The 57671-nt window shown below is 72.3% G+C and carries 43 protein-coding genes and 2 tRNA genes; 13 read left to right on the forward strand and 32 right to left on the reverse strand.

What is annotated here, in order from left to right:
* From A6A08_RS06630 to A6A08_RS06650, 5 genes are all read right to left on the reverse strand, one after another.
* The coding region (locus A6A08_RS06630; RefSeq protein WP_274534011.1) for a ClpX C4-type zinc finger protein at positions 1 to 193 on the reverse strand (193 nt) is incomplete at its 3' end.
* Positions 194 to 475: 282 nt separating this feature from the next.
* Positions 476 to 1132, reverse strand: coding sequence for an ATP-dependent Clp protease proteolytic subunit (locus tag A6A08_RS06635; RefSeq protein WP_073701657.1), 657 nt, complete (start codon positions 1130 to 1132; stop codon positions 476 to 478).
* Between the two features lie 49 nt (positions 1133 to 1181).
* Positions 1182 to 1814, reverse strand: coding sequence for a ClpP family protease (locus A6A08_RS06640; protein WP_073701658.1), 633 nt, complete (start codon positions 1812 to 1814; stop codon positions 1182 to 1184).
* Between the two features lie 207 nt (positions 1815 to 2021).
* Complete coding sequence (tig, locus tag A6A08_RS06645; protein ID WP_073701659.1) at positions 2022 to 3485, reverse strand: trigger factor; 1464 nt, start codon at positions 3483 to 3485, stop codon at positions 2022 to 2024.
* 227 nt (positions 3486 to 3712) lie between these two features.
* A tRNA-Pro gene (locus A6A08_RS06650) sits at positions 3713 to 3787 on the reverse strand.
* Positions 3788 to 3904: 117 nt separating this feature from the next.
* On the opposite strand from A6A08_RS06650, the gene A6A08_RS06655 reads away from it, so the two are divergent.
* The 3 genes from A6A08_RS06655 to A6A08_RS06665 all read left to right on the forward strand — a co-directional run bounded on the left by A6A08_RS06655 (position 3905) and on the right by A6A08_RS06665 (position 7102).
* A tRNA-Gly gene (locus A6A08_RS06655) sits at positions 3905 to 3975 on the forward strand.
* Positions 3976 to 4578: 603 nt separating this feature from the next.
* The gene (locus tag A6A08_RS06660) at positions 4579 to 5082 is read left to right on the forward strand and encodes an adenylyltransferase/cytidyltransferase family protein (RefSeq protein WP_073701660.1); all 504 of its coding nucleotides are present in this window, start codon (positions 4579 to 4581) and stop codon (positions 5080 to 5082) included.
* Between the two features lie 157 nt (positions 5083 to 5239).
* A complete protein-coding gene (locus A6A08_RS06665; protein WP_073701661.1) occupies positions 5240 to 7102 on the forward strand; it encodes an ABC transporter ATP-binding protein in 1863 nt (620 codons plus the stop codon).
* A 65-nt stretch (positions 7103 to 7167) separates the two neighbouring features.
* Here the strand turns inward: A6A08_RS06665 and A6A08_RS06670 are convergent, their stop codons facing one another.
* From A6A08_RS06670 to A6A08_RS06705, 10 genes are all read right to left on the reverse strand, one after another.
* Positions 7168 to 7644: a (2Fe-2S) ferredoxin domain-containing protein gene (locus A6A08_RS06670; RefSeq protein WP_242422147.1), complete on the reverse strand. Its 477-nt coding sequence runs from the start codon at positions 7642 to 7644 to the stop codon at positions 7168 to 7170.
* Between the two features lie 118 nt (positions 7645 to 7762).
* Positions 7763 to 8596 (reverse strand): M23 family metallopeptidase, encoded by an 834-nt coding sequence (locus A6A08_RS06675; protein ID WP_073701663.1) that lies wholly within the window; start codon positions 8594 to 8596, stop codon positions 7763 to 7765.
* Positions 8597 to 8755: 159 nt separating this feature from the next.
* Positions 8756 to 8959, reverse strand: coding sequence for an Rv0909 family putative TA system antitoxin (locus A6A08_RS06680; RefSeq protein ID WP_073701664.1), 204 nt, complete (start codon positions 8957 to 8959; stop codon positions 8756 to 8758).
* A 103-nt stretch (positions 8960 to 9062) separates the two neighbouring features.
* On the reverse strand, positions 9063 to 10406 hold the full coding sequence (gene mgtE, locus A6A08_RS06685; RefSeq protein WP_073701665.1) for a magnesium transporter: 1344 nt from the start codon (positions 10404 to 10406) through the stop codon (positions 9063 to 9065).
* Positions 10407 to 10720: 314 nt separating this feature from the next.
* The gene (locus A6A08_RS06690) at positions 10721 to 11824 is read right to left on the reverse strand and encodes a PP2C family protein-serine/threonine phosphatase (protein WP_073701666.1); all 1104 of its coding nucleotides are present in this window, start codon (positions 11822 to 11824) and stop codon (positions 10721 to 10723) included.
* Between the two features lie 732 nt (positions 11825 to 12556).
* Positions 12557 to 13030 carry a ribose-5-phosphate isomerase gene (locus A6A08_RS06695; protein WP_073701667.1) on the reverse strand — a complete coding sequence of 158 codons (474 nt, stop codon included), beginning with the start codon at positions 13028 to 13030 and terminating at the stop codon, positions 12557 to 12559.
* Positions 13031 to 13115: 85 nt separating this feature from the next.
* Entirely contained in the window at positions 13116 to 13271 is a 156-nt protein-coding gene (locus A6A08_RS28145) for a hypothetical protein (RefSeq protein ID WP_199866858.1), read from the reverse strand.
* Positions 13272 to 13464: 193 nt separating this feature from the next.
* Positions 13465 to 14886, reverse strand: a complete 1422-nt coding sequence (locus A6A08_RS06700) for an aldehyde dehydrogenase family protein (protein WP_073701668.1) — start codon at positions 14884 to 14886, stop codon at positions 13465 to 13467.
* Between the two features lie 118 nt (positions 14887 to 15004).
* Entirely contained in the window at positions 15005 to 15163 is a 159-nt protein-coding gene (locus tag A6A08_RS28150) for a hypothetical protein (protein ID WP_199866859.1), read from the reverse strand.
* Positions 15164 to 15323: 160 nt separating this feature from the next.
* Positions 15324 to 15959 (reverse strand): disulfide bond formation protein DsbA, encoded by a 636-nt coding sequence (locus tag A6A08_RS06705; RefSeq protein WP_073701669.1) that lies wholly within the window; start codon positions 15957 to 15959, stop codon positions 15324 to 15326.
* A gap of 209 nt (positions 15960 to 16168) precedes the next feature.
* On the opposite strand from A6A08_RS06705, the gene pepN reads away from it, so the two are divergent.
* The gene (pepN, locus tag A6A08_RS06710; protein ID WP_073701670.1) at positions 16169 to 18715 is read left to right on the forward strand and encodes an aminopeptidase N; all 2547 of its coding nucleotides are present in this window, start codon (positions 16169 to 16171) and stop codon (positions 18713 to 18715) included.
* A gap of 135 nt (positions 18716 to 18850) precedes the next feature.
* On the opposite strand, the gene malQ is transcribed toward pepN, so the two are convergent.
* The gene (gene malQ / locus A6A08_RS06715) at positions 18851 to 20884 is read right to left on the reverse strand and encodes a 4-alpha-glucanotransferase (protein ID WP_073701671.1); all 2034 of its coding nucleotides are present in this window, start codon (positions 20882 to 20884) and stop codon (positions 18851 to 18853) included.
* Between the two features lie 196 nt (positions 20885 to 21080).
* Between malQ and A6A08_RS06720 the strand changes: the two genes are divergently transcribed.
* Complete coding sequence (locus A6A08_RS06720; RefSeq protein WP_073701672.1) at positions 21081 to 22391, forward strand: MFS transporter; 1311 nt, start codon at positions 21081 to 21083, stop codon at positions 22389 to 22391.
* 105 nt (positions 22392 to 22496) lie between these two features.
* Here A6A08_RS06720 and A6A08_RS06725 read toward each other — a convergent pair whose 3' ends face one another.
* Positions 22497 to 23936, reverse strand: coding sequence for an amidase (locus A6A08_RS06725; RefSeq protein WP_083608911.1), 1440 nt, complete (start codon positions 23934 to 23936; stop codon positions 22497 to 22499).
* A 210-nt stretch (positions 23937 to 24146) separates the two neighbouring features.
* Here A6A08_RS06725 and A6A08_RS06730 point away from each other — a divergent pair, with 210 nt between their 5' ends.
* Positions 24147 to 24932, forward strand: coding sequence for a nuclease-related domain-containing protein (locus A6A08_RS06730; RefSeq protein ID WP_073701673.1), 786 nt, complete (start codon positions 24147 to 24149; stop codon positions 24930 to 24932).
* Between the two features lie 255 nt (positions 24933 to 25187).
* The gene (gene ilvD / locus A6A08_RS06735; protein WP_073701674.1) at positions 25188 to 27050 is read left to right on the forward strand and encodes a dihydroxy-acid dehydratase; all 1863 of its coding nucleotides are present in this window, start codon (positions 25188 to 25190) and stop codon (positions 27048 to 27050) included.
* 38 nt (positions 27051 to 27088) lie between these two features.
* Here ilvD and A6A08_RS06740 read toward each other — a convergent pair whose 3' ends face one another.
* Together A6A08_RS06740 and A6A08_RS06745 are read right to left on the reverse strand one after the other, a co-directional pair.
* Entirely contained in the window at positions 27089 to 27292 is a 204-nt protein-coding gene (locus A6A08_RS06740) for a zinc ribbon domain-containing protein (protein WP_073701675.1), read from the reverse strand.
* Positions 27293 to 27389: 97 nt separating this feature from the next.
* Positions 27390 to 27890, reverse strand: coding sequence for an HNH endonuclease (locus A6A08_RS06745; protein ID WP_073701676.1), 501 nt, complete (start codon positions 27888 to 27890; stop codon positions 27390 to 27392).
* 379 nt (positions 27891 to 28269) lie between these two features.
* Here A6A08_RS06745 and A6A08_RS06750 point away from each other — a divergent pair, with 379 nt between their 5' ends.
* Both A6A08_RS06750 and A6A08_RS06755 read left to right on the forward strand, forming a co-directional pair.
* Positions 28270 to 30363 (forward strand): prolyl oligopeptidase family protein, encoded by a 2094-nt coding sequence (locus A6A08_RS06750; protein ID WP_073701677.1) that lies wholly within the window; start codon positions 28270 to 28272, stop codon positions 30361 to 30363.
* Between the two features lie 133 nt (positions 30364 to 30496).
* Positions 30497 to 30937, forward strand: a complete 441-nt coding sequence (locus A6A08_RS06755; protein ID WP_073701678.1) for a thioesterase family protein — start codon at positions 30497 to 30499, stop codon at positions 30935 to 30937.
* Positions 30938 to 30964: 27 nt separating this feature from the next.
* On the opposite strand, the gene A6A08_RS06760 is transcribed toward A6A08_RS06755, so the two are convergent.
* From A6A08_RS06760 to cobT, 9 genes are all read right to left on the reverse strand, one after another.
* A complete protein-coding gene (locus tag A6A08_RS06760; RefSeq protein WP_242422148.1) occupies positions 30965 to 31495 on the reverse strand; it encodes a globin in 531 nt (176 codons plus the stop codon).
* 64 nt (positions 31496 to 31559) lie between these two features.
* The gene (locus A6A08_RS06765) at positions 31560 to 32321 is read right to left on the reverse strand and encodes an arginase family protein (protein WP_242422149.1); all 762 of its coding nucleotides are present in this window, start codon (positions 32319 to 32321) and stop codon (positions 31560 to 31562) included.
* 259 nt (positions 32322 to 32580) lie between these two features.
* Positions 32581 to 34245 (reverse strand): energy-dependent translational throttle protein EttA, encoded by a 1665-nt coding sequence (gene ettA / locus A6A08_RS06770; RefSeq protein WP_073701680.1) that lies wholly within the window; start codon positions 34243 to 34245, stop codon positions 32581 to 32583.
* Positions 34246 to 34352: 107 nt separating this feature from the next.
* Complete coding sequence (locus A6A08_RS06775; protein ID WP_073701681.1) at positions 34353 to 35561, reverse strand: DUF4192 domain-containing protein; 1209 nt, start codon at positions 35559 to 35561, stop codon at positions 34353 to 34355.
* A gap of 84 nt (positions 35562 to 35645) precedes the next feature.
* Positions 35646 to 37043, reverse strand: coding sequence for a GGDEF domain-containing protein (locus tag A6A08_RS06780; protein ID WP_073701682.1), 1398 nt, complete (start codon positions 37041 to 37043; stop codon positions 35646 to 35648).
* 560 nt (positions 37044 to 37603) lie between these two features.
* Positions 37604 to 40198, reverse strand: a complete 2595-nt coding sequence (locus A6A08_RS06785) for a YfjP family GTPase (protein WP_073701683.1) — start codon at positions 40196 to 40198, stop codon at positions 37604 to 37606.
* The gene (locus A6A08_RS06790; protein ID WP_073701684.1) at positions 40195 to 42081 is read right to left on the reverse strand and encodes a dynamin family protein; all 1887 of its coding nucleotides are present in this window, start codon (positions 42079 to 42081) and stop codon (positions 40195 to 40197) included. The genes A6A08_RS06785 and A6A08_RS06790 overlap by 4 nt, the downstream gene beginning before the upstream one ends.
* A gap of 72 nt (positions 42082 to 42153) precedes the next feature.
* Positions 42154 to 43434, reverse strand: coding sequence for a uroporphyrinogen-III C-methyltransferase (cobA, locus tag A6A08_RS06795; RefSeq protein ID WP_073701685.1), 1281 nt, complete (start codon positions 43432 to 43434; stop codon positions 42154 to 42156).
* 205 nt (positions 43435 to 43639) lie between these two features.
* Complete coding sequence (cobT, locus tag A6A08_RS06800; RefSeq protein WP_073701686.1) at positions 43640 to 46042, reverse strand: nicotinate-nucleotide--dimethylbenzimidazole phosphoribosyltransferase; 2403 nt, start codon at positions 46040 to 46042, stop codon at positions 43640 to 43642.
* Between the two features lie 571 nt (positions 46043 to 46613).
* Between cobT and A6A08_RS06805 the strand changes: the two genes are divergently transcribed.
* Both A6A08_RS06805 and A6A08_RS06810 read left to right on the forward strand, forming a co-directional pair.
* Positions 46614 to 47714 carry a peptidoglycan recognition family protein gene (locus tag A6A08_RS06805; protein WP_073701687.1) on the forward strand — a complete coding sequence of 367 codons (1101 nt, stop codon included), beginning with the start codon at positions 46614 to 46616 and terminating at the stop codon, positions 47712 to 47714.
* A 196-nt stretch (positions 47715 to 47910) separates the two neighbouring features.
* Entirely contained in the window at positions 47911 to 48486 is a 576-nt protein-coding gene (locus A6A08_RS06810; RefSeq protein WP_073701688.1) for a GNAT family N-acetyltransferase, read from the forward strand.
* A gap of 293 nt (positions 48487 to 48779) precedes the next feature.
* Here the strand turns inward: A6A08_RS06810 and A6A08_RS06815 are convergent, their stop codons facing one another.
* Positions 48780 to 49070 (reverse strand): DUF6504 family protein, encoded by a 291-nt coding sequence (locus A6A08_RS06815; protein ID WP_073701689.1) that lies wholly within the window; start codon positions 49068 to 49070, stop codon positions 48780 to 48782.
* Positions 49071 to 49504: 434 nt separating this feature from the next.
* Between A6A08_RS06815 and A6A08_RS06820 the strand changes: the two genes are divergently transcribed.
* Both A6A08_RS06820 and A6A08_RS06825 read left to right on the forward strand, forming a co-directional pair.
* Positions 49505 to 51706 carry a serine/threonine-protein kinase gene (locus tag A6A08_RS06820; protein WP_073701690.1) on the forward strand — a complete coding sequence of 734 codons (2202 nt, stop codon included), beginning with the start codon at positions 49505 to 49507 and terminating at the stop codon, positions 51704 to 51706.
* Positions 51707 to 51786: 80 nt separating this feature from the next.
* Complete coding sequence (locus A6A08_RS06825) at positions 51787 to 52752, forward strand: quinone oxidoreductase (RefSeq protein WP_073701691.1); 966 nt, start codon at positions 51787 to 51789, stop codon at positions 52750 to 52752.
* Between the two features lie 64 nt (positions 52753 to 52816).
* Here the strand turns inward: A6A08_RS06825 and A6A08_RS06830 are convergent, their stop codons facing one another.
* The 3 genes from A6A08_RS06830 to A6A08_RS06840 all read right to left on the reverse strand — a co-directional run bounded on the left by A6A08_RS06830 (position 52817) and on the right by A6A08_RS06840 (position 57473).
* The gene (locus A6A08_RS06830; protein ID WP_073701692.1) at positions 52817 to 53896 is read right to left on the reverse strand and encodes an SPFH domain-containing protein; all 1080 of its coding nucleotides are present in this window, start codon (positions 53894 to 53896) and stop codon (positions 52817 to 52819) included.
* A 37-nt stretch (positions 53897 to 53933) separates the two neighbouring features.
* Positions 53934 to 54374 (reverse strand): NfeD family protein, encoded by a 441-nt coding sequence (locus A6A08_RS06835; protein ID WP_073701693.1) that lies wholly within the window; start codon positions 54372 to 54374, stop codon positions 53934 to 53936.
* A gap of 162 nt (positions 54375 to 54536) precedes the next feature.
* Positions 54537 to 57473, reverse strand: a complete 2937-nt coding sequence (locus A6A08_RS06840) for a penicillin acylase family protein (RefSeq protein WP_073701694.1) — start codon at positions 57471 to 57473, stop codon at positions 54537 to 54539.
* Between the last annotated feature and the right edge of the window lie 198 nt (positions 57474 to 57671).

A 57671-nucleotide genomic window follows, 5' to 3' on the forward strand; every position in this document is an offset into this window, starting at 1 on the left:
GCGGCTTGGGAAGCGCATCCCAGGTGAGCTCGGTGGCGTCGGCGAGTTCCTCTTCGATGATCTCGTTGCACAGATCGATGCACTCATCGCAGATGTACACGCCGGGGCCAGCGATGAGCTTCTTCACCTGCTTCTGGCTCTTGCCGCAGAACGAGCACTTCAACAGGTCCCCGCCGTCGCCGATGCGTGCCACCCAGCCACTCCTCAAAACTAAGGCCGCCCCGTCGGTGCCGCTCACGCGCGAGGGCCGCACGGAAGTCGAAAATCTCCCGTAACCGTCCACAGCGGTGGTCACGGACGAGGCGATCTGTGTGTCGCTCTCCGTCAGACTAAGCGAAAAACCGGACCGGCTTCACCACCAGGCTCCTCCGGGCGGGTCAGGGGCCGGTCCGGCCAACGCTTCGACCTGGGCCGGAACTCCCGCCGCGGGCCCGCTTCCGCGGGCACGGCCGGGGTTCTCGGCGCTGCTGTGACCCTACTTCAGGGAGGCCTTGCGGTAGGGCAGCACGAAATCGATGATGCCGTAGTCCTTGGCTTCCTCTGCGGTGAGGATCTTGTCCCGCTCGATGTCCTGGGAGACCTGCTCGACCGAGCGCCCGGTGTGGCGGGCCAGGGTGGTCTCCAGCTGGCTACGGATACGGGTGATCTCGTTCGCCTGGATCTCGATGTCGCTGGCCTGACCGTGCATGCCCTCGGTGGCGGGCTGGTGGATCAGGATGCGGGAGTTGGGCAGCGCGCCGCGCTTGCCGGCGGTCCCGCCCGCGAGCAGGATCGCGGCGGCCGAGGCGGCCTGTCCGATGCACACCGTCTGGATGTCGGGGCGGACGAACTGCATCGTGTCGTAGATCGCCATGAGGGAGGTGAAGGACCCTCCGGGCGAGTTGATGTACATCTGGATGTCCCGCTCGGAGTCGAGCTGCTCAAGGGTGATGAGCTGGGCCATCAGATCGTTGGCCGAGACGTCGTCGATCTGCACGCCGACGAAGATGATCCGCTCCTCGAAGAGCTTGTTGTACGGATTCATCTCCTTGACGCCGTAGGACGTCCGCTCCACGTAGGACGGCAGGACGTAGCGGCTCTGGGGAGCCATCGAGGCCGCGCCGCCGATGTGACTGGGGTTGAACTCGGTCATTTCACGCCTTCCACGCACTGTGCCGTTCCTGTGACGCAGGTCCGACGGATCAACTCTGGGTCCGGTCCGGGGTCACGTCGAGGGTTCCCTCCAGGACCTCGTCGATGAAGCCGTAGTCCTTGGACTCCTGCGCGGTGAACCAGCGGTCGCGGTCGGCGTCCTTCTCGATCTGCTCGACCGACTGGCCCGTGTGCTCGGAGATCTTCTCTATGAACATCTTCTTCACGTAGAGCAGCTGGTCGGCCAGGATCCGGATGTCGGAGGCGGTACCCCCGATGCCACCGGACGGCTGGTGCATCATGACGCGGGTGTGCGGCAGCGCGTAGCGCTTGCCGGGGGCACCGGCGCACAGGAGCATCTGGCCCATGGACGCGGCCATACCGATACCCACGGTGCGCACGTCGTTGGGGATGTACTGCATGACGTCGTAGATCGCCATGCCCGCGGTCACGGACCCACCGGGCGAGTTGATGTACATGGTGATGTCTCGCTGGCGGTCCTCCGCGGACAGCAGCAGGAGCTCACCAACCAGGCGGTTGGCGATCTCGTCGTCGACCTGCTGGCCGAGGAAAACGATTCGCTGGCGCAACAGGCGCTGAGGCGTCTGCTCAAGGAAAGGGGAAAACTGCGTCTCCGACGTACGAGCGTCGAAGCGCGGGGACTCTTCAAAGGTCGGCGGCACTCTCGTCACCTGCTCCGGAATCGAAACGGTTGCGATACAGCGACACTAACGCCGCTCGGCACCGGGCTCGTCCGGATCCCGGGCCTGTTCGCCTTGAGCGCAAGGTGACACGGTCCCCATCCAGGGTGTTCCTCCACCAGCGAACACGACGGGCCCCGCCCGACCCGGCGGGGTCGGACGGGGCCCGTGCGCGCGAAGCGTCGAACCCTACTGGGCGGCGTCCTCGGACTTGGCGTCGTCGCCCTTGGCCTCGTCGGCCTTGGCGTCGTCGGAGGCGGGCCCGGCCGCCTCGTCCTCGATGACCTCGAGGGTCTCGTCCGCGGCGTCCGCGGCGGCCGCGGCGGCCTTGGCCGCCTGCTCCTCGGGGCGCTCCTGCTCGATGACGTTGCCGTCCTCGTCGGTGACCCTGGCCTCGGCCAGGACCAGGTCCATGGCCTTGCCGCGGACGACCTCGGTGAAGGCGACGCGGATCTGGTTGGACTCGACCAGGTGCTGGGCCAGCTGGTCCGGGCTCACGCCCATGCGCTGGGCCTGCTCGAACACGTACTGGCTGAGCTCGCTCTGGTCGGCGCTCAGGTCCTCCTGGATGGCCAGCTGGTCGAGGATGAACCCGGCCTTGACCGCGGAGCGGGCGCCGGTGGTCAGCTCCTCCTCGAACTCCTCCTCGGTCTTCTCCTGCGACTCGAGGTAGGCCTCCTTGGTCAGACCGCCCTGGGCGAGCTGCTGCTCCAGGCTCTGACGGCGGCGGGTGATCTCCTCGTCGACGACCGCGTCGGGCAGCGGGATGTCGACGGAGTCGATCAGCTTCTCCAGCGCCTTGTCACGGGCGGCGGAGAGCTGCTGGAGGCGGCGGACCTCGACCATGCGCTTGCGGACGTCGTCGCGCAGCTCGCCGATGGTGTCGAACTCCGAGGCCAGCTGGGCGAACTCGTCGTCCAGCTCGGGCAGCTCCTTGACCTTCACGCTGTGCACGGTGACGGTGACGTCCGCCTCCTGGCCCTCGTGCTCACCACCGACGAGGGTGGTGGTGAAGGTGGCCTCTTCACCGGCCCGCATGCCGCGCAGGGTCTCGTCGAGGCCCTCCAGCATGGCGTTGGTGCCCACCTCGTAGGAGTAGCCGCTGACGGCGACGTCCTCGAGCTTCTCGCCGTTGACGGCGGCGGACAGGTCGATGGACAGGTGGTCGCCGTCCTCGATCGGGCGGTCGACGCCCACGAGGGTGGAGAAGCGCTCGCGCAGGGTGCCGATCTGCTCGTCGACCTGCTCGTCGGTCACCTCGGCGTTGTCGACGGTGACCTCGATGCCCTTGTAGTCCTCGACCTCGAACTTGGGGCGGATATCGACCTCGGCGGTGAAGGCGAGCTCGTCGTTGTCCTCCAGCTTGGTGACCTCCACGTCGGGCTGGCCGAGCGCGAAGAGCTCCTCCTTCTGGATGGCTTCGTTGTAGAGCTCCGGGACGGCGTGGTTGACCGCTTCGCTGATCACCGCGCCGCGGCCGACGTAGCGGTCGATCAGCCGCGCCGGCGCCTTGCCCGGGCGGAAGCCCTTGATCCGGACCTGCTTGGCGAGCGACTTGTAGGTCACGTCGAAAGCGTGATCGAGTTCCTCGAAGGGCACCTCGACGGTCAGCTTGACCCGGGTGGGGCTCAGCTCCTCGACATCGGTCTTCACGGGGCGGTACTCCTAGGTTTGCCGGCTGGTGTCCGCGTCGGCCCGCAGGCGCACCACACACAACGGCGAAATGCACGAGCGCACCCCGGAGGTCTTGACGACCGCATCCAACTGGGGTGCCCTGCGACGGGCTGGGACTTACAGTTTCCTGCTGATCGCACCAAGTCTAGGGCAGATACACAGGGGGCCACGGCGCACGGCCTGAGGCCGCTGCCACGGTGGTTTCGTCGGGGTGGCGGGATTCGAACCCGCGGCCTCATGCTCCCAAAGCATGCGCGCTAACCAAGCTGCGCCACACCCCGTGCGCCGAACCAAGGATCGCACTCTCGATATGAGTGTGCGAACACGGCTCCGGAGACTGTACTCTTGTCTCCGTCGGCTCCAAGAGTCTAGAGGACACTCGAAGTCTCTGGCGCCACGCGGGCGTAGTTCAATGGTAGAACCCCAGCCTTCCAAGCTGGTCATGCGAGTTCGATTCTCGTCGCCCGCTCCGCTCGGGGCGAGCTGTGCACTCACGTGCCGGCTCGCTTCACCGCTCCACCCGGGGGACGACCCCCGAACCCCCTCCCCGCTCGGGGCGAGCTGCGCACTCACGTGCCGGCTCGCCTCGCCACTCCACCCGGGGGACGACCCCCGAACCCCCTCCCCGCTCGGAGCGAGCTGCGCACTCACGTGCCGGCTCGCCTCGCCGCTCCACCCGGGGGACGACCCCCGAACCCCCTCCCCGCTCGGAGCGAGCTGCGCACTCACGTGCCGGCTCGCCTCGCCACTCCACCCGGGGGACGACCCCCGAACCGTCGTTCCACCAGGGTCCGACCGTGGCCATTCGTGCGAGCCGTGTGTTTCCGACACCGGCTCGTTCGTCGTTTCCACCCCGTTTGCACCCCCACAACCGGCCGTCGCCGCAGTGAGGTCTCTCACAGAAACGGGCCGCGGGTCCGTGCCCGGAGAAGGGAAACCGGAGAAGAACCCTGTTCGGTTCTGTGCGCTCCGCGGCGGAATACCGGCCTCCAAGGGGTACGTTGACTTTGCGGGCGGCCCTGTGGGCGCGATCGGATGCGGGCGCCCTCGGGCATGCGAAACGGGTGACTGAATGACGGACACGGACGCGACACACGACCCGGACACCCCTCTCGGCGCACGCTGGTTCGAGCGGCCCGACGACCTGGTGCGACCGGCCGTGGTCACCGGGGCCTTCGACGTCCTGCACGTCGGACACGTCCGCTTCCTCCGGGCCATCGCCGAGCGGGGGCTGCCCCTCGTGGTGGGTATCGAGTCCGACGAGCGCGTGCGTGCCTGGAAGGGGTCCGGACGCCCGGTGAACCCCGCCGACGAGCGCGCCGAGACCGTCGCCGCCCTGGGCTGCGTCGCCGGCTCGTTCGTCATCGAGGGCCCGCCGGAGACCGCCGACTGGACGTCCTACGCCGAGGTCCTGCGCCCCCTGAATCCCGCCGCCCTGGCCTACACCGCCGGGGACCGCTACACCCAGGCCAAGATCCGCGGCGCCGACGCACTCGGCGCACAGGCCTGGGAGCTGCCCTTCACCCCCGGACGCTCCACCACCGCGGCGCTGGGCCGCCTCGCCCACTCCCTGTAGGGCCGCGGCGGCTCTCCGGGTGGAGGCCCTCCGGCTGGCCCGCGGCACCGCGCGTGCGCCCCCTTCCGGGAAGCGGTATGCCTACACCGGTGTTGACGCATGCGTGCGTTGACGCACGCGTGGCGAACAGGCGAGCAGAACGAGGCTGTCCATGACAATGATGTCCGGCAGGCCCTCCTACAGGGCCCTGGTCAACGACGGGAGCGCGAAGGGGCAGTCACTGCCGCCCGGCATCACCCGGCGGATCATCTCCTATGCCCGTCCGCACTGGCGGACGATCCTGTTCTTCCTCCTGGTGACCGTGATCGGTTCCGCGATCGTGGTCGCCAACCCGCTGCTGCTCAAGGCCATCATCGACCGGGGCATCGTGCCCGGAAACGCCTCGCTGGTGGTGTGGCTGGCGCTCGCCGCGGCCGGGCTGGCGGTGCTGGAGGGCGCGCTGACCCTCCTGGGCCGGTGGCTGTCCTCACGGATCGGCGAGGGGGTCATCTACCAGCTGCGCACGGAGGTGTTCGGCCACGTGCAGCGGATGCCGGTGTCCTTCTTCACCCGCACCCAGACCGGGTCCCTGATCAGCCGGCTGAACACCGACGTGGTGGGCGCGCAGCGGGCGATCACCTCCGTACTCCAGTCCGTGGTGTCCAACGTGGTCAGCGCGACCGCGGTGATCGTGACGATGCTCGCGCTGTCGTGGCAGGTGACGCTGATCGCGCTGGCGCTGGTCCCGCTCTTCGTGGTCCCCGCCAAGCTGATCGGGCGGCGGCTGGCGCACATCTCCCGCGACGCGATGGACACCAACGCGGACATGAGCTCGCTGATGACCGAGCGGTTCAACGTCGGCGGGGCGATGCTGGTCAAGCTGTACGGACGCCCCGACGAGGAGTCGGAGGGGTTCGCCCGCCGCGCGGGGCGGGTCCGCGACCTGGGCGTGCGCCAGGCGGTGTTCGGTTCCCTTCTGTTCAGCATGCTGGGCCTGATCACGGCGCTGGCGATGGCGATGGTGTACGGGGTCGGCGGCGTGCTGGCGATCGACGGGGCGTTCGAGGTGGGCACGCTGGTGGCGCTGACCACCCTGCTCTCCCGTCTGTACGGACCGGTGACCACGCTGTCCAACGTGCACGTGGAGATCATGACCGCCCTGGTCTCCTTCGACCGCGTCTTCGAGGTGCTGGACCTGGAGCCGGGCATCAAGGAGAGCCCGGACGCCAGGGGCCTGCCCGGGGGCGCGCTGGGCGTGGAGTTCGACAACGTGTCGTTCCGCTACCCGGGGGCGAAGGAGTCGTCGGTGGCGTCGCTGGAGCTGACGCCGCACGCGGAGGTGGACGAGGACACCCAGGTGCTGAGCGGGGTGTCCTTCCGCGCGGAGCCGGGGACGATGGTGGCCCTGGTGGGTCCCTCCGGCGCGGGCAAGACGACGCTGACGCACCTGGTGTCGCGCCTGTACGACCCGACCGAGGGCGAGGTGCGCCTGGGCGGTCTGGACCTGCGCGAGGCGACCGGGGACTCGCTGCGCGAGACGGTGGGCGTGGTCACCCAGGACGCGCAGCTGTTCCACGACACGGTGGGCGCGAACCTGCGGTACGCCCGTCCGGAGGCGACCGACGCCGAACTGGAGGAGGTGCTGCGGATGGCGCGGCTGGGACCCCTCCTGGAGCACCTTCCCAACGGGCTGGACACGATGGTCGGCGACCGGGGGTACCGGCTGTCCGGCGGTGAGAAGCAGCGGCTGGCCATCGCGCGGCTGCTGCTGAAGGCACCGTCGGTGGTGGTGCTGGACGAGGCCACGGCGCACCTGGACTCCGAGTCCGAGGCGGCCGTGCAGGAGGCCCTGGCGGTGGCGCTGGAGGGGCGGACCTCCCTGGTGATCGCGCACCGGCTGGCGACGGTGCGGGAGGCGGACCAGATCCTGGTGCTGGAGGACGGGCGGATCCTGGAGCGGGGCACGCACGACGAACTACTGGAGCAGGGCGGACTGTACACGGCGCTGTACCGGACGCAGTTCGCGCCGCAGAGCCGTTAGGGAGGGGCGGGCCGGGTCCGCGGTCACCGGAGCGGATCCGGGCCGTACGGCGGCGGGCCACCGGCCTACTTCTTCCCGTCCTTCTTCTTGCCCTTGTCCTCCTTGTCCTTGCCGGACTTCTTCGGGCGGCTGCGGTCCCTGTCCGGGCCCGACTCCTTGGCGGTCTTCCTGTCGGCCCTGGCCCTCTTCTCGGCCTTCTCGCGCTCCTTCTTGGCCGCCTTGGAGTGCTTGGGCTCCTTGCGCTTCTTCGGCTTCTTCGCGTCCTTGGACGTCACGTGGCCGACCAGGGCGGCGGGCAGCGGCGCGAGGCCGGGGCCGCCCTCGAAGATCCAGTCGTCGACGGCCTCGACCAACGCGTCCTCGGTGATCCCGCCCAGCCACACCAGGCGGCCGCCGGCCGCGCGCCCCGCGTGGGAGGGCTGGACGACCACCACGTTCGCCTGGAAGCAGATGTCCAGGCACTTGCTGGTGCGCACGGGGACGGTGCGGCCGGAGTGGTCCTCGATGGCGCTGAGACGGGCGAGTTGGGCCTCGTGGTCCACGCCCGGGACCTTCTTCCTCGTCCCGCAGCAACAGCCCCGACAGACCGTGAGCTGGCACGGACGCCCTTCAACCGCGTTCACGCTCTCCCCCGTGCTCTCGTCAGGAGCGCCAGAACCGTTAGGTTCGCCTTACCTCGTCAGGGTAATCCGTCGCGGAACCCTGATGATCGGCGGGTACGCCGTTCCGCCCCGGATCCGCGACCACCACGGGCCGCCAGGTCTCCGGAAGCCCCTCCCCCTCGGCCTTCCCGTTCCACCCCGGCGCCCACACGAACGGCAGCCCGGCGGCGAACAGGGGGCTGCGGTGGTCCATGAGCTGCACGCGCACCTGGGGTTCGGTGCACGCCCCCGAGTTCCCGCAGCGGGCCACTGACTGGCCGGCCCGGACCCGGTCCCCCGGGCGGACCGCCAGAGACCCCCGCTGCAGGTGTCCTAGGAGCACGTAGGCACCGCCCACGTCGATCACCAGGTGGTTGCCGAGCAGCCCGGCCGGGCCCCGCAGCTCCCGCAGCGTGTTCTCCACGACCGAGCCGAACAGCCACGGCCACGAGTTGCGGCTGCGGTGGTCGCGCCGGCGGTCGTGCGCGGTCACCACGGTCCCGTCGGCGGGGGCGTACACGGGCTGCCCGAAGGCCGGGAAGTCGCCCGGCGGGCGGCTGAGCGGACGCCAGCCGATGTCGGGCCGGGCGCCCTCCCCCGGCTCGGCGACCAGGCCGAGCGCGTAGGTCTGCCCGTAGGCGTGGCTTCCCTGGCTGGGCACGTTGTCCACGGGGCTGGTGAGCGCCATCCAGCGGCCCCGCACCGGCGGTTCCAGCGTCCGGGGCCCGCGCCGCACGGTGCCCAGGCGCAGGTACACGGCGAGCGCGGCCGCGAGCAGCGTGCCGCCCGCCCACCAGGACAGGCCGAGATAACCGGCGAGGAGGGCGAGCGTGGCCGCCCACATCAACGGCATGCGGACCCTGGCGAGCAGGACCGGCCACCGGGGACCGGCCGGGGCGCCCGGTCCGGAGGACTCGGCGGGGTCAGGAGAGGCGGACGAACACGAAGGGGCGGGTGAAGGCATCCTCACATTGTGGACGCCCCCACCCGCCCCGAGCTCACGCGGGCCGGGCTACTTCTCGTTCCCGTCCTTGCGGGAGCGCTTGCGCAGGTACTCCGTCGCGGCTCCGGCCCCGCGGTCGATCTTGTCGTTGTGGGACCCCCCCGTGGCCTTCTTCGCGGCTTGTGCGGCCTTGCCCACCAGGCCCTGGGCCTTGTCGGCGTTGTTGTCGACAACCTTCTTCAACCGGTTGAACGCGCCTCCGGCACCCGCCATGGCATCCCCCTAGATTGGTCCTGCTCCTCCGGAGATACCCGCTCCACGCCCCGGTCATGCGTTCGGAGCACCACGAAGGCCGAGCGGAGCGGCGCCGAACAGGTCAGACGCCCAGGACCGCGGTGGCGATGGAGAAGTAGATGAGCAGGCCCGAGGCGTCCACGATCGTGGTCACCATGGGAGAGGACACCACGGCCGGGTCCACACCCACCTTGCGGGCGAGCAGCGGCATGGACGAACCGATGACCGCCGCCCACGTACACACCGCGATCACCGAGCACGCCACCACCACCGCGACGGCCGCACCCACCAGCAGGGAACCGATGGCCAGGGCCAGCCCGGCCAGGAGCAGCCCCAGGAGCAGGCCGACCCGGGCCTCCTTCCAGATCACCGACGGCAGGTCGCGCACCCGCACCTCGCCGACCGCCAGAGCACGCACGATCGCGGTGGCCGACTGCGCGCCGACGTTGCCGCCGGTACCGATGAGCATCGGCACGAACAGCGCCAGGGCGGTGACCGCGTCCAGCGCCCCCTCGAAGAACTGCATCACGTTGACCGTGAGCGTGGCCGCCACGATGAGCAGCATCAGCCACACCGACCGCGCCCCCACCAGGCGCAGCACGCTGACGCTCACGTAGTGGTCGGCGACCGGGCTGGCACCGGACTGGCGGGCCATGTCCTCGGAGTCGGCGGCCTCGATGATCTCCAGGGCGTCGTCGAAGGTCAGCAGGCCCAGGAAGCGGTCCTCCGAGTCCACCACCGGCAGGGAGACCAGGTTGGCCTCCTGCATCAGGCGGGCGGCGTCCTCGACCGGCTCCAAGGCGCGCACGCGCGGCGCGAACACGTCCACGATGTCCTTGATCAGGCGGTCGTCGTCGCTGACCACCAGGTCGCGCAGCGTCACCGTTCCGACCATGCGGCGGCCGTCGCTGACCACCGGCAGGGTGTAGATGGTCTCGGCGTCGGCCCCTTTGGCGCGCACGACCTCCAGGGCGCGGCCCACCGCCAGGTCGCGGTGCAGGATGACCGTCTCGGGGGTCATGTACCGGCCGACGGAGTCCTCGGCGTAGCCCAGGAGGGCGGCGGTCATCTTGCGTTCGGCGGGGCTGAGGCCGGCCAGGGCACGGGTGGCGATCTTGGCGGGTGCCTCACCGATGAGACGGGCCCGGTCGTCCGGGTCCATCTCCTCCAGGATCTCGCGGAAGGCGTTGTCGCGCAGTCCCAGCAGGATGGCCTGCTGCTGGCCGGGGTCGAGTTCCTCGAAGACCTCCAGCTCGCGGTCCTTGTCCAGGAGCCGGAAGGGGATGATCGCTTCGCCGCCGTCCATGCGGGAGAGTTCGTCGGCGATCTCGTAGGGCCTGTGTTCGGCCAACCAGAGCCGGATACCGGTCAGGTCGTTGGTCTGGACCAGTCCGATCAGTTCTTCAGCGCGCTCGCCTTCTGACATGCGAAGCACCCCCTCGCATTCTCCTACGCCCGGTGGGGGGCACCCACGAGCGACACCAGTCCTTGGAAAAGCGGCGGGCCGGTGGCCGGCCCCGCTCCGGTCCCGTCGTCGCTGGTGTGGTGGACCGTGCGTGGAGTTGGCGCCGGGGGCGGAAAGGGCGGGCACGGCGATCCTGGACGTGTACGGGCTGGGCCGCCGTACGCGGGACGGGGAGCACACCGACCCTACCCGTCGAGGCGTCCCGGTGCCGCATCGGCCGACCCGTGAACACGGCGGTGACCGCCCCCTGGGCGGGGAGGACGGGACCGGGCGGCTCAGTCGCGCCAGAGGACGACCAGGGCGCAGTCGTCGTTCTTGTCCTTGCTGAGGGTGTCCACGATCTCGCCCGCGCCGGTGGCGAACCCGCGTGGGACGAGTCGCTCGGCGGCGCCCAGGAGCCGGTCGATCCCCGCGTCGAGGTCCTCGCCGGGGGTCTCGATGAGGCCGTCGGTGCAGAGCATGATGGCGTCGCCGGGCCGGAGCCTGCCCTCGACGGAGGTGTAGGTCATCTCCGGGATGACCCCCAGGACCACGCCCTTGGCCTCGGTGGTGCTCCACACTCCGCCGCCGTTGTCGTAGTGCAGCGCGGGCGGGTGCCCGGCGGAGGCGATCTGGTACTCGCCCGTGTCCAGGTCCACGCTCAGGTGCACGGCGGTCACGAAGCCCTCGCCGCCGCTGTTGCGCATGAGGTAGTCGTTGCAGTGGGCGAGGAAGTCGTGGGCGGGGACGGCCCCGATGAGCCCGCTGAACGCGCCGGAGAGCATCAGGGCGCGGGTCCCGGCGTCCACGCCCTTGCCGGAGACGTCCACGACGGCCACGTCCAGCCGGTTCTCCCTGCGGATGGAGACGACGAAGTCGCCGCCGAAGGACGAGCCGCCCGCCTGGCGCAGGACGGCGGTGCGCCCCCAGCCCTCGGGCAGCCGGGGCAGCCTGCCCTGGTGGCGGAGGCGGTCGCGCAGGTCCAGCAGCATCATCTCGCCGCTGAGCCCCTGCACGCCGAGGCGCTCGCGCACCCCCGACAGCAGGTAGGACAGGACGGCGGTGACGCCGATGGTGACCAGCAGGCCGGGACCCACCTGGCCGAAGTCGAGCATGAAGGCGACGAACAAGAGGACGGCGCCGACCACGGCCAGCAGGAAGGCCAGGCTCTTGCGCTTGAGGAGGAGGCCGCCCGCCAGGACGGTGAGGATGGTGGAACTGGGCGGGAACCAGCCGGTGGGACCCCACACCGCGCCGACTCCGACGCCGACGGCCAGCACGACGAGGGTGATGAGGACGAGCCGGTAGCGGAACAGCACCTTGCGCCGGAGCACCGCGACGAGCCGCTGCGCGGTGGAGCGCAGCAGCCGGGTGGCCTTGGCGGTCGGTGTGGGCTTCATGGATCCCCTGCGTTGCACACCCGCTCACCAGCGGGGGTCGGTTCTCGGACGGCATGGTCGGGTGGGCATGGGGGCCACGTCGCCACCGGGTACGTGTGCGGCTTACGGGGGGCGGTGTGCGGGGCACGCCCCGGCCGTGATGGCTGGAGGCGCCGACGATGGGCGCCGCGCCGCGGACAACGAGGGCCCGCCACTGTGCACGAACTGTAGCGCGGGGGGTGTGGCCGTGGCACGTGCAACCAGCGGTGTTCTCCCCCAAACCACGGATTTGGGTTCAGCCGATAACCGAGCGTGCGGAGTCGGGCACTACCCCGACACGGGGGAACGGCTCCGAATGCCGGGGTTGTCCCTCATCTCGGGCACCGTCTCACGGCCTGGACACTCACTCCGACCGGGCCGCCTGGTGCGACTCGCACCCCGGTGGCGCGGCCGTTCCCAGCGTCTCACAGGGGTTCGGAGCAGGCCAGGGGCACCCGTCCCAGGAAGTGAGACAAGGCACAGTGTCCATAAACGCCACAAACCAGACACAAGGCAAGGGCGGGCACATACGCCCCAGAAGATCTGTCGAGCGGCCGAAGGCCCCGCCCCGTCGGTCGGCGGGCACCGCACGGGCACGGTCGCGGGGATACGGACCGCCGACTCCCCGCTGCGAGCGGCGGCCGACCGGCTGGCGCCGCGCGGCCGCCGGGAGGGGCGGGCCTGTCCGGGAGGGCCTCCCGGACAGGCCCTTCCCTAGGCCTGGGGAAGCGGCGGGAGCTCGCCGGTCTCCTCGTAGGCCGTCAGCATGCTGATGCGGCGGGTGTGGCGCTCCTCGTCGCTGTAGGGGGTGGAGAGGAAGGTCTCCACGAACCCGGCGGCCTCCTCCCGGGAGTGCATCCGGGCGCCGATGCCGAGCACGTTGGCGTCGTTGTGCTCCCGCGCCAGGCGGGCGGTGTCCTCGCTCCAGGCCAGGGCGGCGCGAACGCCCCTGACCTTGTTCGCGGCGATCTGCTCGCCGTTGCCGGAGCCGCCGATGACGATGCCCAGGGAGCCCGGGTCGGAGGCCACGCCCTCGGCCGCGCGCAGCACGAAGGGCGGGTAGTCGTCCACCGCGTCGTAGGCGGGGGGGCCGACGTCGACGACGTCGTGGCCGCGCTCCTTCAGCCAGGAGACGAGGTGTTCTTTGAGCTCGTAGCCCGCATGATCTGATCCAAGGTAAACACGCACGGGCCCAGTCTGGCAGGTCACGGTGGTGACAAGCGCGGCGCCCCGCCCGCATGCGCGGAGCGGGGCGCGGTGGTACGCGGGTCCCTCAGAGGGCGGCTGCGGAGGCCGCCGCGGAGGCGACGGCCAGCCCGAGGACGGCGAAGAGCGCCATGGAGAGGATGGCGACCACGTTGTACAGGACGATCGCCTTGATGTCCTTGCCGATGGGGCCTGCCTTGGAGACCGCGGGCTTGTTACTCAACTCACACCTCGTTCGGGTTCGACCAGGGATATCCCCCCAGAATTTTTCCACACCGCACAACGCGGTCGTCACCGGGGCCGATTCCCCGCGAGGGCATTCGGGGGCCGTGAGTCCGCACACACGTCCGACGGCGGTCCCCCCGGCTCCCGGGGCCCGGGCGGCCGCGTCGGCCGCCCGGGGCCCGCCACGGCCCTCACATCTGGACGGCCTTGACCTCGCAGAACTCCTCCAGGCCGGACAGCCCCCACTCGCGGCCGTTGCCCGAGCGCTTGTAGCCGCCGAAGGGGGCACGCGGGTTGAGCGCGCCCCCGTTGAGCTCGATCTGCCCGGCACGCAGGCGCCGGGCCACGGCCAGGCCCTGTTCGGTGTCACCGGACCACACGGCGGCGTTGAGCCCGTACACGGTGTCGTTGGCGATGGCGACCGCCTCCTCCTCCGTGTCGTAGGGGATCAGGACCAGCACGGGTCCGAAGATCTCCTCCTGGGCGATGCGCATGTCGTTGCGCACGTCGGCGAAGACCGTCGGGCTGACGTAGTAGCCGTTCGGGCGCCCCTCCACCGGCTCGGCACCGCCGGTGACCAGGCGGGCGCCCTCCTCCACGCCGAGCGCGACGTATCCGCGGACCTTCTCCAACTGGGCGGCCGAGACCAGCGGACCCATGCGGGTGGACTCGTCGGCGGGGTCGCCGGGTACGTACTTGGCGGCGGACTCGGCGGCCAGGGAGACCGCCTCCTCATAGGAGTCGCGGTGCACCAGCATGCGGGTGAGCGCGTTGCAGCTCTGGCCGGTGTTGCGCATGACGTCGGCGACGCCGCGCTTGACCGCCTTGGCCAGGTCGGCGCCGGGAAGGATGACGTTCGGGGACTTGCCGCCCAGCTCCAGGGCGACCTTCTTGACGGTCTCCGCGGCGACCTGGCTGACCCGCGTCCCGGCGCGGGTGGAGCCGGTGAAGGAGACCATGTCCACCCGGGCGTGCGCGGCGATGGCCTCGCCGACGACCGGGCCGGTGCCCGAGACCAGGTTGAACACGCCCGCGGGCAGGCCGGCGTCGTGGAAGACCTCGGTCAGGGCGTAGGCGCTGAGCGGGGCGACCTCGCTGGGCTTGAGGACGACGGTGTTGCCCGCCAGCAGGGCGGGGACGACCTTGAGCACGATCTGGTGGAGCGGGTAGTTCCACGGGGTGATGGCGCCGACGACGCCGACGGGCTCGCGCACGACGAGCGAGTTGCCCTCCCGCTCACCGCCGAAGTAGCTCTCGCCGACCTCCTCGACCAGGTCGATGTAGGTCCGGAACATCAGGGCGGGCAGCCCCGCCTGGACCTTGCGGGCGAATCCGGTGGGAGCGCCCATGTCCCGGGTGAGCTCCGCGGCGATGTCGTCGGCGCGGGTGTTGAACAGCTCCAGGGCCTTGGCCAGGTGGGTGACGCGCTGTCCGGGAGTGAGCGCGGACCAGGCGGGGAAGGCCGCCGCCGCGGCCGAGGCCGCGGCGTCGACGTCCTCGGCTGCTCCGGCCGGAACGGAGTCGATGACCTGCTCGGTCGCCGGGTTGACCACGTCCAGGGCCTCGCTGGAGGCGGAGTCGCGCCAGGCGCCGTCGATGTAGAGGGATCGCATGGCCCCACTTTCGCAGAACGGGATTCGGGTTGACCAGTCCGGAGCCCGGCGCCGGTGGTTTCCCCGATGCGCGGAGACCTCCCGCGGGCCCGGGGGCCGACGGGCCCGGGGCGGCGGGTCAGTCCCAGTGCGGCGGCCGCTCGTCCATCAGCCACGCGGTGGAGTCGTCCTCCGCGCCCTCGCCCCAGCCGGGGCCGCTCTCGTCGCTGGTGGTGTCGGGCAGGATGTCGAGGTCGTCGAAGAAGTCGACCCTGCGCTCGTCGTCGGGTCCGGACACGGTTTCCCTCCCTGCGTCCCGGCGGGGCCCTCCCGCCGTGCTGCCTGCGTGGTCGGCCTCCAGTGTGCACCGGACTCGGCGCGACCGCCCGGCGCCACTCCCGCCGCGCCGGGGGACCGGCGCGGCGGGCTCGGCGGCCTGGGCCCGGAGCGGTTCCGGGTCAGTCGAAGACGGGGCCCCGGGTCCGGGTCCGCTTGAGTTCGAAGAACCCGTCGGTCCCGGCGACCAGCAGTACACCGTCCCACAGCCTCCCCGCGGCCTCGCCGCGCGGGACGGGCGTGACGACCGGACCGAAGAAGGCCGTGTCCGCGACCTGGATGACGGGGGTGCCCACGTCCTCGCCGACCAGCTTCATCGCCTCCTCGTGCGAGGCGCGCAGGGCCTCGTCGAGGTCGGTGGCCGCTCCCGCCTGCGCCAGGTCCTCGGGCAGGCCGGCGTCGGCCAGCGCGGCGCGGATCGTGTCCGCGGTACGGGGCTCGCCGTTGTTGTGGAAACGGGTGCCCAGGGCCGTGTACAGGCCGCCCAGGACCTCCGGGCCGAAGCGCTGTTCGGCCGCGACGCACACCCGTACCGCCGCCCAGGACCTGTCGATGCTCTCGCGGTACTCCTCGGGCAGGTCCCTGCCCTCGTTGAGCACGCCCAGGCTCATCACGTGCCAGCGCACCCTGACCGGCCGCACCTTCTCGACCTCGGCGAGCCAGCGCGAGGTGATCCAGGCCCAGGGGCACGCGGGGTCGAACCACATGTCCGCGTGGACGGTCTCCTGCTCGCGGTCGGCGTCGGGGGTCTGCGTCATCACTGCTCCTCGGGGTGGGGGATCACAAGATCCGGTCGCACGAGGTGCAACCTCGCCCATCGGTTGCGCATTCCGCCGCGGCGCGTGGCAGGATCGTGCCGAGTGGAAGACGACCTCCGACCCCGACGACGCTCCACCCCAGGCGGCGGACGCGCCGTGGTCGGCAACGATCCGGCCGGCGACGACGGCGGCCGTGGAGGGAGCGTGGCGTGGCAGGGAACCTGACACGGGACGAGGCACGGGAGCGGGCGCGGATTCTCAGCGTCGACTCCTACGCCGTGGAGCTGGACCTGACCACCGGTGCCGAGACCTTCCGGTCCACCACCGTGATCCGTTTCTCCAGTTCGGAGCCGGGGGCGCGCACGTTCGTCGAGCTGGCGGCGCCGAAGGTGCTCTCCGCGACGCTGAACGGCGCCGAGCTGGACCCGGCCGAGCTGTTCGACGGCGAGCGCCTCGTCCTTCCCGAGGTGGCCGGGAGCAACGAGCTGACGGTCGTCGCCGACGCCGCGTACATGCGCACCGGCGAGGGCCTGCACCGGTTCGTGGACCCTGTCGACGAGTCGGTGTACCTGTACACCCAGTTCGAGACGGCCGACGCGCACCGCATGTTCGCGTGCTTCGACCAGCCCGACCTGAAGGCCACCTTCGAGCTGACCGTGTTCGCGCCCCCGTCGTGGGAGGTCGTGTCCAACAGCGCCCCGGACGTGGAGCGCGAGGCCGCGGGCGAGGACCGGGTGCGCTGGCACTTCCCGGCCACTCCGGTGATGTCCACCTACATCACCGCGCTGATCGCGGGCCCCTACCACGTGGTGCGCGACGAGCACGACGGCATCCCGCTGGGCCTGTACTGCCGCGCCTCGCTGGCCGAGCACCTGGACTCCGAGGCCCTGTTCGAGGTCACCAAGCAGGGCTTCGACTTCTTCCACGGCCTGTTCGACCTGCGCTACCCCTTCGGCAAGTACGACCAGCTGTTCGTGCCCGAGTTCAACGCGGGGGCCATGGAGAACGCGGGGGCGGTCACGTTCCTGGAGGACTACGTCTTCCGCTCCCGGGTCACCGACGCCCGCTACGAGCGCCGCGCCGAGACGATCCTGCACGAGATGGCGCACATGTGGTTCGGCGACCTGGTCACCATGCGCTGGTGGGACGACCTGTGGCTGAACGAGTCGTTCGCGACCTACGCCAGCGTGTACTGCCAGGCCAACGCCACCCGGTGGACCGACGCATGGACGACGTTCGCCAACGTGGAGAAGGCGTGGGCGCTGCGCCAGGACCAGCTGCCCTCCACCCACCCGGTCGCCGCCGACATGGTCGACATCCAGGCGGTCGAGGTCAACTTCGACGGCATCACCTACGCCAAGGGCGCCTCGGTGCTCAAGCAGCTCGCGGCCTACGTGGGCGTGGACGCGTTCTTCGCGGGCGTGCGCGCCTACTTCAAGGAGAACGCGTTCGGCAACACCGAGCTCAAGGACCTGCTCAAGCACCTGGAGGCCGCCTCCGGCCGCGACCTGTCGGGCTGGTCGCGCGACTGGCTGGAGACCACGGGCGTCAACACGATGCGTCCGGAGTTCGAGGTGGACGCCGAGGGGAACCTCACCTCCTTCTCCGTGCTCCAGGAGGCGCCCGCCGAGCACCCGACGCTGCGCTCGCACCGTCTGGCGATCGGCCTGTACGACCGCACGGAGAAGGGCGTCGTGCGCCGCGAGCGCGTGGAGCTGGACGTGCGCGGCGAGCGCACCGAGGTGCCGGAGCTGGTCGGCAGCGCCCGGCCGGACCTGGTGCTGATCAACGACGACGACCTCACCTTCACCAAGGTCCGCCTGGACGAGCGCTCCCTGCGCACCGTGGTGGAGGGCGCCGGCGAGATCCGCGACTCCCTGCCGCGCGCGCTGGCCTTCGGCGCCGCCTGGGACATGACCCGCGACGGCGAGATGGCCGCCCGCGACTACGTCTCCCTGGTCATCTCCGGTATCAGCGGCGTGGACGACGTCATGGTCGCCCAGACCCTGCTGCGCCAGGCCACCTCGGCGCTGCACATGTACGCCGACCCGGCCTGGCGCCCGTTCGGCTTCGAGCAGCTCTCCGAGCGGCTGCGCGAGCTGCTGACCGCCGCCGAGCCGGGCGGGGACCTGCAGCTGGCCTACGCCAACGCGCTGGCGGCCTCGGCGGTGACCGACGCCCACCTGTCCCTGCTGCAGGGCCTGCTGGACGGCGCGATCACCGTGGACGGCCTGACGGTGGACACCGACCTGCGCTGGACGCTGCTGCGCCGCCTGGTCGCGGCGGGCAAGGCCGGTGAGGCGGAGATCGCCGCCGAGCTGGAGCGGGACCCCACCGCGACCGGTCACCGGCACGCCGCCGGCGCCCGGGCCGCGATCCCCACCGCCGAGGCCAAGGCCTCCGCCTGGGAGCGGATCGTGGGCGAGGAGCTGGCCAACGCCGAGTTCCGCGCGGTGCTGCTGGGCTTCACCGAGCCGGGCCAGGCCGAGCTGTACCGGCCCTACATGGAGAAGTACTTCGCGCAGCTGGCCCCGGCCTGGGAGAAGTGGACGGGCGAGTTCGCGCAGACCTTCGCCGAGGTGGTCTACCCCGGCCACCTGGTGGAGGAGGAGACGCTGGAGCGCACGGACGCCTACATCGCCGAGGCCGCCCCGCCGCCGGCGCTGCGCCGTCTGCTGATCGAGGGCCGGGCGGGCGTGGAGCGCGCCCTGCGCGCCCGCGCCGCCGACATCGCCGCGGGCGCACGGCAGGGGTAGTCCGCACCCGGACGCCCATGCGGCACGGCCGCTCCGTCGCTCCGCGGCGGGGCGGCCGTGCCCTTCCCGGGCCGTGCCGCCCTTCCGGGGGCACCGCCTCCGACGCACCTCCCCTTCCTCAGGAGGGGGAGGACGTCACAGGGTGCGCCCCTGTCCCCCGCCGACCGGGCCGAGGGTACGCCGTATGCGCGCCACCATTCGGGGGTCGGCGAGCAGTTCGTCCACGAGCACCGGCTCGCCCTCCCCGTTGGTGAGCGGGATGCGCCAGTTCGGGTACTCGTCGCAGGTGCCCGGCTGGTTCTGCATCCGCCGATCCCCCACCACGTCGGTGAGCGCCACCCCGACCATGCGGGCGGGGGTGGCCACCAGGTAGGCGTGCATGGCCGCCACCACGGCGGCGGGGTCGGTCACCGGGTCGACGCCCTCGTCGAGCAGGCCCAGCTCCACCAGCAGCTCCCGCCACCGCTCCACCCGGGCCTCGGCGTCGGCGCGCTCCTCCTCCACCGGTCGGCCGAGCAGCCCCAGCCGGTCGCGCAGCTCCACGTGCTCGGTGGACAGGAACGAGGCCACCGGCGGCAGGTCGTGGGTGGCGACCGTGGCCAGGCAGTCGGCGCGCCACTGGCCGGGGGTGCGCGGCTCTCCCTTGGAGTCCTGTTCGAACCACAGTACGGACGTGCCCAGGACCCCGCGGTCGGCGAGGTGCTCGCGCACCCACGGCTCCACCGTGCCCAGGTCCTCCCCGACCACGACGGCGTCCGCGCGGTGGGCGGCCAGGGCGAGCGTGCCCACCATGCCCTCGTGGTCGTACCTGACGTAGGTGCCCTCGGCGGCGGAGGCCCCCTCGGGCACGCACCACAGGCGGAACATGCCCATGACGTGGTCGATCCGGACGCCGCCCGCGTGGCGCAGCGCCTGGGAGAGGATCTGGCGGAACGGGCCGTAGCCGAGCTCGGCCAGCCGCCGGGGGTGCCAGGGCGGCTGTCCCCAGTCCTGGCCCCGCCGGTTGAACTCGTCCGGGGGCGCGCCCGCGTGCAGGCCGGCGACGAGCGCGCCGCCGTACATCCACGCGTCCGCGCCGCCCGCCTGCACGCCGATCGCCAGGTCGTGCACGATGCCGACGCCCATCCCCCCGCTCTCGGCGGTGGCCTGCGCCTGGGCGAGCTGTTCGTCGAGGATCCACTGGAGCCAGCGGTGGAACTCCACCGCCGACCACCGGCGCAGGGCCTCCTCACCGACCCCCCGGGCGTGGACGTCGCGCAGGTGGCCGGGCCAGTCCCGGTAGTCGGTGCCGTACTCCTCGGCCAGGGCCGACCAGGTGGCGAACTCGACCAGGGGCTGGCCCTCGCGTTCCAGGTAGGTGCGCAGGGCGGCCTCTCTGCCGGGCGCCCGGGGCACCTCGAAGAGCACCTCCAGGGCGGCGCGCTTGGCCTTCCACACCGAGTCGCGGTCGAGCAGGTCGGCCGTGCGGCCGCGTTCGCGCAGCGGCCGGGCCAGGCGCTGGATGCCCTCGCGCTGGGCGGGGTCGAGGCGGGCGTACTCGGGGACGTCCTCGACCCGGATGTAGAGGGGGCTGGCGTAGCGGCGGCTGACCGGCAGGTAGGGCGAGGGCTCCACGGGGGGCAGCGGCTCGGTGGCGTGCACCGGGTTGATCAGGGCGAAGTCGGCGCCCAAGTCGCGCGAGCTCCAGTCGGCGAGCTCGGCGAGGTCGCGCAGGTCGCCGGTGCCCCAGGAGGCGCGGGAGCGCACGCTGTAGATCTGCGCCATGATCCCCCACAGGCGCGGGTTGTCCCGCAGCGCGCTGGGCTCGACCCGGTCGGGGACCACGAGCAGGGGCGCGTCGTGCTCGGCTCCGCCGTCGGTGACGCGCAGGGTGTGCACGCCCAGAGGCAGGCCGGGGTCGAAGGGCAGCAGGGAGCCGTCGGAGGTCTCCACCACGCTGCGGGACCCTCCGGGCAGTACGAGGTCGGGCGCCTTGCCCTCCCGGACGACCACCGCCGGGGGCAGGGGACCCCTGTCCGCGGTGTCCGGCGCGGCGGGGTCCACCCCCAGCGCCGCCAGGACATGGCGGATGGTGTCGGGGCTGACCGGGACCCGTCGTCCCCGCCAGTCCTCGTAGGCCGTCGCGACTCCGTGCTGCTCTGCCACCCGTGCCAGCTGAACGTCCCTCACAGAATCCGATCATGCCCTACCAGGGGCTCCGTACACCGGAGGCCGTACCGGCGTGGGGCCAGAACGTGCCCGAGGTACCGGCCGATAACGACCGGGGGAGCCGGTGCCGCCGGACTACCGGGTACGTACGGGCGGGCGTCCTGTACGGGTCGTTAATCCGATCGCCGCATGTCCTTGACGACTGCATAATCGGACTGTGCTCGCGAACTACCGGCGCCTCTTCGCCGTTCCCCACGTCCTCTCCCTGCTGGCCTGGTCCCTGACCGCGCGCTTCTACATGCCGGGCCTGATGATCGCGGTCACCTTCCTGGTCGAGGAGTGGACCGGTTCCTACACCCTGGCCGGACTGGTCGCGGGCGCCTTCACCCTGGGCCTGGCCCTGGTGGGACCGCTGCGGGGTCGGATGGCCGATCGGGGCGGCACCGACCGGCTGGTGCTGGTGTGCGGCGTGGTGTTCAGCGTGGGGCTGGTGGGACTGCTTCTGCTTCCCGGGGTGCTGTGGTGGCTCTCGGTTCCGCTGGCTCTGGTCACCGGGTTGTTCGGCACCCCCGCGAACCAGGTCGTGCGCGCGCTGTGGCCGCGGCTGACACACGGCGCGGAGCGGCAGGCGATCTACGCGGCCGAGGCCACCACCCAGGAGCTCCTGTTCGTCTTCTCCCCCATCCTGACCGCCGGCGTGGTGGCCCTCGCCGGGCCGCGCTGGGCGCTGCTCATGCTCTCGGTGCTGGCGCTGCTCGGCGCGCTCGGTTTCGCCCGCGCCCTGCGCCGGGCCGGGGTGACCGGGCCCGCGCCGACCGACGACGCGGACGGCGCCGACGGCGGGGAGGCGGGCCCCCGCCGGAGCCTGCTGCTCCATCCCGCGCTGGTGGTGCTCTTCCTCATGTGCCTGCTGATGGTCAGCGGGGTCATGGGGATGGACCTGGTCATCGTGGCGTGGGCCAACGAGCTCGACGCCCCGCACTACGTGATGGTGCTGGCGTCGGTGTGGGCTCTGGGGTCGCTGGTGGGCGGCGCGATCGCGGGCGGGCTGCGCGGCCGCCCGCACCTGGTGCGGCGCTGTTTCGGATCGGCGCTGGGCGTGGCGGTCCTGGTGCCGTTCGTGCCGCCCGTCACGCATCTGCCGACACCGCTGCTGATCACCCCCCTGCTCTTCGTCTCCGGGATGGCGCTGGCGCCGACCCTGGCCGCGGTGATGGGCCGCATGGGCGACCTGGCCCCCGCGCGGCGGCGGGCCGAGGCGTTCGGATGGATGTCCACCGCGATGGGCACCGGCGGTGCGGTGGCCGGTCCGCTGACCGGCGCGCTGGTCGACCTCATGGGGATCGCGGGCGGCGTGCTGAGCGCCACGGCCCTGGTGCTGGTGGCGGCGCTGCTGAGCCTGTTCGTGCCCGAACCGCGCTCCGAGGCCCCCCGAGCGCCCGAGGCCGCGGACGTCCCGGGCACTGGGAGGGACGCGCCGCGGGTCCCGCCGGTACACGGCGCCGGGGCGCTCGACGAGCTCCGCTAGACCGCTTCCCCGGCCGGCTCCGTCCTGCCCTCGCGCGGCGCTCCGCCGCCGCCGGCGGGCCTCCCGCCCCGTGCGTTCGCGGCGGCCGTCCGCGCGTCCCCGGGTTCAGCCATTCCAGCCGGGAGGCACCCGGTGGGCCCACGGGCGGGCGCGTTCCAGCTGCGCGGACAGTGACAGCAGGGTGCCCTCCCCGCCCATGCGTCCGGTGAGCATCACGCCGACGGGCAGTCCCCCGGGCGACCAGTGCAGGGGGACGCTGACCGAGGGCTGGCCCGAGACGTTGTAGACCGAGGTGAACGGTGTGAACCCGGTCATCCGCCGGAACTCCTCCTCCGGGCCGCCGCCGGTGAAGTGGCCGATCGGGACCGGGGGCGTGGCCAGCGTGGGCGAGAGCACGGCGTCGAGGGGACCGGTCGCGGCGACCATGGAGCGCACGCCGCGCTGGAGGCGGGCGCAGGCCGCGATGTAGTCGGGGACGGGGGTGGCCCGTGCGCGTTCGCGCAGCCACTGGTTGAGGGGGTCGAGCTCGGTCTCCCGGGAGGGGTCGACGGGGGCGGCCGAGGCCATCGCGGCCCAGAGGACCTGGAAGTCCTCCATGAAGGTGCCGCCGAAGTGGGCGTCCCCCGGCTCGGGGACCTCCTCCACCTCATGGCCGAGGTCGCCCAGCAGGCGGACGGTCTCCTCGTGGGCGGCCAGGACGTCGGGGTGGACGGGGATGCCGGCGGAGCCCGTGGTGGCGTAGCACCCGATGCGCAGGCGTCCGGGCTCGCGGTCCACGTGGCCGGTGAAGCTCTCGCCTGGCGGCAGGGGTGGCGCGGTGAAGTGATCGCCCGGCCGGGAGAGGGTCATGGCGTCCAGGAGGAGGGCGGCGTCGCGGACGTCGCGGCTGAGGGGGCCGGAGGTGGACAGCCCGGCGAGGTCGGGTTTGAGGGGCGCACCGGAGATCCGGCCGCGGGTGGGCTTGAGGCCGAAGAGCCCGCACACGCCGGCGGGGATGCGGATGGAGCCTCCGCCGTCGCTGCCGTGGGCGACGGGGGCGAGCCCGGCGGCGACGGCCGCCGCGGCGCCCCCGCTGGAGCCGCCCGGGGACAGGTCGGTGTTCCAGGGGTTGCGGGTGGGCGGGGCGACACCGTTCTCGGTGTAGCAGCTCGATCCGAACTCGGGGGTGTTGGTCTTCCCGGGCAGGACCGCGCCCGCCTCGCGCAGCCGGGCGACCATGTCGGAGTCGATCGGGGCCACGGCGTCGCGGAAGACCCGGGACCCCTGGGTGAGCCGGACCCCGGCGACGGGTTCGAGGTCCTTGATCGGCACGGGGAGGCCGAGCAGGGGCGGCAGGGAGTCGGGCGTGTCACCCATGACCCGTTTCTCCGCGTAACGGGCTTGTTCAAGCGCCTTTTCTGGAGTGACCGTAATGTACGCACCATAACGGTGGTCATATCGTTCGATCCGGCTCAGACAGTGCTCAGTGATCTCAGTAGGGGACAGTTCACGACTGCGGACCATCGCCAGGAGGCGGTGAGCCGGAAGGTCATGGATCTGGGTCATACCGATGCAGGTTAGCGGGAACCCCACCGGGCACCACGGAGACGGGAGGACCTTCTCTAGAGAAGCTGACCAAACAGTAACCATTCCCTGTCCCGGCACACCGAACACGCATGTGAGCCGAGACACAAGGGAAGAAAAGTGTGAGAAGTAATGCACTAGGACTCGGATATGGATCGAACTAACGTGTCCGACGTGGAATCGGCAACCAGAGTGAACGGCCATACCCCATCGTCCGAGGGCTCGGATCAGCAAAGCCCCGAAACCCTCTTTTTCCCCAACAAGAACAACGACAAGGAGATCTCGGGCGGGAAGGCGGTCTACGGCGCGCTGCGGGACAACCAGACCGCCCGCAGATGGCTCCTGCGCGGAAGCGTCGCGGCCGTGGCCGCCCTCGTGACCGGCGTGCTCACGACCGAGTGGCGGATCGGTGTGACCTTCGGGATCATCACCCTGGTCGGACTCATGGTGTACTCCTCGCGGCGTGAGTCGGAGATCCCCCGGTGGCGCAAGCCCTCGGCCGCCCAGCGCAAGACCGAGGCCCAGCTCAAGGTGATGAAGCAGCTCGGCTACCGGGTCCTGCACGCCCGTGCCGTGCCCGGCGGCAACGGTCAGATCGACCACTTCATCGTGGGTCGTCGCGGCGCGTTCGCGATCGACTCCGAGTCGTGGGACAAGCGCCTGCCGCTGCGCAACAAGCTGGAGAAGCTCTACCACGGGCGGTTCAGCAAGAACGAGCGGATCGACGAGGCCCTGGAGGAGGCCAAACGGGCGGAGGAGCTGATCAGCAAGGAGCTCGGCCGCGAGATCAAGGTGCGCGCGTCGCTGGCCATCTACGGCCCCGGCATGCCCTGGGACAGCCACCGGCTGCGGGGTGTGGACATCATCACCGGGACCAAGGTCCGCAAGTGGCTGCGCAGCGGCCGCGACCGCCTTACCGACACCGAGATCGAGGAGATCTACCAGGCCGCGCAGAAGGTACTGCTCCCCAGGCACTGACCCCCTTCCGACACAGTGCGGGCCCGGGACCGACCACAGCGCCGTGGCACCCGGGCCTTTCTCCGTACACCGGCCACGACCCGTGCGCCGGCACGCCCCGCGGGGCCGCCGCCACGTCCCGGCACGGCGCCGACCCGCGCCCCCACCGGGGACGTCTCACGATCCGGATCCCCCGTCTTCCACTCCGAGACCACAACAGTGCGCCGAAGGACTACCATCGAGGGGAAACACCCGTAACGAATGGGAGTCCGCCCCATGCCAGCCCTACGCTCACGCACCGTCACCCACGGCAGGAACATGGCAGGCGCGCGCGCCCTCATGCGCGCCACCGGCGTGGAGCGCGAGGACTTCGGCAAGCCCATCGTGGCCGTGGCCAACAGCTTCACCGAGTTCGTCCCCGGCCACGTCCACCTGCGGGAGGTGGCCGAGGTGGTCGCCGGCGCGATCCGCCAGGCGGGCGGGGTCCCCCGCGAGTTCAACTCCATCGCCGTGGACGACGGCATCGCCATGGGCCACGGCGGCATGCTCTACTCGCTGCCCAGCCGCGAGCTGATCGCCGACTCGTTGGAGTACATGGTCAACGCGCACTGCGCCGACGCCCTGGTGTGCGTGTCCAACTGCGACAAGATCACCCCCGGCATGCTGCTGGCCGCGCTGCGCCTGAACATCCCCACGGTGTTCGTCTCCGGGGGCCCCATGGAGGCGGGCAAGGTCACGGTGGTCGACGGCACCGCCACCACCGTCCGCAAACTGGACCTGATCAACCCCATGATCGCCGCGGCCGACGAGAGCGTCTCCCAGGCGGAGCTGGACGAGATGGAGGAGGCCGCCTGCCCCACCTGCGGCTCCTGCTCGGGCATGTTCACCGCCAACTCGATGAACTGCCTCACTGAGGCGATCGGCCTGGCCCTGCCCGGCAACGGCACCGTGCTGGCCACCCACACCGCCCGCCGCGCCCTGTACGAGGACGCCGGACGCCTGGTCGTGGAGGCCGCGAAGCGCTACTACGAGGACGACGACGAGTCCGTCCTGCCGCTGTCCATCGCCACCCCCTCGGCCTTCGGCAACGCCATGGCCCTGGACGTGGCCATGGGCGGCTCCACCAACACGATCCTGCACCTGCTGGCCGCCGCCACCGAGGCGGGCGTCGGCTTCGGCCTGCCCGAGATCGACGAGGTCTCCCGCCGCGTGCCGTGCCTGTGCAAGGTCGCGCCGAACACCGAGAAGTACCACATCGAGGACGTGCACCGGGCGGGCGGCATCCCCGCCATCCTGGGCGAGCTGGCCCGCGGCGGGCTGCTGGACGTCTCCCTGCCCACGGTGCACGGCAAGACGCTCGGCGAGTTCATCGCCGCCTGGGACATCACCTCCGACACCGTCCTGCCCGAGGCGGTGGAGCTGTTCCACGCCGCTCCCGGCGGCAGGCGCACGACCAAGGCGTACTCGCAGAGCACGCGCTGGGACACCCTGGACACCGACCGGGAGAAGGGCTGCATCCGCTCGGTCCCCCACGCCTACACCAAGGACGGCGGGCTGGCGGTGCTCTTCGGCAACCTCGCCCCGGACGGCGCGATCGTCAAGACCGCGGGCGTGGAGGAGGAGCTGTGGACCTTCTCCGGTCCCGCCAAGGTCTTCGAGTCGCAGGAGGAGGCCGTCGACGGCATCCTCAACAAGAGGATCGAACCCGGTGACGTGGTGGTCATCCGCTACGAGGGCCCCAAGGGCGGTCCGGGCATGCAGGAGATGCTGTACCCGACGAGCTTCCTCAAGGGCCGCGGCCTGGGCAAGGCCTGCGCGCTCATCACCGACGGCCGCTTCTCCGGCGGCACGTCGGGGCTGTCCATCGGCCACGCCTCCCCCGAGGCCGCCGCGGGCGGGGACATCGCCCTGGTGGAGGACGGGGACGTCGTCAGCATCGACATCCCGAACCGGCGCATCGCGTTGGAGGTCTCCGATGACGAGCTGAGCACCCGCCGCGAGCGCCTGCTCAAGGAGCTCGGCCGGTTCCAGCCGCGCGACCGCCAGCGTCCGGTGACGGCGGCGCTGCGCGCCTACGCGGCCATGGCGACCTCGGCCTCCACCGGCGCGGCGCGCGACGTGTCCCAGATCGAGAGGTAGGGAGCGGGGGCGGCCCCGGCCGGGGCCGCCCGCGTCCTCTAGGAGCAGCAGCCGCCTCCGCAGCACCCTCCGCCGGAGGGCGCCGGTGCGGGCGCCCGGCCGCCCACCGCCACGGTGGACAGCAGTCGGACCGTGTCGTCGTGTCCCTGCGGGCAGGACGCCGGATCCCCGGCCCGGGCCATCGGACGGGAGAGCTCGAAGGTGTCGCCGCACTCGCGGCAGCGGAAGTCGTATCTGGGCATGCCGTCAGAATACGGCCGCCCTCCGGAGGAACGCACCGGAGGGCGGAGGGGTGAACCGCGGGGACCGGGTGGGACGCCCGGTTCCGGTCCCGCCGGATCATGCCACCAGATGGGCCATGTACGGCTCCCACTGGGGGTCGCCGTGGAGGTCTCCGTTGATCAGACGCCAGTGGGGACCCTTGGGCACCTTGGGGGTGACGTGCAGTTCCCAGCCGAGTTCGTCCAGGAACTTGTCGGCCTTGCGGTGGTTGCACGGCTTGCACGCGGCCACCACGTTCTCCCACACGTGCGCGCCTCCGCGGCTGCGCGGGATGACGTGGTCGATGGTCTCGGCCTTCTTCCCGCAGTAACCGCAGGTGTGTCTGTCCCGACGCATGAGCGCCACCCTGGTGAGGGGCACCCTGCGGCTGTACGGGACGCTGATGTAGCGCCGGAGCCGGATGACCGACGGCACGTCGTAGGCACGCGTCGCCGAGTGCAGTATCGCGCCGGCGTCATCCTGGTGGACGACCTCCGCCTTCTCCCTCAGGACGAGGAGAATCGCCCTGCGCAGGGGCAGTGTCGTCAGTGGTTCGAAGCTGGCGTTGAGCAGCAGCACGTGGCGGCGGGCGGTTCCTGTGCCACCCTCCCGGCTGCCTCGGGCGCTCATCGTGCCGCTCCAGCCGTCGTCTGAGACGGCTGTGTCTCTTCCCCGGCCAGCCGTTCGGCCAGCCAGGAGACCTCCCTGTGCACCGATCCGAGGATCGGTGGTTCCGTACGCCTTGCCACACGGACCTCCCGGTGGTCCCGCCGAGTTGCGTCCCGCATTCAGTTTGCGTGGTCGGACCGCCCCGGCGCCACCCCAATTTTCGCCGGGCCGCCCAGAAACCGCGTGCCATTCCCTTTCCGAGGTCCCATTGTGCGTCGGTCGGCCCCGATTTCACCCTGCCGCCGCGCCGGACACACCGGGGTGGATAGCGGTGGATAGAGTGCGAAGCATGCGTGAACTCCGCTACCCCCCGGCCGCACGGCTGGACATCAACGAGAACCTGCACGGCCACACGGTCGGTGACCCCTACCGGTGGTTGGAGGATGACGAGTCGGCGCAGACCAAGGAATGGGCGACCTCGGAGGACGCCCTGTACGCCGAGGTCTCCTCGCGGTTCGGGGCACGTGACTGGTTCGCCGGCCAGGTGCGCTCCCTGCTGGGCGCCGGAAGCGTCGGCGCGCCCGTGTGGCGGGGCGACCGCCGCTTCTTCGTCCGGCGTACCGCCGAACAGGAGCACGGCGTGCTCTACGTCCAGGACGGCGGGGGCCCCGAGCGCGTCCTGGTGGACCCGGGAGCGCTCGACCCGGAGGGCCTGACCACCCTGGACGCCTGGAGGCCCGACCACTCCGGCCGCCTGCTCGCCTACCAGTTGTCCGAGGGCGGCGACGAGGAGTCCGTGCTCCGGATCGTGGACGTCGACAGCGGCGACGTGGTGGACGGGCCCATCGACCGGGCCCGCTACAGCCCCATCGCGTGGCTGCCGGACTCCTCCGCCTTCTACTACGTACGGCGCCTGCCCCCGGAGGAGGTCCCCGAGGGCGAGGAGAGCTACCACCGGCGGGTCTACCTGCACCGGTTGGGCACCCCCACCGACCAGGACACCCTGGTCTTCGGACAGGGCCGTGACAAGACCGAGTACTTCACCCCCGTCGTGAGCCGTGACGGGCACTGGCTCGTCCTGCTCGCCAACCGGGGGACCTCAGCGGCCACCGACGCCTGGATCGCCGACCTGTCCGACGGCGGCCTGGACGCGCCCCGCCTGGTGCCGGTCCAGGAGGGCGTGGACGCCGCCCTGCACCCGCACGTGGGCCGGGACGGTCGCCTGTACCTGTTCACCGACAGGGAGGCCCCCCGCGGGCGCCTGTGCGTGGCCGACCCCGCCGCCCCCGGGTACGAGAACTGGACCACCCTGGTCCCCGAGGACCCCGAGGCGGTCCTGGAGGGGTACGCGATCCTGGACGGTCCCCGGATGGAGCGGCCCGAACTGCTGGTGGCCCGCAGCCGCCACGCGATCAGCGAGGTCGCCCGGCACGACCTGACCGGCGGCGAGCACCTGGGCGGGCTGGACATGCCGGGCCTGGGCACCATCGGAGGCCTCGTCGAACGCCCCGAGGGCGGGCACGAGGCGTGGTTCGGCTACACCGACAACACCCACCCGTCGTCGGTGTACCACTACGACGCGCTCTCGGGCGAGGTGTCGCTGTGGGCCGACGCCCCCGGCGACATCGACCTGCCCGGGGTGAACGTGGAGCAGGTCACCTACACCTCCGGGGACGGCACTCCCGTGCGCATGCTGGTGGTCTCGCCCGAGGCCCCCTCCGAGGGGCCGCGGCCGACCATCCTGTACGGGTACGGGGGCTTCCGGATCTCCCTCACCCCCGCCTACTCGGCGGTGGCGCTGGCCTGGGTCCGCGCGGGCGGCGTGTACGCCGTCGCCAACCTGCGCGGCGGCCTGGAGGAGGGCGAGGAGTGGCACCGGGCGGGGATGCTCGCCGACAAGCAGAACGTCTTCGACGACTGCGCGGCGGCGGCCGAGCACCTGGTCTCCACCGGCGTGACCGACACCGAGCACCTGTCCGTCATGGGCGGCAGCAACGGCGGCCTGCTGGTGGGCGCCATGGTCACCCAGCGGCCGGACCTGTTCGCCGCCGCCGTCTGCTCGGCCCCGCTGCTGGACATGGTCCGCTACGAGAGGTTCGGGCTGGGCCAGCTGTGGAACGTCGAGTACGGCACCGCCGACGACCCCGAGCAGCTGGGGTGGCTGCTGGGCTACTCGCCGTACCACAACGTGCGCGAGGGCACCCGCTACCCGGCGACGCTGTTCACCGTGTTCGACAACGACACCCGCGTGGACCCGCTGCACGCGCGCAAGCTGTGCGCGTGGATGCAGCACGCCACGTCGGCTCCGCTGGAGGAGCGGCCGATCCTGCTGCGCCGGGAGTCCGAGGTGGGCCACAGCTCGCGGTCGGTGAGCCGCAGCGTGGCCCTCAACGCCGAGCAGCTGGCCTTCCTCGCCCACTACCTGGGGCTCTCCGTGGGCTGACGCCCGCCTCCGGCCCTGGTGGGAGAGCAACGACACAGGTGTCGGGCCGGGGGCGCAGCCTGTTCTCCTGGGGAGTGTTGAGACAATTGAGGGCGTACCACCCCCCAGGAGAGCAGCGGAGAGGATCCCGGACGTGACACAGACCGAGGCCGGAGCCGTCGGTACCCGGACGACGCCCCGACGGCACGTGCACCTCGCCCAGGTCCGCTACGCCGATCTCGACCCGCAGCACCACGTCAACAACGTGCGGATGCTGACCTACCTGGAGGACGCCCGGATCTCGTTCCTGCGCTACGAGGGCGCCGTCGAGGGCGACGAGGTCTTCGGCGCGATGGTCGTGGCCCGCCAGGAGGCCGACTACGTGGCGCCGCTGCTGCCGAGGTCGGAGCCGGTGCGCGTGGAACTGTGGGTGACCGAGGTGCGCAACGCCAGCTTCACCCTGGCCTACGAGATCCTGGACGACACCAGGGTGTACCTGCGGGCGAAGACGGTACTGGTCGGCTTCGACGTGCCGACGCAGAGCGCCCGGCGGCTCAACGCCACCGAGCGCGCCTTCCTCGCCGACTACGCCTGAGGCGCTCGGGGCTCCGCGGCCCCGCTCTCACTTCAGGGAGATGGTGACGGCCTCGCCGTCGTCGTCCCCGTCCTCCCCGTCATCGGTGGCGGACACCGACATCCGCGTCGGGTTGGCCACCTCCGGAGCGGAGGTCTCCTCGGGGACGTTCACCATGCTGTGCGCGGCCATGACCATGTACTCCCACAGCTGCCGCTCCAGCACCTCGTGCAGGTCGAGGGAGTCGACCGCGGCGCGCATGTGCTTGAGCCACAGGTCACGCTCGGTGGTGCCGATGCGGAAGGGGACGTGCCGCATCCGCAGCCGGGGGTGCCCCCGCTGCTCGTTGTAGGTCCGCGGACCGCCCCAGTACTGGATGAGGAACAGGCGCAGGCGCTCCTCGGCCGGGCCGAGGTCCTCCTCGGGGTACATGGGCCGGAGCACGGGGTCCTCGGCCACGCCCTCGTAGAAGCGGCGGACCAGGCGGGTGAAGGTCTCCTCACCACCCACTGCCTCGTAGAACGTCATACGCACGGGCTCGTCGCCCGCGCTCTGCTGGTGATCGCGCGCGGAAGTCATCGCCACCAGGGTATGCCACGTTCGCGGGTCGCCCCCGAGGATCGCGGGGCGGTCTCCCGTCCCGTCACGGCCGAGCGCCCAGCAGGTCGTCGAGAAGCCGCCCGCGGACGCCGTCCGGGTCGTCGTCACCCGCGGGACTCCACGTACAGCCGACGCTCAGCGCCACCACCCGCCCCGTGTCCGTCACCCGGCGGACGGCCTCGACCACGGCGCCGGCACCGGGCCCGCCGGGGGTCGGGAACAGGAACCCGGGCACGTCCCCGGGGTCGATGACGTCCAGGTCCACGTGCAGCAGCAGGGGGCCGTCCGGGAGCGTGTCCGGACCGACACCGGCGACCGTGCTCCGCCGGACGGCCGCACCGCGCAGGTACTCCTCCTCCGGAGGGTCCAGGTCGCGCCCGTCGACGAGCAGGACCCGCTCCTCGGGAACGACCGCGAGCCCGAGCCGGTCGACCGCCGGGTCGGGGCGGTAGCCGGCCAGGACCCGCAGCGGGATGCCGCCCACGTACCCCGAGGTGCTCGTCTCCATGGTCTGGACGTCGCCGTGCGCGTCGAACCACACGACGGCGGGATCGAGGCCCGCCCGCTGCACTCCGGCGGCCGTGCCGAGCGCCACCATGCAGTCGCCGGAGAGGACCACCGGGCGCCGGCCCCCGCGGACGTGGTCGGCGACGCGTTCGGCCACGGCCCCGTGCAGGTGCGCCGTCCGGCTCCACACGTCCCCGTCGGGCAGCTCCTCGACCAGTGTCTCCGACGCGTCACGCGTCGGGACGCGAAAGTCGGGCAGGAGCTCGTCGAGGTGGTAGGGCACGCTGAGAAGGGCCATGCCGGGACGGTAGACCGGCGGCCTCCGGGCGTACAGCGCTCGTTCTCCGCACCCGCGCGCAGCGCCCCGGTGGGCGACACAAGGAGACAGCGCCGCAGGCACCGTTGAGGGCGGTAGCCCACCCGCCGCGCGCAGCGCCCCGGTGGGCGATGGTGGGCGACGCAAGAAGACAGCGCCGCAGGCACCGTTGAGGGCGGTAGCCCACCCGCCGCGCGCAGCGCCCCGGTGGGCGATGGTGGGCGACGGGTGGGCGGAGCGGCTAGTCGCGGGTCAGCTTGCGGTGGGTGACCGCGTGCGGGCGCGCGGCGTCGGGCCCCAGGCGCTCGATCTTGTTCTTCTCGTAGGACTCGAAGTTTCCCTCGAACCAGAACCAGGAGGCGTCGCCCTCCCAGGCCAGGATGTGCGTGGCGACGCGGTCGAGGAACCAGCGGTCGTGGGAGGTGATCACGGCGCAGCCGGGGAAGTCCAGCAGCGCGTTCTCCAGCGAGCCGAGGGTCTCCACGTCCAGGTCGTTGGTGGGCTCGTCCAGGAGCAGCAGGTTGCCGCCCTGCTTGAGGGTGAGCGCCAGGTTCACGCGGTTGCGCTCACCGCCGGAGAGCACGCCGGAGGGCTTTTGCTGGTCGGAGCCCTTGAAGCCGAACGCGGCCACGTAGGCACGGCTGGGGATCTCGACCTTGCCGACCTCGATGAAGGTCTCGCCGTCGGAGATGGTCTCCCAGACGTTCTTGTCGTCCGCGATACGGCTCCGGTACTGGTCGACGTAGGAGATCTCGACGGTGTCGCCGACGTTGATGGTGCCCTCGTCGGGGGTCTCCTCACCGACGATCATCTTGAACAGCGTCGTCTTGCCGACACCGTTGGGGCCGATGACACCGACGATGCCGTTCGGCGGCAGCGAGAAGCTGAGGTTCTCGATGAGCACGCGGTCGTCGAACCCCTTGGTGAGGTTCTTGACCTCGACCACGGTGTTGCCCAGGCGCGGGCCCGGCGGGATCTGGATCTCCTCGAAGTCCAGCTTGCGGGTCTTGTCGGCCTCGGCCGCCATCTCCTCGTAGCGCTGGAGGCGGGACTTGCTCTTGGTCTGGCGGGCCTTGGCGTTGGAGCGGACCCACTCCAGCTCGTCCTTGAGGCGCTTGGCCTTCTTGGCGTCCTTTTGCCCCTCGACCTTCAGACGGGTCTGCTTGGTCTCCAGGTAGGTGGAGTAGTTTCCCTCGTAGGGGTAGAACTGGCCGCGGTCTAGCTCCAGGATCCAGGTGGCGACGTGGTCGAGGAAGTACCTGTCGTGTGTGATCGCGATGATGGTGCCGGGGTACTTGGCCAGGTGCTGCTCCAGCCAGTTCACACTCTCGGCGTCCAGGTGGTTGGTGGGCTCGTCGAGCAGCAGCAGGTCGGGCTGTTCGAGCAGCAGCTTGCACAGGGCGACGCGGCGCTTCTCACCACCGGAGAGCTGGGTGACGGAGGCGTCGCCGGACGGGCAGCGCAGCGCGTCCATCGCCTGCTCCAGCTGGCTGTCGAGGTCCCAGGCACCCCGGTGGTCGAGCTGCTCCTGGAGCTTGCCCATCTCCTCGAGCAGGTCGTCGGAGTAGTCCGTCGCCATCTGCTCGGCGATCTCGTTGAAGCGGGCGAGCATCGTCTTGGTCTCGGCGACGCCGTCCTCGACGTTCTCCAGGACGGTCTTGTCCGGGTCGAGGTGGGGTTCCTGCGCGAGCAGGCCCACGGTGAAACCGGGCATGAGCCTCGCCTCGCCGTTGGACGGCTGCTCGATGCCGGCCATGATCTTCAGAAGCGTCGACTTACCCGCACCGTTGGGGCCCACGACGCCGATCTTGGCTCCGGGCAGGAACGACCCCGAAACGTTGTCCAGGACGACCTTGTCGCCGTGCGCCTTGCGCACGTTGTTCATGGTGTAGATGTACTCCGGCATGGTCCCAGCCTAGGGTGTCGGGGCCAATGCCCCCGCCATCACGCGGGCGGGCGGGAACCGGCCCGGGCGCGGGCTCGAACCGCCCGGGCCGGCGCGGCGGCGACCGCTCACTCCTCGGGGTACTCGCTCCTCTCCCGCAGCCAGCGGGGAGCGAACTCCCGCCACCGCTCCACCGGCAGTCCCCAGGCCAGCGCACGGCTCATCAGCAGCGCCATGGAGTATCCGGGGTCGGCGGTCAGGGCGACGTCCAGGGCCGCCGCGGCCAGCGGCCTGTCACCGCGCTGCCACGCCGCGACCGCCAGCAGCGAGGCGGGCGCCGCCCGCTGGCGCCGGGGCAGGTGGCGGGCGACCCGGCTCCACAGCGCCTGGTGCGCGGGCGCGGCCTCGGCGGTGATGCGCGCCCACACCTCGTCGCGCACGCGGGTCTGGGCGAGGTAGACCCCCAGCCAGGCCAGCTCCTCCCGGTCGGTGACCCCTTGGCCCGCCCGCTCGGCCCGCACGGCCGCCAGGGCGGCGGGCAGGCCCCGGTCGGTCAGGGCGCCGCGCATGCCCCGTTCCAGCATCCGCCGGGCGCGCGCCTCCGCCTCCCCGGCGAGCACGTCCATCGCGGTCCGCTCCTCACCGCCCACGGGTTCCAGGAGGGCCCGGATCCGCGCGGTGTCCTCCACCGTGGCGTGGAGGGGCTGCGCGGGGACGAGCCCGTGCAGGACCGCGTCGGCCGGGACGGTGGAGCCGTCCACGTTGACGACGGTTCCCTCGGCCGGGCAGCAGCCGGTCCGCCCGCAGGTGTAGGACCAGTACCGGCCGTCCGTGACCCGGAGGGCGTCCAGGACGGTCAGGGCGTGCCCGCGGGCGGCGGACAGGAGCCTGTCGACGTAGGGGGTGACCCGTTCGGGAGGTCCGTAGGCCACGACCACCAGGGCGTTGCAGCCCTCGGAGACGGCCGTCGCGACGGGGACGGCGGCGCGCTCCAGCGGATCACCGGTCGCGTCCAGCCGGTCCAGGTCGCCCCGGAAGGCGGAGTACACGCCCTTGCCCCGCATCGCGAGGATGACGATCCCGGGATCGGGCGGCGTGCCCACCAGGTAGGGCAGGGTGGCGATGATGTCGGTCGGGTTGGTCAGGACGAGGGCGCCGCGTGTCCCGGGGACGGGGGCCGGCGCCGGTCCACCGGGGGTGCGGGGCGCGGGGAGGGCGGGAGCATCCGGGGCGGGGGCGTCGGTCGGGGGCGGTGCGGAGGCGGCCGGGTCGTCGGGACGCCCGGGGGCTGAGGGGGCGAGGGGAGGGAGGGGGCGGTGCGGCTGGTCGGAGTGCATATCTTCACGTTGGGTGACGCGGCGGTCCCGCACAATGGCCGACCGGGGGCTGTGGACAACGCCCGGGAGCCGCGGACACGCGGATCAGGGGATCTCCGTGGGGTCGCCGGGGTCGGCGGACGCCGTGCGACCGGGGATCTCCCCTCCCCTGGGCCCGGGGATCCTGCCGCCGACACCGCCCCCGACACCGGTGCCCCCGGCGGGCAGGCACACGCGGTTGCGGCCGGTCTCCTTGGCCCGGTAGAGCGCGAGGTCGGCCGCGGTGAGCAGCTCCACCAGGTCGTTGCCGTGGTCGCCGATGACGGCCACACCGATCGAGATGGTGATGGACACCGGCACCTCGTCCACCGCGATCTCCATGGACCCCACCTGGGAGCGCAGGCGCTCGGCGGCCTGCCAGGCCTCGGTGGTGTCGGAGCCGGGCAGCAGCACCACGAACTCCTCCCCGCCGAAGCGGCCGAGCAGGTCGGACTGGCGCAGCTGCTGGGCGATGGTGGTGGCCACGCCCAGCAGCACCTGGTCGCCGAACAGGTGCCCGTGGTTGTCGTTGACCCTCTTGAAGTGGTCGATGTCGATGATCAGCACCGCGGCCCGGCCCCGCGAGGAGTGCGCCCTGGCGATCTCCACCGACGCCTCCTGCTCCCAGGTCGGTGCGTTGAGCAGACCCGTCTTGGGATCGGTCCGGACGGCCATCTGCAGCTGCTGGTACAGCAGGCTGCGCTGCAGGAGCAGCACCGGGGGGACGGCGATGACCAGCAGGAAGAGCGACAGGTGGGCGAGGATGGCGACGGTGACGCCGACACATAACTCGACGGCGTCCACGGTGAAGGCCTCGCGGTCCCACATCGGCCGGAGGGGCTGCCCGGGGCCGTTGCTGGTCCGCGCGGCCACCACGACGATGAACGTGTTGAGGATCGTGAACCCGGCGCAGCACAGCACCGCCACGAGCACGCCCGTACCGGTGGCCAGGCTCTCGTGGGCGTCGGGGACACCGCTCAGGCCGGCCTCGATCCCGCCGCCCTGGACGGCGTGCCAGACCACCGAGGTCAAGAATCCCGACAGTGCGATCGAGGTCCCGTTGAACACCCGCCGGTGCACCAGTGCCCGCCGTGCGCGGAACTGGAGCAGGATGAAGACGGGGATGGGGATGAGGAGCGAGTACACGGGAGGCAGGAGGAGCACGGCGGGGAACCACCACGCTCCCAGCAGGTCGCGGGCGAACCCGGCGGGCACGCCGGGCATCCCGAGGCGGCGGATGGCCTCCACACAGACCGCCGCGCAGACGACGAGCGCCGCGAAGGTGGCCAGGTCCCGCCATGTGAAGGTGACCAGGGCCGCGCTCACACCGAACAGGAACAGCGCGGCGGTCAGGAGAAACACCAGGTAGGCGAACAGGATCCGGGGATGCTGCAGGATCGGCCAGCGCCGCTGCTCCTCAGCAGGATTCTCCCCGGGCGCCACCGGCTTCTCCGAGATGCTCACCGATCCGTCCTCCCGACCATGTCGCGCTCTGCCGTCCGACCCCCGTATCCGTCTCTGATGGGCCCACCGCCTTCCAAAGTTCTCCTTTCGACGGGTCGGATCGGCCCCGCGTTCCCTTACGGTGCCACTCGGTGACGACACCTGGGTACCCGTGATTCCGAAAAGTTGTTCGGCGCGTAGTACCAGCGTTACCGAAACCACTTTACATTACGTTGGGTAATATCTTAATTGCTCATTGTATGAAGGGTGCAGGCCGTCGCTCATGCCGCCCTCCAGGACGAACGACGCGAAGCTTGGAGGAGATCGATTTTTGGGGCATCCTGCCTTAGGAAGCCGGATGGTGGCCACCCGTGGCACGGGGCGCCGACCGCCTGGGGCCCCGGCCGTCCGGACTCCACGGCACCCGACCTCAAGGAGCACACATGTTCAACAGCGTTCACTGGACCTGACACGTCCGACGAAAGCCGGGGGCGGGCGGCACCGTGCCGCCCGCCCCCGGGCCGTCGGACGGAGCAGGGACGCCGGCGGGACGGCGTCTCCCGCCACCGCCGGGGCCCGCGTCAGTCCGGGGTCCTGGCCACCTCGTAGGCCGCGCGGAAGGCCCGGTACCTGGCCAGCTCGGCCTCCATCGGCTCCACCACCCGCAGTCCGGTGATCTCCCGGACCCGGACCTGGGCCGCTCTCTCCACGTCCTCGCGGCGCTGGACCGCGGCCACCTCCACGAGGTTCCCGCAGCCCACCCCGGTCAGCCATCCCACCAGCAGGGCGGCGACCACCACGGCACCGGAGTAGAGGGCGAACAGGGGGTCGTCGAACGCCCGCAGCCCGGTGATGCCGCCGCCGAACCAGCTCAGCAGCGCCACGACGGCCCAGGCCAGTCCCACACCCGCGACCGCCAGCAGCGCGTACTGGGACGCGCGGGCCACCCTCCACCACGGCGGGCTCAGGTCGGGGTCGCCGACCGCCCCGGAGACGGCCTCACCCAGTTCGGCCGGGAGCTCGGGCACCCCGCTGCGCGCGGCGGCGCGCATCCGGCGGCGCCAGGGCGCGGGCATCCCCTCCGAGACGGTGTCGGCGGCCTCGCCCAGAACGGTCTCCAGCTCGGCCTCGTGCGCGTCCACCGGGCCGCTCACGCCGTTCTCGCTGTCGCGGCGCAGGAAGTCGAGCTGTACCGCGGCGAGCGGGTCCTTGCGCAGCCGCACCGCGCGGCGGGCGACGGGCCAGCCGACCTGGCGCTTGCCGCGCCTGACGTCGTTGGTCTCGGTGACGTCGGCGACCGCCGCCACCCCGGCCGCGCTGGCCAGGCCCTCCTGGATCCGGGTGCGCACCTGGGCCGGGACGGCCTCGGGAACCGTCTCGCCGTAGAACTCCTCGAAGGGCCCGATCACCTGGTCGAGGTCGGCGGCCAGGCGGTCCACCAGCGCACGCCGCTCGCGCACCGTCCCGGCGAGGAACTCGCGCAGGTCGCGGATGCCCTGGCCGGTGACCGTGGAGGTGGTGATCACCCGCGGGTGCACCCCCGACTCCGACTCCAGCAGGCGGCGCAGGTCGGTGAGCAGCTCCTCCAGCTCGTCGGACCCGACCTTGTCGACCTGGTTGAGGACGGCGACGGTGACCGCACCGTGTCCGGCCATCTGCGCCAGGTAGCGGTGGTGCACCGCCGCGTCGGCGTACTTCTGCGGGTCCAGTACCCACACCAGCAGGTCGACCGAGCCGATGAGCCGGTCGGCCTCGGCGGTGTGCATGCTGCGGACCGAGTCGTGGTCGGGCAGGTCGAGCAGGACCAGCCCGGTCAGCTCGGAGTTGCCCGCGTCCAGGACGCTGGTGCGCGAGTGCCGGTAGCGGGTGGGAACGCCCAGCCAGCTCAGGAGGGCGTCGGCCCCCTCATGCCCCCACACGCAGGCGTGCGCCTTGGAGGTCGTGGGCCGGGTGACGCCGGTCTGCGACAGCTGGAGTCCGCACAGGGCGTTGAACAGCGAGGACTTGCCGCTGCCGGTGCCCCCCGCGAGCGCGACCACGGTGTGGTCGCCCGACAGTCGCAGCCGGGCGCCCGCGTGGTCGAGCAGCTGGGCGGACCGCGCGGTGAGCTCCTGCGGCAGGTCCTCCCGGCCCAGCTCGGTGAGGGTGGCCAGCGCGTCCAGGCGCTCGATCAGCTCGGCGCGGGTGATGGTCCGGGCGGGCTCCCAGGTGTCGTGGGTGGTGGGGCGGTACTCCTCTTCCTCCCCGGCCTCCCGCGTCTCCTCGGCCGCGGTGTCGGAACCCACGGCGCGGAAGGCGCCGGAGACGGCGGAGGGTCCGGGAACGCGGCGTGGCAGCGGTTCGGGCTCCTCCGGTGCCCGGGCGGCGGCCCCGTCGCCCCCGGACTCCGCGGCCCCGGGCTCGGCCCCGGACACGGGCGGGGAGGCGCGCTGCTCCTGCCGCGGGCCCGGTCCGGTGCCGGAGGCGGTGTGCTCCCCGGTCCGTTCGTCCTTCTCGTCCGGGCCGGGGACCCAGGTGGGCGCACCGCCGCGGGCCCGCGCCCCGGAGGACCCGCGGGAGCGGGTCCCCTGGTCGGCCGGTCCGCCGCCCTCGGTGTCCCGCTGCTGCCCCACGGCCGGGAAGGCGCCGGTGTTGCGTCCGGCGATGCGGGTGTCGTCGACCGCGTCGGCGAGGCTGCCGACCCATCCGGCGAGTCCGTCGGGGTCCTCGTGGTCGCCCCGGTCCGCGGCACCGGCCGCCTCGGCGGCGTCGGCACGGCGGGCACTCCCGTGGTCGCGTCCGGGAGCCGCGGAGTGCCGTGCGTGCCGCCCTGAGCGCCGCTGCGCGCCCGGGGAGGCCTCGGGCCCACCCGGGGCCGCTCCCTCACCCTCCGGCGCGTTCTCGCCGCCCTGGGAGGCCGTCCTCGACGCGATGGCTCCGGACGGGTCCGGATAGCCGGCGATACCGTCGTAGGCGGGCTCCTCGGGGTCCTCTCCGGAGGCGGAGTGCTCGGGATGCTCGGGGACCGGCATGGTGTAACCGCGCCACGGTCCGCCCTCGGGCCGGGCCTCGCTTCGGGTGCGCTCCTCGTCCCGGGCACCGGGCGCGGGGCGGCCGCTCTCGCGGTCCTCGCCCTCGGCACGGTCTCGCGCGCCGGGTTCCCCGTGCGCCTGCGCCGGGTTCCACTGAGTCGTCATCTCGTTATCTCAAGGTTGTACGTGGCCTGGTAGAGCTGGACGGCGCTGTCCTCGGACGGGATTCCGGCCGACGCCAGGGCGTTGTCGAAGGGCACGCGCTCGCGGTCGAGCAGCCCGAGGACGCGCCGGCGCAGGTCCTCCCGCGCCGATGCGCCAATGCTACGCAGTGACTGGGCGCCGAACAGCCCCTTGAGCAGGCGCTGCGGGGAGGGACCGGAGGGGTCGGCCGCGTGGGCGCCGCCTCCGGAGCGGGACCGCTCGTAGCCGAGCAGGTCGATGATCAGGACCAGGGCGACGATGTCGTGGTCGAAGGTGACGAACCGGGCCACGGACCGCTTGGTGGCGCCGCTGGCGGTGGTCATCTCGGCGACCTCGCGCTGCCACTCGGTGATCTCCTGGCGGATCTGCTGGGCCAGCAGGCCGGTTCCGGGCTGGTTGAGGGCCTTGACGGCCAGGTCGCCGCCCCCGGGCACCTCCCGCCACCTCTGCTCGATCTCGTCGGAGGCGCGTTCGCATGCGGAGACCACGAGGGCCTCCAGGGCGTCGCGGACGGCCCGTTCCAGGGCGCTCACCCGCTGGCTGCGCTCGGCCTGCTCGGCGCGGCGCGCCCTGCGCGCGCGCTTCCCGCGCAGGCGCAGGCTCCTGGCGAGCTCTCCCCCGGCGGCCACCTCCTGCCAGCGGGCCATCAGCGACCCGCGCAGCAGGGATCCGTCGCCCAGGCCGGTCTCGATGCGGTGGCGCGCGGTGGCGTAGGAGTCGTCCACGGCGGTGGCGAACGTGCGCCCGGTCTCGATCTGCGCCTCCACCTGGCGGGCCAGTCCGGGCACCCGGGAGCGGAAGCTGTCGATGACGCCGATGAAGGTGCGCCGGGTGACGCGGTCGCGCTGCTCGGCCTCTCCCGCGACGTCGGCCAGGTAGCCGCGGATGTGGTCGGCGACGTTGGAGGTGAAGCGCTCTCCGCGGATCTGGTCGGTCTCGGGGATGGCGAACCTGGCGGCCGCGCCCAGCCCGTTGGCCTCCAGCATGGCCCCGAAGTGGTCCAGGAGCTGGCGCCGCCCCCTGCGCGGCACCCGGGAGAGCACGACCGCCAGGGAGGTGTCGCGGTCGCGGGCGACCTGCAGGAACTCCCACACACGCGCGTCGGCGTAGCGGGTGCTGGTGGTGACGAACATCCACAGGTCGGCGGCGTCGAGGAACTTGGCCGCGAACTCGTGGTGGGCGGCGACGGCGGAGTCGACGTCGGGGGTGTCGAGCAGGGCCACGCCCCGGGGCATGGCCTCGGTGGCGGCCAGCACCAGCATGCCGTCCTTGCCCGGCATCGCCAGGCCCTGCTGGCGCACGCGCGGCAGGGACGGGATGAAGGAGGCCTCGCTGAACCAGTCGACGTCGGCGGGGTTGCAGGCCAGGACGGGGCTGTTGGTGGTGGGGCGGCGCACGCCGGTGGTGGTGACCTGTTCGCCGACCAGGCTGTTGACCAGGGTGGACTTGCCCGCGCCGGTGGAGCCGGCGACAGCGATCAGCAGCGGGATGTCGGAGCGGCGCACCCGGGGCAGGACGTAGTCGGACAGTTGGGCGAGCACGTCGGCCTGGAGGGTGCGACCCTCCTCGGCACCCGGCAGGCCGTCGGCGAACTCCAGGTCACGGATGTGCCTGCGCAGCGATTCCAGGACCTGTTCGAGACGGTCGTCCTCGGGCGCGGAGGCACGGTGCTTGGCCGGTCCCCCGGGGACCGGGGCGGTGGGCCCGACGCGGGCGCCGGCGTCCGCGTCGGGCGCGGGCCCGGGGCCCGGGGCGGGCTGGTCGGAGGTGGCGGCCGGTCCGGTTCCGAACCGGTCCGGGGCACCGGGACCTGTGGTCCCCGGTGCTGCCGACGGCCGGGTCATGATCGGTGTGCCCTCCTCATCGGTGCTGACGGTCCCCCGCCGCGTGAACGACGTACGCCGCGGACGGAGGTCTCACTGGAGATCGCGCCCGGTCGCCAGTCGACGGGTCTCGAACTGGGTCCCCGTGTGCAGTATGTCAAGTTCCCGCGCTGTTTTGACCACTTCTCCGATGATCACCACCGCAGGGGGTCGCACTCCGGCCGATCGGACCGACGAGGCGATGGTGGCCAGCGTACCCGTGACGGTCCGCTGGCCCGGCAGTGTGGCTTCTTGTACCACGGCGACGGGCGTGTCGGAGGAGCGCCCGTGGGAGACGAGGGCGTCGGCGACCGCCTCGATGCGCTCCATCCCCATGAGGACCACGACGGTACCGCCCGCGCGGGCCAGGCCGGACCAGTCGACCGTGGAGCGCTCGTCCCCCGGTGGAACATGCGCGGAGACGATGTGCACGTCCTGGGCCACGCCCCGGTGGGTGGCGGGGATGCCCGCGCTGGCCGGGGCGGCGAGCGCGCTGGTCACACCGGGCACGGCGATGACGGGGACCCCGGCGGCGGCGCAGGCGGCGGCCTCCTCGCCGCCGCGGCCGAACAGGAAGGAGTCGCCGCCCTTGAGGCGTACCACGAACCTGCCCTGCCGCGCGCGGTCGACCAGGACGGCGTTGATGTCCTCCTGGGTCATGGACCGGCCGTAGGGGATCTTGGCGGCGTCGATGACCTCGACGTCGGCGGGCAGGCGGTCCAGCAGGGAGGTCGGGGCGAGCCGGTCGACCACCACCACGTCGGCCTGGGACAGGAGTTGCTGCCCCCGAACCGTGATCAGACCGGGATCCCCGGGACCGCCCCCCACGAGTGCGACGCCGCGGAGGCGCTCGCGCCCGCGGCGGGCGTCGAGGGTGCCGTCGGAGAGGCCGTCGACGACCGCGTCACGCAGCCCGGCCGCGCGCCGGGGATCACCCGAGGCGACGACGCCGACGGTGATCCCGCCCGCGGTGCCGCTGGCGGGGGTCCATGCGGAGGAGGCGTTCCGGTCGTCGGCGCGCACGCACCACACGCGGGCGCCCTCGGCCTCCTCGGCGACGGCGGCGTTCACGCCGGGGTCGTCGGTGGCGGCGTGGACGAGCCAGTAGGCGGGGGCGTCCGGTCCGGCGACGTCGCCGGGGGCGTAGGGGCGGCGGTGCCAGGTGAGGTGCCCGGCCGAGGAGAGGTCCTCCAGGGCCGCGGAGACCGCGGGGGCGATGAGGGTGACCCGGGCGCCGGCCTCGATCAGTACGGGCACCCGGCGCTGGGCGACCCTGCCCCCGCCGACGACGAGGACGTCACGGTCTTGCATGCGCAGACCAAGGAGATAGGTCACGGATCGCGCCCCTTCGGTCGTCCGTACCGGCCCCCGGCGACGACGGCGGGGTGCTGGCGGCAGGAGGCACACCAGCCACCGGCGATGTCGGTGATTGCTTCACAGTACGTTGTCAAACAGGTGTTACACGGGCGTAAACGGGCCACGCCCGAGGAGTGTGAGCCCGCCCGCACCGGAGCCGGTGCGGGCGGGGCCGGGGCCGCCGTCAGTGCGCGGCGGACACGCCCGCGTCCTCGAAGGTGGCGACGTCGCGCAGGACGCGCGCCGAGCCCTGGAGCAGCGGCAGTGCCAGCAGTGCGCCGGAGCCCTCGCCCAGGCGCATCTCCAGGTCGATCAGGGGCCGCAGGCCCAGGTGCTCCAGGACCAGGCTGTGGCCGGGTTCGCTGGAGCGGTGTCCCGCGAAGCAGGCGCCGACCGCCTCCGGGGACATCGCGGCGGCGGCCAGGGCGGCCGAGCCCGAGATGACCCCGTCGAGCAGGACCGGGACGCGCAGGGCCGCACCGCCGAGCACGAAACCGGCCAGGGCCGCGTGCTCCAGACCGCCCAGCGCCGCGAGGGTGCCGACGGGGTCGTCCGGGTCGACCGGGTTCGCGGCCAGGGCGCGCCGCACCACGTCGATCTTGTGCGCGTACATGGCGTCGTCCACGCCGGTGCCGCGGCCGGTGGCCTGCGCCGGGTCCGCACCGGTGAAGGCGCACACCAGGGCGGCGGCCGGGGTGGTGTTGGCGATGCCCATGTCGCCGGTGACCAGGCAGCGGTTGCCCGCCGAGACCAGGTCGCGGGCGACCTCGATACCGCCCTCCAGCGCCTGGAGGGCCTGCTCGCGGGTGAGCGCGGGGCCCTGGGTGAAGTCGGCGGTGCCCCGCGCGACCTTGCGGGACAGCAGGCCCACGGCGTCGGGCAGGTCGCCGGCCACGCCGACGTCCACCACGGTGACCTCGGCGCCGACCTGGGAGGCGAAGGCGTTGACGACCGCGCCGCCCTCCAGGAAGTTGTGCACCATCTGGGCGGTGACCTCCTGGGGCCAGGCGGTCACCCCCTGGGCGTGTACGCCGTGGTCGCCCGCGAACACGGCGACGGCGGCCGGCTCGGGTACGGGCGGGGGGCACTCCCCGGCGAGCCCGGCGAGCTGGACCGAGACCTCCTCCAGGGCACCGAGGGAGCCGGGCGGCTTGGTCATCCGGTCCTGCCGGTCCCTGGCCTCCTCCACCGCGCGGGTGTTCAGCGCTCCGATGGCGGTGATGGTCTCCTCCAGCAGGCTCGTGGGCTCCTGGCCGGGCAGACCGCGGCGACCGTAGCGGTCGTGGTGCACCGCCCAGGACAGGGGGCGTTCCCGGGCCCAGCCGGAGAGGCCGGGTTCGGGTTCGGTGGGGAACTCCTCCACATAGCCGACGCACAGGTAGGCGACCACGTCCAGGTGGGAGGGGAGTTCGAGGGCGCGGGCCACGTCGCGCTCGTCGACGAAGGTGACCCAGCCGACCCCCAGGCCCTCGGCGCGTGCGGCGATCCAGAGGTTCTCCGCGGCGAGCGCCGCGGAGTGGGAGGCGGTCACGGGCTTGGCGTGGCGGCCCAGGGTGTGCCGTCCGCCGCGGGTGGGGTCGACGGTGACGGCGATGTTCAGGGGCGCGTCGAGGATCGCCTCGACCTTGAGCCCGGAGAGGGCGCGGGCGCGCGTGCTGGGCGGGGCGTGCGCGTAGTCGTCGCGCTCGGCCTCCGCGAGTGCGCTGACGCGGCCGCGCAGCCCCGGGTCGTCGATGACAAGGAAGTCCCAGGGCTGGGAGTGGCCGATGCTGGGCGCCTGGTGGGCGGCCTCCAGGACGCGGGTGAGCACGTCGTGGGGGACGGGGTCGGGGCGAAATCCCACGCGGACGTCGCGGCGTTCGCGGATGGCCCTGTAGACGGCGGCGCGCTCGGTGTCGTCGTAGGCGTGGTCGGGCCGGCCGGCGTCGGCGCCCGCGGAAGCCTCCCGGGACCCGGGGACGGGATGGACCGGCGGCCCGGTGCGCTGCGGCTCGGGCGGGGGCTTGGCTGCTTCGTGTGCGTGCATCTTCTGTTCTGCGTCGGCGGTCGCGGGGGGCTGCTCCCCGTGCCCGGCCCCCTGGCCGGGCACGTGTGCGGGAGAGGCCTGGCGGGCGGCCTCGGCACCAAGGCCGAAGGCGCGCTCCCCGCCTCTGAAGGGGATGACGTTGGGGCGGTGGGGCGGCGCTTGCGCCGCGGTCGTGCTCGGGGGCGCCGCCTCGGGCGCGGGCTCCGGCTCCGGCTCGGACTCGGGCTCGGCCGTGCCCTCGGGCTCGGCCCGGGGGGCCGGGGGGAGGTCCAGGGGGAAGGCGCCGTAGGGGGAGGAGGGCTCGGAGGGGGCGGGGCGCGGGGGCTCCTGGGGCACGGGCCCGGCCGGCCCCGGCGAGGCGGGGCGCTGCCGGAACGGGTTGGTCGGCGCGCCGTTCCCGTGCGCCTGGGCCTGGGTCCCGCGCCCGCTCTCGGGAAGCCCGTCCAGCAGGCCGCCGAGGCGGGGGCCCATCCCCGGAGCGGATCTGCCGCCGTGCCGGCGGGGCGGTTCGTGGCCGCCCTCGTCGCCGCGCCGGGCGTCCTCGCGGTCATCCTTGGTCATGGTCGCTCCCCCGAGAGAGGTGTTTCGACGGCCCGTCTTCCGCTCGATCCGATGCTGACCGACAAGCGTAGCCAGCGGCTTTCTCGTGCTTCGCACGGGTCCCCCGAGATCCCGGGCCGCCGGTCCCGGCTCGATACCGGGACCCTCAAGTCATCACCAACTGTGCCAGAGTCCGCGTGGACACGCTGGGTTTACGGAAGACTCCGATCTCTCCACCCCAGGTCAGAGCATGTGCGATAACCATTCGGGATGGGCGGGTGCCACAAGCCGCCGAGGCGGGGCTCGGCCCGCCCGCGGGGGATCGGGACGGGCGGGGGCGCCGCCGTCGGCCCCGGCGCCCCCGTGGCGGCGCGGACCGTGTCCGCGGCCATGTGGTCCTCCCGCCTACCGTTCCTCCCGCCCGGCGAAACCACCGCACACCACGGCACCACCGGTTTCTCGCTGCCACAGGGATCGTCACCTGTCACAGTTACGGCCGTGCCGTTGGTGACGTGGGACACAGAGTCGTGCGAGGGTATCGGGGTTCCCGTTCCCGGGAGCCCAGTCGGACGAGCCGAACGGACGGACACACATGCGAAGGCGTACCCTCCTGGCCGGCGCCACCGCCGCCGCGGGACTGACCGCGCTGGGCACCGCCCCCACCACGGCGCACCCCGCCCTCGCCGGGGACTCCGGCGACCGGGTCGTGCCCCGGGTGCTGGCGAGCCCCTCCGGACCGGGCGGGCTCGTCCGCCCCGGCATGCGCTTCGACATGGTGGCCGTCACCGGGGACCCCGGGGAGGCCGACGCGGCGGTCCGCTTCGAGACCGCCGACGGCCTGGGCGGATGGCACCCGGTGCACCTCCACTCCGGGGGACGTGACGACCGGGACCCGGCCGCGGGCGCGCTGGTGCGCGTGCCGGAGGGCGCCACCGGCTACGAGGTGAGTTCGAGGGGAGAGGCCGCCGCCGTGAACCTGCGCGACGGAGAGGGGCTGCGTCTGGGCGGCCCCGAACAGGCGTGGCTGCCGCCGAGGTCCGCCGACGTGGCGCGCGGGTCGGCCGCGCTCCCGTTCCGCACCCGCGCGGGCTGGGGCGCCGACGAGTCCTGGCGCTTCGGCGACGGGGGCGAGGACCTGTGGGAGGCGGAGTTCCACCCGGTGCAGGCGCTGACCGTGCACCACACCGCGATGCCGACCGGGAACGACCACGCGGCGGACGTGCGGGCCGTGTACTACCTGCACGCGGTGCAGCAGGCCTGGGGCGACATCGGCTACCACCTGCTCATCGACCCCGACGGGGTGGTCTACGAGGGCCGCCACTCGGGCGGGGACCGCGTTCCGGTCTTCTCGGGGGTACCGGTCCCCGGTCGGGCCCGCTCGGTGACCGCCGGGCACGTCTACGGGGTCAACCACGGCAACGTGGGGGTGTGCCTGCTCGGGGACTTCACCGACGAGCTCCCCACCCGGGCGGCGCAGGACTCGCTGGTCGCCGTGCTGCGCGTGCTGTGCGCGGTGACGGGTGTGGACCCGGCCGCACGCATCGACTACGTACACCCGGGCACGGGAGCGGTCACCCCGGGCGACGCCCTCTCGCGGCACCGCGACTGGCTGGCGACCGAGTGCCCGGGCAACGCGTTCGCGGAGGTGTTCGACTCCGCCGTCCGACGGCGAGTCGTCTCCGGCCTGGCCTGAGGCACCGCGGGGTGAGACCGGGGACACTCCTGGCGGGTGCGCCCGGGGGCCGCGACACCGCGGTCCCCCGTGCGGGCCCGCCGAAGGCGGCGCCGCGCCCCCGGCTCCCGCTGCTCGGAGGGGGGAGGGCAGGTGTCGGACCGTCGGAACCGCGCATATCGTGAGCGCACCCCGAACCGATGGGAGAGACGCCGGCGTGACCACCACCCAGGGCAGACCGATCCTGCCGTCCGTGATCCTGGAGACAGAGCACCTGCGGCTGCGCGCGTTCGTCGAGGACGACATCGACGACGTGTACGCCTCCTGCACCGACCCCGAACTCCAGCGGCGGGTCCCCCTCCCCGGCCCCGGTGTGCCCTACACCCGTGAGGACGCCGAGGCGTGGTGCCGCGAGCTGGCTCCCGGCATGCGCATCGGCGGCGAGGGGCAGCAGTGGGCCATGGTGGAGCAGGGGACCGGACGGCTGGTGGGCGCGGTGGGCCTGTTGCGCACGCTGTGGGCCGCGATGACCACCGAGGTCGGGTACTGGGTCTCGCCCTGGGGGCGCGGCCACGGGTACGCGACCGAGGCGGCCGTGGCCGTCTCGCGCTGGGCGCTCGGCCAGGGCTTCCAGCGGGTGGAGATCAAGGCGGCCACCGACAACGCCGGCTCGCGCCGGGTGGCGGAGCGGTCCGGGTTCAGCTTCGAGGGTGTCGAGCGCAGCGCGATGCCGCTGCACGAGGGCCGCGCCGACCTGGCCGTGTACAGCCTCCTGCCCGCCGACCTGCTCTGATCCCGCGGCGGTGTGACCGGCGGGTCCCCGGTTCCCACCCCGCAGCGGCACCCGGGACGTGTTCGACGGACACTCCTCTGGGGAGTGTCCTTTGGGAGGCTCCCGGGTCAGCGGGCGGCCGCCCGCCCCTACCGTGCGCCGCCTCGCGGGCTCGGCGGGACCGCACAGCGGGGGTCCGGCCCTCTCGCACAGGACGGGGTGCGCGGTCCAACCCGGTCGTGCCTGCCGGGCTCAGGGGCACGAGCGAGAGGCGGCCGGGTGGACGCGAGCCCGGAATGATGCGAAAACACGTCCTACCCCCACACCCGGGCGAGCAGCCACCTGCCGGTCGAGGTGTCGTGGCGCAGTTCGTACACCCCCTGCGCCCGCGCCGTGCCGGCCTCCACCCGCCAGTGCCTGCGCTCGGGCACCTGGGACTCGTGAGCGGGGCTCCAGTCCATGCGCAGGGTGACCCAGTGTTCGAGGATCCTGCGCACCCCGTAGACCCTGCCGTCCCACGTGAACCGGGCCGGGCGCCCGTCATCCTCGACAACGGTGACCTCCGCCCCGTAGTAACGTCCCACGACACTTCCCCTCAGCATCATCCGCCTCCTGACAGTCTCGGCACACGCCACCGGGGCACCCACCCGTGGGGAAGACGCGAACAGGTGTTCGAACGTGTGTTCTGATCCTAGCGAAACCGATGCCCCCGTGGAACTGTTTCGGGTCAAGCCGCATCCCCTCATGTGACCGGGACCGCCGCCCCGCGCCCCCGCGCGTCCGGCGCGGGCGGACGCACCAGGCGGTTCGCCCCCGGTTCCGGCTGCCGGCCCACCGGCGTACTGTTCGAGGAACCCCGCCTCCCCGAGATCCGCCCGAACCGACCCCGGCGCATCTTCGCGCCACCCGAGAACCCCCGTCCCACGGGCCGCGGACCCCGTGAACCCGCAGGGACCAGCCGATCCGCAACAGGCGGGCGTACCGGCATCGGTACGCTGTCAGACGCCGATTCCACGATTCCTACGAGGGACCCCCAACTGTGACGTCGAACGGGCACCAGAGCGGCAAACCCCTGCGCGCGGGGGATCCGCGCGAACTCGACGGTTACCGCATCGTGAGCCGTCTCGGGTGGGGCGGCATGGGGACCGTCTACCTCGCCAGGGACGCCTCCGACCGCCCCGTCGCCGTCAAGCTCATCCACCCGGACCTGGCCGACGACGAGTCCTTCCGGCTCCGCTTCGCCCGCGAGGTCGAGTCGGCCCGCCGGGTGGCACGCTTCTCCACCGCCGGGGTGATCGACGCACGCCTGGAGGGCGACCTCCTCTTCATCGTCTCGGAGTACGTGCCGGGCCCGAACCTGGACGAGGCCGTGCGCGCGGACGGCGTGATGGCGGGCGGCACCCTGGAGGGCCTGGCCATGGGCGTGGCCGCTGCGCTCACCGCGATCCACGGTTCCGGGGTGGTCCACCGCGACCTCAAGCCCGCGAACGTGCTGCTGTCACCGGTCGGCCCGAAGGTCATCGACTTCGGTATCGCCCGCGCCCTGGACGAGTCCGGGGGCGCAGTCACCCGCTCCAGCCAGCTCATGGGGACGCCCTCCTACATGGCGCCGGAGCTGATCCTGGGCCGGCAGGCCACCGCGGCCGCCGACATCTTCGCGTGGGGCTGCCTGGTGGCGTTCGCCGGTACCGGCTCGGCCCCCTTCGACGCCGCCACGGTGCCCGCCGTGCTGCACAACATCTCCTCGGCGCCGCCCCGCCTGGACGGCCTGGACCCGAGCCTGTACGACCTGGTCGACTCGGCCCTGGACAAGAACCCGGAGAACCGCCCCACCTCCAAGCAGCTCCTGGCCCGGCTGACCGGGCAGGACGACCCGGAGGTGGCCGAGGTGAGCCGCACCATCAGCACCTCGTGGGCCCCGCCGAGCAGCACCCCGGTCCCCGGCCGCCCCCCGCAGGAGGCCGGGGAACAGGCCGGGGAGGCCGGCTCCCGGGCACCGAGCGGACCGCAGCAGGCCGGCACGCCGCCGCAGGAGAGCGGTCCCGGACGGAGTACGTCGACACCGCCCGGCGGCCACCCCGGCCAGGCCCGGTACACGCAGCACCCGCCCCACATGCGGCCCGACCAGGTCCGGCAGGCGGGGCAGCTGCCTCCCGCCGTCCAGCAGAACAGGCCAGAGCAGCAGCCCGACCTCCAGGGGTTCGCACCCTCCGGTCCCCAGCAGGGGACGTGGTACGGCGGACACCCGCCCCAGCGGACTCCGGGGCACCACGGCCCCTCCGGCGGGCACCTGCCCCCGGTCCACCAGGTGCACGGCGGCCACGCGTCCCCGCCGCAGGGCCAGCCCGCCCTCGGCCTGTACTCCGGTCCGGGCGGTCCGGGCCGGCCCGGCGGCACGCCGCCCAGGCGCGGCCGCAGGAGGATGGCGGTGATCGGCGCGGGCGCGGGCGCGGTGGTCCTGGCGGCCGCCGTCGGCGCCGTGGTCCTGCTGGACGGCGGGCAGGCGATCCCGGAGAACACCGTCTCCCTCTACACCCCCGACTTCAGCTCCGACCCCGGCTGGGTCAGCGCCACCTTCGAGCACGGGGAGTCCGACGGCTACTGGGCCGAGAAGCGCGGCATCCTGGTCCAGCTCGACCCCGGATCCCAGCCCAGCCGCGGCGAGGTCGTGGAGCAGGAGGAGGCGCTTCCCCCGAGCGTCCTGGTCAGCACCACCGCGTACGTGGTCGAGGGGCCCGCACAGGCCTGGTTCGGCGTGCGCTGCTGGGACAACGACGGCGAGGACGGCCGCAGCCAGTACGAGGCCCTGCTGCGCTACGACGGCCAGGGAGCGTCGATCCGCCGGATGAGCGAGACGGAGGGCGACGGGGTCCTCGGGGAGACCACCGACGTGCCCGGCTACACCCCCTACCCGCTCTTCGACGAGTCGGTGCGCGACGAGTACGGCTACGAGGGCGGCGCCGACCCGTACGGCTTCGACGCCGAGGCGGTCCCCACCAACACCGTCACGATGGCCTGCCGCTTCGACGAGGACGCGGACACCATGGAGCTTGCCATGTGGGTCAACGAGGAGCACGTCCTGACCACGGTGGACGAGGAGCCCCTCCCCGACGACGCCGAGGAGGCGCAGGACCGGCGCCGGATCGGCCTGGTGATCCGTCAGGGGTGGGGCGACGATCCGCTCGGGGTGTTCTTCACCGACCTCGAACTCCACGAGATCATCGAGGAGGACGGAAGGTAGGGGGCCCGGCCACCCGTGGCGGACCCCGGAGCCGGACTGGCATGATGCCGGGAACGGAACCGGGAAGGAGCAGTGGGCCCATGCGCGCCATCGTGATCGAGGAGACCGGAGGACCCGAGGTACTGCGGCTGGCCGAGGCGGCCGACCCCGTGCCCGGCCCCGGCGAGGTTCTGGTCGACGTGGAGGCCCGCGGGGTCAACTTCATCGACATCTACCAGCGCAGCGGCCTGTACGACGTCCCGCTCCCCTACGTCCCCGGCATGGAGGCCGCCGGCGTGGTCGCCGCCGTGGGCGACGGCGTCACCGGCCTGTCCGTCGGGCAGCGGGTCGGCTGGGCGATGGCCCCCGGCGCCTACGCCGACCGGGCCGTGGTCGGGGCCTCCCTGGTCGTGCCCGTCCCGGACGCGGTCCCCGGTGAGCAGGCCGCCGCCCTGCTCCTGCAGGGCATGACCGCCCACTACCTCGTCCGCTCGGTGTACCCGGTCTCCGAGGGCGACACCGTGCTGGTGCACGCCGCGGCGGGCGGCACCGGGCTGCTGGTCACGCAGCTGGCCAAGGAGCGCGGAGCGCGCGTCATCGGCACCGTCTCCACCGAGGAGAAGGAGCGCATCGCGCGCGAGGCGGGCGCGGACGAGGTCGTCCGCTACACCGAGACCCCCGTCGCCGAGGCGGTGCGCGAACTCACCGGCGGCGAGGGCGTCGCCGCGGTCTACGACGGCGTGGGCAGGGACACCTTCGACGCCAGCCTGGCCTCGCTGCGCCCGCGCGGTGTGCTGGCCCTGTTCGGGCAGTCCTCCGGCGCCGTGGCCCCGGTGGACCCGCAGCGGCTCAACTCCGCCGGTTCCGTGTACCTGACCCGGCCCTCGCTGGCCTACTTCGTGGCCGACCGCGAGGAGCTGCTGGGGCGGGCACGCGACCTCTTCGCGCTGGTGGAGGCGGGCCGCCTGGACGTGCGGATCGGCGGCCGCTACCCGCTGGCCGAGGCCGGACGCGCACAGAGCGACCTGGCCTCGCGCAGGACCACCGGAAAGCTGCTGCTGGTCTGAACCTGCGCCGCCCGGACACGGCTCGGGGGAGGGCGCCCGCCCTCCCCCGGTCCTTTCCGAGGAACTAGTCCTCCTCGCGCGGTTCCGGTGTCGTACCCGTCCTCGCTCCGGCCCGGCGGACGTCGTCGCGTGCGTCGGCGACCGCCCGCTCAGCCGCCTCGGCGGCGTCCGCGGCGGCCTGGGCGGAGGAGGACTGGACGGGATCGGGTGCGCCGATCTGCGCCGGACCGCCCGGGGTCCCCCCGTCCTCCTTCTCCGTGGAGGGCTCCTCCTGGGAGGCGTTGCCGGAGAAGGCGTGCGAGACGTTCTTGACCGCCTCGGTGAGCTCACCCGGGATCACCCAGAAGGTGTTGCCCTCGCCCTGCGCGAGGCTCGGCAGGGTCTCCAGGTACTTGTAGGCGAGCAGCTTGGCGTCGGCGTTGTTGGTGTGCACGGCCTGGAACACGCGCTCGATCGCCTGGGCCTCACCGTCAGCGCGCAGGATCGCGGCCTGCTGGTCGCCCTGGGCCTCCAGGATGGCCTGCTGGCGGGCGCCCTCGGCCTTGAGGATGCGGGCCTGGCGCTCACCCTCGGCGTGGAGGATGGCCGCGCGCTTGTCGCGGTCGGCCCGCATCTGCTTCTCCATCGCCTCCTTGATGGTGGGCGGCGGGTCGATGGCCTTGATCTCGACCCGGTTGATGCGGATCCCCCACTTGCCGGTGGTCTCGTCCAGGACGCCGCGCAGGCGGGTGTTGATCTCCTCGCGGGAGGTGAGCGTGCGCTCCAGGTCCATGGAGCCTATGACGTTGCGCAGCGTGGTGACGGTGAGCTGGTCGATGGCCTGGATGTAGTTGGCGACCTCGTAGGCCGCGGCCTTGGGCTGGGTGATCTGGTAGTAGAGGACGGTGTCTATGTTGACGACGAGGTTGTCCTCGGTGATCACCGGCTGCGGGCGCGAGGTGAAGACCTGCTCACGGAGGTCGAACTTGGTGTTGACCCGGTCGACGCCCGGGATGAGGAAGTTCAGGCCGGGGCCGAGGGTGCGCGTGTAGCGGCCGAAGCGTTCGATGTTGTACGCCCTCGCCTGAGGGACGATACGGATCGCCGACAGGGCGACGGCGACGACTACGACCGCGAGGATGATGAGGGCGATGGTTGGTTCCATGGTCTGCACCTGGCCTAGGTATGGGGATGTGGCTGGTTCAGGGCAGTGCTTCGCGCGGGTAGACCACGGCCGTCGCTCCGTCGATCTCCATGACGTCGACGCGCGTGCCCACCGGGATCACCAGGTCTTCGTCGATACAGCGTGCGGACCACTCCTCTCCGGAGAGCTTGATCCTTCCCCCCTCCCCGTCGACCTCCTGCAGGACGACGGCGGAGCGACCGACGAGCGCCTCCGCGCCCGACCTGGCCTCGGAGCCGCCTCTCATCTGGCGCTGCATGATCGGACGTACGAGGTAGATCCCGGCCGCCGCACTGGCGGTGAAACCGATGATCTGTACGGCCACCGGCATTCCGATGGCTCCGAGGAGGGCGGCGACCAGCGCCGCGACGGCCAGAAGGCCGAGCACGAAGGTGAGTGTGAGGGCCTCGGCGATTCCCAGGCCGATGGCGAGGATGAGCCAGACCAACCAGGCGCCCATGTTCGTGCGACCCTCCCGCTGCGTTCGGGTACTCCCTACGCTACCCACACGGGCCCGATGAAGCACGTGGTCCGTGTCAGTGTTCTCGGTCCGTGACGCACGGACGCGGCCCCCGGCGGTACCCGCTCAGGACCGCCGCGAACCGCGTCCGCTCCGCTCGTCCTACCGTCCGCCGGAGAACTGGTAGACGAGCTGGTAGGTGGGCCGGTTCTGCCAGGCGACCGGCCACATGTTGATACCGCCCACCGCCTGGTGGACCACCGTGTCGGCGCAGAGCTGGTCGCCCGCCGAACAGTGGTCGTCACCGGGATAGACCTCCCCCGGCGGGGTGTCGGCCGCCTGGGCGAGGGTGTCCAACAGAACCGTACGGCAAGTGTCCAGGTCGCCGCCACCGCAGTGGGCACCGCCCAGCGACCCGTCGACGTCCCGCCCGAGCACGGTGCGCAGGTCCTTGTCCACGTACGACCACCAGCCGTACTGGAACGCCGACCCCCGGTGGGGCTGGCCCTGGTTGACGCTGCCGGGTTCTCCTCCGCCGATGGCTCCCGACGGGGACTCGTCGGTCTGCACCGCCCGGGTGAGCTGGGTGTAGAGGTCCTCCCCCAGCTCCGGCTCGAACTGCGCCCGCACCAGCAGCGGCCACCAGGCGTCCATCGTGCGGATGGCGTTGGCGTAGGAGTAGTACCCCGCGTCGCGGAAGGGCTCCCGGCGCAGCGCGCCGGCCTCGTGCCAGAGCCGCAGCTCCTCCACGGCGGAGGCCAGCTCGGGGTCGTCCACCTCCTCGGTGCCGATGACCTCCAGCAGGAGCGGGAGGACCTCCTGGGCGCGCAGGTCGGCGGTACCGGCCTCCATCATCACCCGGGTGAGGCCGGCGGTGGTGAACTCGTGCCCCTCGGCGATCAGCGAGGACACACGGCCGTCGAGCAGGTCGCCGCGGTGCACCGATCCGGTCGCCCAGCCCGAGGTGTAGCCCCGGGCGGGCTTGTTGTTCCAGTTGACGATGTAGTCCGGGTTGACGGCCTGCGGATGGTCCTCCGGGGGGTGGAGGTCGGCGCCGTTGGTGTCGGGGTCCCACCCGGACCAGCCCGCGCCGGAGTAGGCGTCGATGGGCAGGTTGGGGTTGGTCCCCTCGACGCGGACGGGGTTGTCGCCGGAGTTGACGAAGGCGATGTCCTCGTCGTCGACGTAGTGCCAGTTGAAGGCGTAGCCGATGTCCCCGGCCGCCTCCGTGAAGGCCTCCGCGGACGTGATCTCGCCGGGGTCGTTGAAGCGTTGGAACCCGATGATGGAGTCGACCTCGCGCATGTAGGTGGAGCGCAGCGTCGTGAACGCCACGGGCTCCTCGTCCACGGTCGCGAACGAGTGCACCAGGCCGAACTCCGAGCGCAGGGAGGTCAGCGTGTAGCCGCCCGCGGCGGTGCCGTCGGCGACCGTGGGCGACCACTCGTTGGTGACGCTCAGCTCCTCGAAGGGGACGCAGTCCCCGGAACTGTCCACGTAGGCGCGCGAGGCGGTGGTGGGCGCGGAGCCGTCGGTCTCGCACAGCTCGACCGCGAAGGTGTCGGTGACGTCCTGGCCCGCCGACGTGGCGCTCCAGGCGTAGTCGACGCCGCGGCCCATCTGGACGTAGAAGCTCACGCCCGCGAAGGAGGCGCCGCGCGCGCTGATACCCGGGCCCTGGAGCTCCTGGAGCATGAGCAGCTGCGGGGAGAAGTAGCCGGTCTGGGGGCCCATCACGGCGACGGGGTTGCCGCTCTCGGTGTGCTCGCCCGAGACCAGGAGGGCGTTGGACATGCCGCGGGGGTCCATGAAGCCCTCGGGCAGGACGCCGTCGTCGAACACGCCCTCGGCCGCGGACAGGTCGCCCTCCTCGGTCATCCGCTCCAGTTCCCTCTGCTGCTCGCGGGACAGGTCCTCCACGGCGGGGGCCTCGGCGCCCTCCTCGGGTTCCTCCACGGTGCCCGCCAGCGGCGCGGGGGCCTCGGCGGTCCCGTCGCTGAGCGCGGAGCCGTGCTCTCCGTGGACGATGTCGTAGGGCTCGACGGACCCGGGGTCGGGCAGGGCCTCGCCGACCGGGTCGTCGGGGGTGCCGCTGTAGGGGAACTCGCCCCCGACGCTGACCAGGGCCTCGGGGTCGTTCTCCATCCGCCAGGCGCTGTGGAGCTCGGCGCCCCTCTCGGCACCGTAGCGGTCCTGGAAGTTGGCGAGCACGATGGCGGACTGGACCTCGCCGCCGCCACCGCCGCCGAAGATGCCGCCGACCATGGAGGCGATGCCGACCACGTCGGTGGCGGTGAAGGGCTCGATCTGCCCGGCGTTGGTGATGGAGTCCTTGTGCCCGGTCAGGACGTACTCGCCGGGGTAGTAGCGCCCCTTGTCGGCCTGCTCGATGTAGGTGTTGACGCCCTGCAGGTAGGCGTCGACGTCGGCGAGGGCCTGTTCGCCGCGTTCGCCACTGGCGGCGACGCGGTCGATCTGCGCCTGCTTGTCCTCCTCGGTGTAGGGGGCGTTGCGCCACAGGTCCTGCTCCAGGCTCCGGTTGCCCCCGGCGCCTCCGGCGAAGGAGGTGAGCTCGCCGCGGCCGACCCGGCGCAGCACGTCCATGAGGAAGAGGCGGTCCTCGGCGGCGGCGTATCCGGCGCCGAACATGGTGCCCTCGCGTGTGGTGCCCCGGATGTGCGGGATGCCGTGACCGGCGTCGCGGGTGATGGTGACGTCCTCGCGCGGCTGGTACTCGCGGCCCACGTCGCCGGGGTCGACGCCGAAGCCCGCGTCGAGGAAGAAGTCGTCCAGGCCCTCCTCGGTGAGGCCGTCGTAGTGGTGGACGAGGTTGTCGTACATGTCCAGCTGACTGGAGGAGTGCCGGGGCCGGGTGCCGAAGACCTGGTGTCCGAGGATCTCGACGAGGGTGGCGCTGCCGTTCTGGCCGGGGGGAAGGATGTCGTGGCATCCGTTGGGGGCGCAGTAGTCGGCGAGGGGCTCGGGGGCGGGTTCGGCGAGGGCCGGGGAGGCGGGGAGGGCGCTGACGGTGGCCGCGGTCACCGCCAGCGCGGCACCCGTGGCGCCTGTGCGTAGCCGTCGTGCGAGGGAGGGAAGCAAGAGCTGTCACCACCTGGGGGTGCGGGCGATGGATCAGCGGCATGCTACGCACGAGTAGGGAAATCGCGAAAGAGTTTCATGTTTTGGGCGCTGAGCGGGTTCGCGGCACCGAAACTGACGGGTTTGGAGTGACCCACGCCACACGCAGCCCGGATTCCGGAACACGCCCGGCGAGGAGGCCGACACGGGGAGCCCCGA

Source organism: Nocardiopsis sp. TSRI0078, assembly GCF_001905145.1.
Classification (GTDB): domain Bacteria; phylum Actinomycetota; class Actinomycetes; order Streptosporangiales; family Streptosporangiaceae; genus Nocardiopsis.

Bases quoted from the DNA above. Each gene is read 5' to 3' on its own strand.
- A6A08_RS06635 (WP_073701657.1), bottom strand. From the start codon at position 1,132: ATGACCGAGTTCAACCCCAGTCACATCGGCGGCGCGGCCTCGATGGCT.
- A6A08_RS06660 (WP_073701660.1), top strand. From the start codon at position 4,579: ATGACGGACACGGACGCGACACACGACCCGGACACCCCTCTCGGCGCA.
- A6A08_RS06665 (WP_073701661.1), top strand. From the start codon at position 5,240: ATGATGTCCGGCAGGCCCTCCTACAGGGCCCTGGTCAACGACGGGAGC.
- A6A08_RS06675 (WP_073701663.1), bottom strand. From the start codon at position 8,596: ATGCCGTTGATGTGGGCGGCCACGCTCGCCCTCCTCGCCGGTTATCTC.
- A6A08_RS06680 (WP_073701664.1), bottom strand. From the start codon at position 8,959: ATGGCGGGTGCCGGAGGCGCGTTCAACCGGTTGAAGAAGGTTGTCGAC.
- mgtE (WP_073701665.1), bottom strand. From the start codon at position 10,406: ATGTCAGAAGGCGAGCGCGCTGAAGAACTGATCGGACTGGTCCAGACC.
- A6A08_RS06690 (WP_073701666.1), bottom strand. From the start codon at position 11,824: ATGAAGCCCACACCGACCGCCAAGGCCACCCGGCTGCTGCGCTCCACC.
- A6A08_RS06700 (WP_073701668.1), bottom strand. From the start codon at position 14,886: ATGCGATCCCTCTACATCGACGGCGCCTGGCGCGACTCCGCCTCCAGC.
- A6A08_RS06705 (WP_073701669.1), bottom strand. From the start codon at position 15,959: ATGACGCAGACCCCCGACGCCGACCGCGAGCAGGAGACCGTCCACGCG.
- A6A08_RS06725 (WP_083608911.1), bottom strand. From the start codon at position 23,936: ATGACCCAGATCCATGACCTTCCGGCTCACCGCCTCCTGGCGATGGTC.
- ilvD (WP_073701674.1), top strand. From the start codon at position 25,188: ATGCCAGCCCTACGCTCACGCACCGTCACCCACGGCAGGAACATGGCA.
- A6A08_RS06740 (WP_073701675.1), bottom strand. From the start codon at position 27,292: ATGCCCAGATACGACTTCCGCTGCCGCGAGTGCGGCGACACCTTCGAG.
- A6A08_RS06750 (WP_073701677.1), top strand. From the start codon at position 28,270: ATGCGTGAACTCCGCTACCCCCCGGCCGCACGGCTGGACATCAACGAG.
- A6A08_RS06760 (WP_242422148.1), bottom strand. From the start codon at position 31,495: ATGACTTCCGCGCGCGATCACCAGCAGAGCGCGGGCGACGAGCCCGTG.
- A6A08_RS06765 (WP_242422149.1), bottom strand. From the start codon at position 32,321: ATGGCCCTTCTCAGCGTGCCCTACCACCTCGACGAGCTCCTGCCCGAC.
- ettA (WP_073701680.1), bottom strand. From the start codon at position 34,245: ATGCCGGAGTACATCTACACCATGAACAACGTGCGCAAGGCGCACGGC.
- A6A08_RS06775 (WP_073701681.1), bottom strand. From the start codon at position 35,561: ATGCACTCCGACCAGCCGCACCGCCCCCTCCCTCCCCTCGCCCCCTCA.
- A6A08_RS06785 (WP_073701683.1), bottom strand. From the start codon at position 40,198: ATGACGACTCAGTGGAACCCGGCGCAGGCGCACGGGGAACCCGGCGCG.
- A6A08_RS06790 (WP_073701684.1), bottom strand. From the start codon at position 42,081: ATGACCCGGCCGTCGGCAGCACCGGGGACCACAGGTCCCGGTGCCCCG.
- cobT (WP_073701686.1), bottom strand. From the start codon at position 46,042: ATGACCAAGGATGACCGCGAGGACGCCCGGCGCGGCGACGAGGGCGGC.
- A6A08_RS06805 (WP_073701687.1), top strand. From the start codon at position 46,614: ATGCGAAGGCGTACCCTCCTGGCCGGCGCCACCGCCGCCGCGGGACTG.
- A6A08_RS06815 (WP_073701689.1), bottom strand. From the start codon at position 49,070: ATGATGCTGAGGGGAAGTGTCGTGGGACGTTACTACGGGGCGGAGGTC.
- A6A08_RS06825 (WP_073701691.1), top strand. From the start codon at position 51,787: ATGCGCGCCATCGTGATCGAGGAGACCGGAGGACCCGAGGTACTGCGG.
- A6A08_RS06830 (WP_073701692.1), bottom strand. From the start codon at position 53,896: ATGGAACCAACCATCGCCCTCATCATCCTCGCGGTCGTAGTCGTCGCC.
- A6A08_RS06835 (WP_073701693.1), bottom strand. From the start codon at position 54,374: ATGGGCGCCTGGTTGGTCTGGCTCATCCTCGCCATCGGCCTGGGAATC.